Raw genomic sequence first — 57,671 nt, 5'->3', positions numbered from 1 at the left:
AGTGTGCCTCCAAAGCCTGATACCGAGGCAATGTTGATGATTTTTCCTGATTTTTGTTTTGTCATTACTTTTGCTACTGCTTGTGAAAATAAAAAAACACCTTTGACGTTAACAGCCATGACTTTGTCCCATTTGTCTGCTGGCATGTCGAGAATTGGTGAGATCCATGATGTACCGCTATTGTTGATTAGAATATCAATTGTTCCAAAGTGCTTCACTGTTTCATCTACTACATGTTCGATATCTTCTTTTACCGTTACATCACACTCATATGCTAGCGAGTAAACACCTTTTTTTACTAAGGCATCACTTACAGCTTCACATGCCTTTAGGTCACGTGAACAAACAACAACATTTGCACCAGCTTCAGCAAGAGCGTGGGCCATAATTTCACCTAAGCCTCTACCTCCACCTGTAACAATTGCTGTTTTATTTGATAAATCGAATAAATCTTTTACTTGCAATTGTGCATTCCTCCTTGTTTTTATAGATTTTGGTCCGATTCATTAAATCTATTTTTTTGAACCGTAGTATAGTATAAACAGGTTGGCAGAAAGATGTGAATGAAAATGGTATTTTAGTTTAAGCCTGATTTTTTTGATAGGTTTAGTTGTAGAATAAAGAAGTTTTCTTTAGCGCTTTAACGTTGTGGGGGACTGTCCCTACTTTACCGCTTTAATGTTGTGGGGGACTGTCCCCCATTTACCACTTTAACGCAGTGGGGGACTGTCCCCAAATAAAGCCAAAAAATGCGAGCACCCAGGGTGCTCGCATTTTTATGATGCGTATACTTTTTTTATTTGAGAGATTAGATCCTCTAATAATTCGTTGGTTGTAATATCGTTTGTTTTTTCGCCTTTATCGTGAGCGCGTAACAGAATTTGCAGCAGCTCTTCTTGTTTTAGCTGACTATCTTTCATTTTTACAAATCCCTTTCTTTTTTTACAATTTCAGACAATATGGGACTATTATACTTGCAAACAAAAAAACTTGCAAAGAAATAATAAATCTTGATCATGCCATTTTTAGGATATACCTACTACTGTAAAATTTAGTGTGTTGTTTTGTGCGATTTTCACTCATCATTAACTTAACTTCTTCTCACGAACAAACAATTCGATTGTAGCCTCTTTTTTCTGTCCAGCTCCAGCGCCTAGCCCCTCGAGGTCATAAGCCACTTTTGAATTGAAGGTAAAAAACACCTTCTATTCAAAAGCGTCTTATTGCCCGAGGCTGAACAAGGCGCTTCCACTTTTCTTATGTCCCCTGTTTAATCTCGCCCTAAACCTTTTTGAACAAATCATTATGAGTTATAATAGAAGAATTAGGTTTTTTATTTGAAGAACAGTTTACATTCTTTGTACATAGATTTATTTCTAGCTCTAGCGTCTAGCCTCTCGTGTAAGTCCGAGATGTTTAAGTTAGGCCTTTAGCTTTTCATATGAAAGGGGTTCATTGTATATGCTTGGTCGTGAACTTAGTAAAGAGCTTGTGCTTGGTGCCGGTGAACAAATTAAACAATTGCTTTCTCATAAGGATGAGGATGATCGGAATTTAATTAAAAAAGGACTCATCTTATTTCGACAAGGCAGTATTTATAATGTAAGCACAACTAGTCATACTGTTTCGGCAAGGGTTCAGGATGTTACAAGTGTTCAAGTTGAGCTAGATTTAGACGATTTTGTAATGAGTACTTGTACGTGTCCTTCACCTACTATTTGCAGGCACCGGATAGCTACTTTCCTTTATGTATATGCAAGCGTTGACCGCGTCGGAACGTTTGTTGACCTATGGAAAGAGGATAAACCGGTCGATGATGTACTAAAGCATGTTCGGAAGGCTAGCTCGTTTTTTAAACCGGAAAAAGATTATGAAGATTCATCCTTAGCAAGCTGGATTGCGTTTTTTGATCGTGAGTATGATGAATGGTATGAGCAGGTTCCTTCAAATCACCAGCTTTTTCAGAGTCTTTTTCATCTGTATTATTCTTCTATTAAAAAAAAGGCACCTAAGTCTCCTGAGATGAAGCAATTTTTTATTGTGCAAGCATCGGTGACTGTGTTTTTAAAAATATTGCATCTTATTAATGAGACGAAGCCAACTGACTATATGTTACAACATATTATTTATCCATTTATTGATCAGCTGATCGATAATGTTCAAATAGCGATCCGTGAGATGAAGCGTTACGCATTGCCATTTGCGCTTGATCCACTTTTGGTTGATAGTGTTGAGCGTTTTAGGGAGCTTCTTTATACGAGCAAGCACTACCAGTATGAACGGGGCAATCTTTATCAATTGCTTTGGATTGAGTTATTAAGACGTGATAAGTTTATTTCGATTGAGCGAGAGTGGCTTGAGGAGCGTCTTGAACAAGAGCAAAAACTGAGATCAGATTTTGCAGTAGAAATGGAAACGGCGTTGATGCATATGGATTTTCTTCAATCCCGTGATGAGCAGATTTTCACCAATTTGGGTAAACTGACTCCAGCTGCATTGCCATTTACATTTAACTGGATTGAGGATATTTTGAAAAAGAAGAATTGGAAGCGCCTTTCAGGTTGGGTTTCTTACATGATGAACAGTTCGACAGAATATATAAATAGTTCACTGCCCTTTGAGGAAAAACGACAAACGATTCGCTATATGCTGCAATTAATTAAGCAGTATGGAAACGCAACAAAGGATGATCCGCTTTTTGAAAAGGCTTGTCGTAAAATGCTTCCATTTAGCTATGCCGAGTATCATGATTTTCTGCTTGATAAAGAGCAGTATAAAACATGGATTGAGCTCCAAACCTTATTAGGGTTTTCGTTGAATGAAATGGATTCCTATGTTTTAAAGGACATTGAAAAAAGTGAACCAGGTGTACTTTTGCCGCTTTATGTGAAATCAGTTCAGGATGAAATTGGCATGAAAACAAGGGAAAACTATAAAATGGCTGTACGTTACTTAAAACGCATTAAATCCCAATATAAAAAGTTAAAAAAGGAAGAAGCGTGGGAAAATTATATCCAGCATCTTTCAGAGGAGCATAAGCGTCTTCGTGCCTTTAAAGAAGAACTTAAGAAGGGGAAGCTAATTCATGATTAATACGGTTAACATTGTCATTCATGCGGAGCAAATTGAGGACTATCATTTTTATGTGTATTGTACGTCAGAGCATGATGACAGCCCATTAGAAATTGCTGAATTTACCCGCTACCTTTTCACCTGGCATGAGTCCTCCTTTTATGGAACAAATTTGGAAGACATTAGCTATATCGGGATGCCCGCGGTGCAGCTGTCACCATGGATGATGGTCGAGCTGCTTGGAAAAGAAACGTATAATTCGCTTGCGACAATAAAGTTGTCAGAGGATGCAGAAAAACTAGCGAATGAGGCACACACCATCTATGAGCTGATTGCAAATGGTCAATATGCTCCTGATTTTTCAGGCTGGAAGCAAGGTGTGACACGCTTTAAGGATACTGAAAACGAATTAGAAGGCTTCTCGTTAGAGTGGTTCTCTGCTGCGCTTACCGACTTAATTAACAACGATCGTGTTCTACATGACGCCTGGTCTGATATTGTCAATGCCTACCCTGTCTTAACAACCTTCCAAGGGCATTTTATCGATGAGACGGATTTCCTCGAGAAAATTGGCTGGCATATTGATGATACACCGTTTACTGTTGGCCTTCGGTTAAATGAACCAGAATTAGATGGTGATGAGTGGCAGCTTGAAATCCTTCTTCGCAGTAAGACGAATGAGGATGAAATTGTCCACTTTCAAGGTGAGCTCCCGAAAAAATGGCGTCCATATCAACACAAAATTGAGCGTGAGCAAGAGCGCTTTTCCGAGGTTGTTCCATGGTTAAGCTTTCAAACAGGGACAACATTTGTTACTGAGGATGAGGCGTGGTTGTTTTTAACAGATGCAAGTGAAACACTCATTAATATGGGAGTGGAAATCTTGCTTCCATCATGGTGGCAGGTTGTTAAGGAATCTCAGCTTATGCTTAAAGCAAAGGTCTCGTCCTCTCCACGTGGACAGTCCTTTGTTGGGATGAATTCACTGATTGATTTTAATTGGCGCTTTGCAACAAATGGTGTGGAAATGAGTGAAGAGGAATTTCTAGCACTTGTTTCACAGCAGCGACGCCTTGTTAATTTCAGAGGGCAATGGATTAAGCTTGATCCCGCATTTATTAAGCAGGTCCAGGCAATTTTGAAAAAGGCTGACCGGGAAGGTATGCATCTTTCAGATATTTTACATCAGGAGCTAAATGCAAAGGATGTAGATGCTGATGACGATGAAGTCCTTGATACACGTGCCTTTGCCAATATTCAAATTGAGCTAAATCAGCAAATGAGGGGCATGCTTAAAAAGCTTACAGATACGAGTGAGCTGCCTACACATGCGATTCCTGACGAATTCCTTGGTACATTACGTCCCTATCAGCAAAACGGTGTTGATTGGCTGTTATTTTTACGAAGTGTTTCCTTTGGAGCTTGTTTAGCAGATGATATGGGTCTTGGAAAAACGATTCAAATGATTGCGTATTTTTCATATGTATTAGAAAAAGAACAGCCTGAACAACCTGCACTCATCATTGCGCCAACATCTGTGCTCGGAAACTGGCAGAAGGAATTTGAGAAGTTTGCTCCACATCTACGCGTGAAGCTTCATTATGGAGCAAATCGTGCCAAGGGAGAAAAGTTTAATCCGTCGATCAAGGACGCGGATGTTGTGTTAACATCGTACGGATTGTCACATGCTGATTATGAGGAAATTTCAGAAATTGCATGGAGTACGATTTGTCTAGATGAAGCACAAAATATTAAAAATGCTCATACAAAGCAATCACGAGCGATTCGAAAGCTGCGTGGTCAGCATCATATTGCATTAACTGGTACACCTATGGAAAATCGCTTAACTGAGCTTTGGTCGATTTATGATTTTCTAAATCGCGGTTATTTAGGAAGTTTGCACAGCTTTCATAAGCGTTACGTATTGCCGATTGAAAAGGAACGTAATGTTGAACAAATTGAACAGCTGCAGCGCTATATTAAACCATTTTTGCTTAGAAGAACGAAACGTGATGAACAAGTTGCATTAAATCTCCCTGAGAAGCAGGAGCAAAAGGAATATATCCCATTATCGATCGAACAGGCCTCACTTTACGAGCAGCTTGTTAAAGATACATTTGAACAAGTAACATCACTTGCAGGGATGCAGCGAAAGGCATTAATTTTAAAAATGCTAGGAAAGCTAAAGCAAATTTGTAATCACCCTGCATTATATTTAAAAGAGCAGCAGCCTAAGCAGCTTGTTACACGTTCCCATAAGATTGAGAAGCTTGTTGAATTAACAACAAATATTCGTGAGCAGCAGGAAAGCTGTCTTATTTTCACGCAATACATTGGCATGGGTGAAATGATGAAAAGCTTACTTGAAAAGGAATTTGGGGAAAAGGTGTTATTTTTAAATGGGAGTGTGATGAAGGCTGAACGTGATCGTATGGTTGAATCCTTTCAAAATAAGGAGTACCCATTCTTAATTCTTTCATTAAAGGCTGGCGGAACCGGATTAAACTTAACGGCCGCTAATCATGTCATCCATTATGATCGCTGGTGGAATCCAGCCGTTGAAAACCAAGCAACAGACCGGGCTTATCGCATTGGTCAAGACCGATTTGTCCACGTCCATAAGCTCATCACAACTGGGACAATTGAAGAAAAAATTGATGAGATGCTAGAAAAGAAGCAGTCATTAAACGATGAAATTATCCAAAGTGAAAATTGGATCACTGAGCTTTCGGCAGATGAACTTGAAGAGCTCTTTACATTATCGATTTAGTCTTGTCGGGGGAACTCGAAATTTGTCTAATAGTCGATAAATGTGAATAATCGAAGATAAATGGTCTGTTTTCGAAGATAAATTCGATAAATCGAAGATAAATTGTTCATAATCGTTGATAAATCAGTTTGTTCTTTAAAAGGGGTTCTTGAAATGGCAGCTAAGCAGAAAAAGGCAAAGAAAATAGAGGAAAAAAAAGCCCCGCAGTGGGAGAAGCTTGTTAAGCTAATTGAAAAGAAGGTTTCGAAGTAGAGCAGCAGTTTGATTGCGAAATTATTATACTTAAATATAGACAAATGAAAACCGCTTTGGCCATCAAGCGGTTTTCATTTGTTTATTTATAATGAGGATATTAAACACAATTAGCTATTGTCGAATCAAATTTCGCTTTTGAATTATATATATGATCAATCCTACGAGCATCCCCGTTAGAGCCCAGCCTAAAAATATTGGTACATAATGTACAAACTCAAACTTCTCTCCAAAGAGTAGTTCAGCTAAAACTGCAGCACCTGTTATCGTAACTGGAAATATTATTACCCAGAAAATCATTAATTTTAATAACTTAGGCATTGTATTCACCCCTTTGTTTTTATTCCTAAATGTCCCAGCTAAAACATAATGATGTTAAAAGTAATTCATATCAAGGGAGAAAGCCTTTTAAGATGAACAGGTACTTAAGTTAAGACTACATCAAAGAACGATCAGAAAAATAACAGGTAAAGTAGCTAGACTTAGGGATGTGCTAATCAACGTTGCACTTGAGACAAATTCTGGTTCTGTATTAAACTGTAGGGCATACATAGTCGTATTCGCTGCTGTCGGCATTGCTGCCATTATTATCATTATTTGCTTTACCATTACGTCAACAGGAAGGAACAAAGTAAATAAATAGGCAATTGCTGGTGAAATTGCTAACTTTGTAATAAGAGAGAGTGAAACCTTTTCTCTCTCTAATTTTTTCACTGAAATTTTAGCAAGTTGCATTCCGAGTACAATCATTACCGTTGGAATAGCTGCATCGGCAACCATGTCAACCGCTTGTAAAATTGAATTCCCCAAACTAATATGCATAACTTGGAGAATTAATCCCAAAATTGCTCCATAAACCATCGGCATACGTTGAACCGCCCGAATAGCAGAGCGAATTCCTTCTCCTTCTGGACTGCCTTTTGCTGCGTAATAAACACCTACTGTACACATAACGAGCTGTTGAATGACCATTAAAACGATTGCATAATCTAGACCTGCCGCTCCAAACAGCAATAACACTACGGGGGTTCCGTAATTACCATTATTCATAAAGGAGGAGGCTAATATCATTCCACACGTTTCTTTAACTGAATACTTTCGTATAAATGCAATCAAATAGACAACTATAATGAGAGAAAAACACAGCGCAAATGTATAGAGTGTCATATATAAGTAAGTTAGTTCGAATTTCGTTGTATAAAAGGTTCTAAATACTAAAACAGGTGACATTAAATAAAGAGCCATTGTCGAAATTGTTTTCGTATCGAACCCTATTTTTTTTTGACCAATAAAACCGAGCGCAAATATACCAAAAATCGGAATAAGGATTAGGAAAAAGTCCACTCTATTCACCTTCATTCCTTTAATAATAAAAATATGATTATAAATTTAATACGATAATACGCTCTTCCGTCATTTCCTCAATTGCGTATTTCGGTCCTTCCTTACCATTACCACTGTTTTTCACTCCACCATAAGGCATGTGATCAACACGATATGCAGATGCGTCATTTACAATTAGTCCGCCAACCTCAATTTCACGAGAAGCTTTCATTGCAAATTGTAAATCATTTGTGAAAAGACCAGCTTGTAAGCCATAATCTGAATCATTTACTTTGGCTATAACTTCATCTTTTTCTTTATAGGTAGCAACTGAAACAACTGGACCAAATACTTCTTGGCGACACACTTTCATATCGTCATTTACATGTGTAAGAATAGTAGGTTCATATAGTGCACCATTACGCTTTCCGCCTAATGCAATTGTGGCACCTTGCTCAACTGCCTCATTTACCCAGCTTTCAACACGCTCAGCCTCACCGATACGAATCATAGGACCAATGTCAGTTGATTCATCTGACGGATCACCTACGACAAGTTTTTCAGTTTTTTGCTTTAATAAAGCAATAAATGAGGCAAAAATGTCTTCTTGAACGTAAACACGCTGCACAGATATACAAACCTGACCGGCATTATTGAAGCTTTTTTGTGCGATCAAAGATGCAGCCTGCTCTAAATTTGCATCATTATGGACTATTGTTGCTGAGTTGTTTCCTAGTTCCAATGCCACTTTACGTAATCCTGCCTTCGAGCGAATATATTCACCAACACGAGGACTTCCAGTAAACGTAAACATATTTACATCCTTGTTTTCTAACAGCCATTCACCGATTTCAGCACCGCCCCCTGTTAATACTTGAAGACGACCTTTTGGAAGACCTGCTTCTTCCATTAATTCCGCTAACATCAGCGCACAAATTGGTGTTACTTCTGCAGGCTTTAATACAACGCTGTTTCCAGCTGCTAAGGCAGGACCAATTTTATGACAAACTAGGTTAACTGGTACATTAAATGGTGTGATAGCAGCAATCACTCCAACAGGTACACGAACTGTAAAAGCCATTCGATTTTCAGAACCTGGTGCTGCCTCTACTGGAATCCCTTCGCCATGAATACGTTTAGCTTCTTCAGCTGAAATTACTAATGTTTGAGCAGCACGCTCAATTTCCCCTCGAGACTCGCGAATTGGTTTCCCCACTTCTAAAGCAAGTACTTGAGCAAATTCCTCGCAGCGTTCGACTAATAATTGCGCTGCTTTCATTAATACTTCATAGCGTGCATACGGTGAAAATGGAGCTTTTACTGCTTCTTTTGCACCTTGTACTGCAGCATCCACATGTTCCTTTTCTGCAACTGAAATATGAGCTGTTACCTCTTGATTATATTTATTTAATACCTCCATCATTTCTGCCGTTTGTTCCCATTTTCCATTTATAAATAATCCATATTGTTTACCAGTCGTTAGTGTTGTCATAGTTCCCACTCCTTTATATTTTTTCAGCATTCTTATCTCACCAATTCAATATTGTATTGATATTTATCACTACAGAATTTTGTCGTTGTAAATTCTATTAGCCTATTTTCACTTCCAAAACTAAGTTTTTGCATTTCTAACAGCGCTTGACCACCTCGGATACCAAGCAAATCAGCCTCAAATAACGTGGCATTAATCGAAGTGATTTTCTCTAAGGCATGCGTCAAAATAATATGATTCTCTTCCAATATTTCATAATAGTTTGCGCCATTTAAATCCTGATCAATTAACAATTTTCCAATGTCATAAGGCCAACATGAGCGCTCTATTGCAATCGGTGTTTGATTAGCAAAACGCAGACGTTCAATGACAACGATTTCTTCTTCTGCCGGCACCTTAAGCACTGACTTTTCATAGTTTAAATCTTTACTCGTTTTAACTAACAGCAATTTAGAGCTTGGGATAATCCCGTTCTCTAAAGCTTCTTCAGCAAATCCTTTTAACTTACCTAAGGTCCCTACAAAAACTCTAGGCTTTACGATTGTCCCCTTCCCCTGTTTCTTCTCAAGGACTCCTTCTTGGACAAGGATAGAGACTGCTTGTCGTATTGTTGTTCGGCTCACATTAAACTCGACCATCAACTCATTTTCAGTCGGAATCATTGAATGAGGTGACCATTCCTTTTCCTGAATCCTTTTGATAATTGAGTCTTTAACCTGTATATAAAGTGAACTATTTTTAGTAGGCTCAAAACTACTCCCCACTTATTAAAAACTCCCTTCAACAATAAAAAATTCTAGTCATTAAGTGTGGAAGTAAAAACCATACTTCTTAGACAAAAACATTCGTTTCAATGTTAAGTAATCTACCAAGTTCAATAAGCTGATTGGTTACGTCACCATACACTAAAGCAAAGTGTGGCTCATATCCAGAATTCATAAGGTCATAAAGCGTACTTGTAACGTCTGTTGTTATTGCTACTTCAACAGAGGTTCCGCTAAAGGGTTGTTCCACATCAAGTGCATCGCCTTTCATGACAAGTAGTCGATATCCATCTGGTGTATGACTTACCCGGAAAATGGTCACTTCCCCAGCTTTTAAACCGAAATCCATTGCAAATCCCATTTTACGGTTTGGATGTAGACCAGCTGTTGCTCCTGTAGATGGATGAGCAAGAGAGTAGGCTCCAGCCCCACAATGCCAAAATACAACTGAGTTTTTTTCTTCATTTACATGGACCAAGTCTCCTAAATATGGAGCACTTCCTCCAGTTAACTCTCGTAAAATATACATAGAAATTGATCCGTGTATATCTGATTCACATGAAGAAACCATTCCATCCTCCGTAAACTGTGACAATACCGAACACGGTGCTGCCCCTAACTCGTTGAAAAAGTCCGGCCAACATCTCATAGCGATTGATTTAATCTCTTCTTCCTTAATCTGCTTTTTAACGTATGTTGAGAACTGTGCGAATCTCTTGACTGTCTCATCCTCTCGATTCAAGCCAATTACTTGTTCTTCTGCCCGATCAATTTCTCCAATCCATTCTGCTTCTGGAAGTTCTACACACTTTTTAAATGCCTCTTGAAGGTCCATCTTATGAAGTGTTACACCTAGGACTTCTTTAAGTTCACCTTCATTGGCATCTGAAAAGAAGAATCCAGGCGGATACTCCCCAACAACCCCAATTTTTAATTGATTCAAAGATTTATATACTTTCATGACACCGAATTTCTGAAGCAATTCCTTTTGCAACTTCTCTTCATCTGGATTTCCAAATACGAATGCAAATGGGTGACGATGATTACGCAGGACATTGCTTGTGCTATTGCCACCTGTCAACGAATTTAATCGTAAACGACCACCGACACTTGGTTCTCGAACTGACCAGACAATAACTGGTACCTTAAAATACTCTAGTGCCTTAACCATGAATTCGCCATCTGCAAATGTTACGCTTTGATACAAAACGGTGTCTACTTCAATGGATACTGATGCTAAAAATTGATCAAGTTCCTCTACAGAAGTAAGAATTTCATTCGGGGCTACAATTGTATGGCCACTTTCTTGAAGCCATTTCATGCTTTGATCACGATACATTTCTCCTGCTTCAAGATCAAATGTTTTTCTTCCAATTGGAAGATATAAGATTACTGTATTTGTCATGACGTTTTCTCCTCTACTCATTCTACCTACACTCACTAACTATTCATCATTACAAAAATATAAACATAGTTACCTTTAGGTGTAAAAAAATACATAATTGCAAATTCATTATCATTCTAGCTTTTTTAAAAAATGCAAGTTGAAGTTCTAAATCAGACAAGCTTGTTTAAACATACACTTCAAGCATAAAACGTAGTTACCTTTAATGATAAAGTAGGTATCTTTAATACTATAATATGAAACCGTCTACAATATTTCAAGTGTTTTCTTCAATTTTCTTAAAAACTCTTCATCATCACCTAGATCAATATATGTATTTTATTAATCGTGTACCTTGTAGACCTAGACGAAACGTCATATACAACTATATCAATTAGAAAAGGACAATGATCTAAATCACTGTCCAATCGTTAGAATAATAGGTGTATTCTTATTTATCTAGTAAGTTCAATATTATAATGGTACTTATCACTACGAAACTTCATTGTAGAAAATTCAATTGGTTTATCATCCAGTCCAAAACTTAATCTTTCTCTTTCTAACATGGCTTCTCCACCACGTATTCCTAATAAATCCGCCTCAAATAATGTTGCATTAATAGCGGAGATCTTTTCTTGTGCACGTTTCAAAATGATGTCGTTATTTTCCAGGATTTCATAAAACTTTGCGCTATCTAAGTCCTGATCTTTAAATAGCTTTCCAATATGAGCAGGCCAGCATGTACGTTCAATCGCAATTGGTACATGGTCAGCAAATCGAATACGCTCAATTACTAAGACCTCCTCATCTTCTGGAATATTTAGCATGGATTTTTCATGATATAAATCATTTTTAAATTCGACTCGCAGTAGCTTAGAATTAGGAGTCAACCCTTTATCAGTTGCCTCTTCAGCAAAGCCCTTTAGTCTTCCATTCCCCGTAAGTAGTTGTGACTTTACAATCGTCCCTTTTCCTTGCCTTTTCTCTAATAGTCCATCTTGCACGAGGATAGAAATAGCCTGACGTAAAGTTGTACGACTTACATTAAATTCTTCCATTAATTCTTGTTCGGTAGGAATTAACGTATTAGGAGCCCATACCTTTTCTTGAATTCGTTTAACAAGAATATCTTTTACTTGAAGATATAAGGAAATATTCTTATGAGGATCAACCATACTTGCCAATTTTATTTCTCCCTTCGCTTTCTTTTACAATCTTCTAACTTTCTTAATTAACAACAATTTATATTGATGTTTCTACTCATAGTCTTTTTTATCCAGCTACTATTTCTTAACTTTCATCATAACTATTATAACATACATTACTATCTTTCCATGATTCAAGCTTAAAACCAAACTGATCTTTCTCTATGCTGAATTTAAAAAAAGGCTGTTGAAAACTTCAACAACCTTCTAAAATGTTATCTCGATTAGATGTCAGATAATTTTAAGAATAACTCTTTCCATTTAGACTCTTTCCGATAAAATACAGGTGGATAACCTATTGGTGCTTCAACAGTTACATATCCTCCTTGGTATTCTCGCCCGCTCCATAGATGTACCCATGTATCTTCTGGCAAGTAAACCTCCCACTCACTCTGGTTTTCTTGATGTACAGGTGCTACTAATACATCCTCACCATATAAATATTGATATTTAAGGTCATATGCTATTTCGTCATTTTCATAATGCATAAACAGTGGACGTTGGACTGGAATGCCTCTTTCTGAATTCATTTTTACTAATGACTTTGTATAAGGAGCAAGAGTAACAAAGATATTCGTCATTCTTGCTAAATGGTCTAATGACTCCTGGTCATCATCGTACTGGAAACAATCGTCAGGACGATTTCCTTCATGTGTTCTCATCATCGGTGTAAAGGCTCCCATTTCCGACCATCTCATTAACAATTCTTTTGATCGTTTATTTCCATGTAAGCTTGTGTAACCTCCGATATCACTGTGATGCAAGCCGCAGCCTATCATACCTGAAGAAAGTGCTGCAGGAATAACAGATGCTAAACCATCATCAAGTGACCAATCAACGCTTTGGTCACCACCCCAAAGCATCGTACAATATTTCTGTACTCCTGTATATCCAGCACGCATGAAGTAAACCACTTCGCCTAGTTTCTTAGCTTCAGATACAGCCTCGTAATTTATTTTCGCCCACAGAGTTGGCCATGCATTATGCATAATACGTGCATCTACACCATTCTTTAGAACAACGTCCGTTGGCAAGTATTCTCCAAAATCCGCCATCCAACCATCTATACCAAAGTCAATCATGTTCTCCTTAATCACTTGTTTATACCATTCACAAGCCTCTTCATTTGTAAAATCAACGACACCACAATAAAACTCGCCAAAATCGACTAAATAGATTTCACCTTTGTCATTTAGTGCCAAATAGCCCTCTTTTTCAGCTACTTTATACAAATTGCCTTCGATTGCTACATAAGGGTTGATATAACTTAAAAAGCGAATCCCATTTTCTTTCCATAGTGGAATCTTTTTATCTAATTCAGGATACTCATTCTCGTTCCATTGCCAGTTCCACATTAAGCGCTTACCAAATGAAGTGATTCGTTTCCCTTGCCAATCTTGACACCATACTCCAGAAACCTTCATGCCTGCAGCAAGAGCTTTTTCTAACTTCTGCTCTACAACCTCAGTTCCGCCCTGAATCCCTAAAATGACACCATTATATACCCATTCCGGTAATTCTGGCTGTCTACCAAACAAATTTGAAATTTTTTCAACAAGCTCAATATACGTTTCTGCTGTTTCAAATACCAAAGATTTAGGTACTTCCCATACTTGCAATTCATGGAATTCTGGATGACGGAAATCAAAGTCTGCATATGCGGTTGTTTCAGTATGACAGTAATATTTTTGACTTGATACATATGTTGGCTGCGGGAAATTTGTATTGTAATAATCTCCACCTGCTTTGTCCTTCACATCAGCCTGCCAGGTAACATACGTATTTTTATTTCTCCCTACACCAGGTTCAGAAGTCCACAATGGAAAGTTTTTTCCACGTAGATTAAAATAGGATAGCTGTTCACCACATCCGTAAATTTTTTCATCTGGATTTGCTGCAATTCTTAACCAAAAGCGATTAATACTTGAATCCTTATTGATATATTCCATTTTCAAACGACCATTTTCAATTTTAATAGAGAGATTTAATAATACTTCTCCGCCATCAAAACTTGAAAAGTCAATTTCATATTCATTGTTATATTCCTTTATTTCAGCATATTTAAGTGGGATACGTTCGATTACATAATCCTTAATATCGAAATTCCCTCGGTACATATCAATTTTTTCCTCACCGCGACCAACAAATATAACAGGGTAATCCTTTGTATGACGAAACAGGAGAACATGATTAAGAATTACCTCGAATCCTGATTCGATCTTATTTAAAACTAATTTTGATTCCTTTAGCGTATTTTGCATTTTTATCCTCCTAGTCCATCATGCTGAAAATTTTGATTTATCAACCTCAACCGGTGTAATTTGTTTTTTCACATAGTTACTATATTTTTTATTCCATTTCTTCACAGAAATATAAGCGAATATTGCTGTCACCGCAGCCAATGAAAGCAGAGCTGGCCAGAAATAAGGAGATACTATTGCTTCACTATAAGCTAAACCAATTGGTGAGAAAACAATATAGAAACTAAACATTAACCCAATTAAAATGATTGAAACACATAGAGCATATTTCCAAGGTTGCATATCTACCTTTGGCTTTGGAGTAAAATTCCACGCTTCTTTTCTAGGCGCAATTTTACCAATAATCAACATCATCGCTACTTCTGTGAAAAACAGAATTGCATAAATATGAATAAAGTTAATTTCTACTTTGAATCCAAATAAATGATTCGTTCCCCATACAAGCATGTAATACACAATGACATGGAAGACAATTGCTACTTTTGCAGCTATCGGCGGAACTCTCTTAGCAAAGATTCCAATTAATACAACAGCAATAACTGGAATATTAAAGAATCCGGTAAAACGACGAATTAATTCCCATAAACCATCTGGTGCATACATTAATAATGGTGACACACAGAAACTTATGATCGCTAATATAGCACCAAACCATTTACTTAAACTTAGTAGTTTTTCGTCAGAAATGGATGGTTTTAATGGCTGTACAACATCTAAAGCAAACATTGTTGCAGCTGAATTAATCAGTGCATTAAATGTACTAAATACCGCGCCCAGAAGTACGACTAAGAAAAAGCCTTGCAAATACCATGGTAATATATTTGCTACTAAAGTCGGAAATGCAAGATCGACAGGATTTAAATCTCCACCATATAAATGGAAAGCAATAATTCCAGGGATCATCATAAAGATTGGAACTAATAATTTAAAAAATCCCGTATACAAAACACCTTTTTGTCCTTCTGCTAGATTAGCAGCTCCAAGTGTCCGCTGAATAGCATACTGGTTCGTACCCCAATAAAACAGGTTAGCCCAAATCATTCCTGTAAAGATCGTAGCAAATGGTACTGAATCTGTACTTGAGCCAACAGCATTCAATTTCTCAGGGCTATTTGTTGAAATTGTTTTAAACCCTTCAACTACGCTTCCATCGCCTAATTGGAATAAGGCGATTGCTGGAATAAGCGTACAAACAACTAATAAACCAACTCCAATAAAAGTATCAGATACAGCAATCGCTTTCATTCCTCCGAATATCGCAAACACTGCACCAATAATACCAATTGTCCAAACCATTAACCAAATAGATTGTGTGTATGAAATACCAAACAATTCGGGCACATCAAACAATTTCATTACAGCTAAAGCACCAGAATATAATGTTGAAGGAATGGTAACTAGGACATAACCTAGCATAAATAATAGTACAGCTAATCTTCTAACACCTTCATCGTAACGATCTCTCAAAAATTGAGGCAAAGTTGTAAACGCGCCTCCCAAGTAGCGTGGTAATAAGATTAATGTCATAATTACAATCGCAAAAATTGCCGTAACTTCCCAAGCCATATTGGTCATATTAGCACCATAGGATTGTCCATTTAAACCAATCATTTGTTCAGCAGATAAGTTCGTTAAAATAAGTGCCCCTGCAATAAAGCCACCTGATAAACCACGTCCTGCTAAAAAGTAACCTTCTGTTGTTGAATTTGAACCTTTAGTCTTCTTATATGTCCATATTCCCATTACTACCATAAAAAATAAACATGAAAGTAATGTAAATAATACATTTTGATCAGCCATTTAATAAACCCCCTTGCCTATTAATAGTAAACTTCTATATTTTCACCTTTAATACCGGGATATGCCCCTTTATCGATAAGAACCTTACGTTCAGGATGAGCAATTAACCACTTATTTTTCATAAACAACAGTTGATCTTCAGAGGTGATTTTTTGAGATTCCCCTACCAAAGGTTGATTCGTTCCTTTAGGTAAAATGACAACTGCCTTAAACCCAATGTCTGTCACCTTACAAGGTGCAAAATGAAGTGTTGTTCCATACAATTCGATCACAGTGCCCTCCGGAATATAGAAAGCGGATACATCACTAGCATTATAACTGTTATTTTCGATATCTTGTACTCTACCTAATAATAGGACTAAGTCTGTAATAGCGATATTAATCTCGCTTCCCTTATGATATTCTAGACCATTTAATGTCGAATTTCTACCATTACAATAGCCAATTTGAATAGGCATATTCCCGTAAATACTAGTTTCAATTATTTCCATTAATCTTTTTTCCTCTAATTGGGAATCTGATGCTTCATAAATGTTGCCATCTTGAGGAATCTCTGTTTTTTCCATCTGTACCTTCAATTCCTCAAATTCATAGTTTTCTAGAATTTTTCCATAATCTCTGAACTGACTATCCTTTATATGATAAAAGTTTAAATGAGGATTTTTCTTTTTTACTAGTTCATAGTTTGACAAGGATGATTTCTCCTTTTTTATAAAGGGCCCTCATTCTTACAGGGCCCCTTACTAGTTTTTATTTTAAAACCGATTCTTCTTTTGCTGTATTGTCCCATGCATTACGGAAAATATTTAAACCATAATCGGTATATGCATGATCGAAACTATTTTTATACACATCGAATCCACATGTTACAATATCTGCTCCTGCTTTAGCAGCATCAACAATTTGTTTCCCATTTCTTAATGCAGCAACGATAATCTCAGTTTCATAGCCATATGTTTTATAAATGCTTGCAATATCTTGGATATATTGTCCTGTATCTTCTCCATGATTCTCTTTCCAACCAACAAAAGGAGAAACAAAAGTAGCTCCAATTCTAGCTGTTTGAATCGCTTGAGCCGGTGAAAATACTAAAGTAACATTTGTTGGAATTCCTTCCTTTTTCAATTCCTTAGCAGCAATTAAGCCTGATTCTGTACATGGAATTTTAATGACAAAATTTGATGAAAGAGATGCAATTTTTTTCCCTTCAGTCACCATCTCTTTTGCATCATTTAGATGAGGATTGATTTCAACAGAAACTGGGAAGTTTTCAACACCTCTAAATTCACTAGCTAATTCATCTACAACCGTTAAGAATGGTTTCCCACTATTCATAATGTGCTTAGGATTTGTTGTTAACCCATCAATTGCCCAATTTTCATAGGCGTAACGAATTTCACTAATAATTGCACTATCTAAAAAATATTTCATAAATAATACATCTCCTTTAAATTTATCGTTATGTTTTCTTTTTCATTGTAACGTAGTGACCTTTAAATAAAAGTTACTACCTTTAGTAATATAATATGAAAACGAATTCAAAATTTCAAGTCTTTTTTATAAATATTTTCATCGAAGTGAAATTGTTAATTTTCTCATAGTCTTGAAACTTATAATTGTAATAGACGATCAGAGTTATGTACCTATTCTTAATTCTTTCATTTTTAATATAATGAATATGTAGAAAAAACTCGAAATTTGTCTAATAGTCGATAAATGTGAATAATCGAAGATAAATGGTCTGTTTTCGAAGATAAATTCGGTAAATCGAAGATAAATTGTTCATAATCTTTGATAAGTCCGCTGAAATGGCAGCTAAGAAGAAAATAGAGGAAAAAAATCATGTCTCATCCATAAAAAATCGGCTGATTACTCTGGTTGATATGAGCAACCAGCCTTTAGATTTGAGGAGTTAAGGGGATACCATTGATTTTTTCTTATGCAGAAAAAGATGAATTTTAACTTTCTTGTTCAACTAGTTCACGTGGTTTTCCACTCATAAAGCGAACGGAATCAGCAACAACTTCAGTAACATAAACTCGAGTTCGTTCTGCATTTTCATAGCTTCTCGTCTGAATTCTTCCTGTTACGCCTACAATTGAACCTTTTCGACAATAATTTGCTGTATTTTCTGCTGATCGTCTCCAAACAGAGCAATTCACGAAATCTGTATCAATTTCTCCAGCAGCATTGCGAAATTGTCGACTTACAGCAAGGGTGATGTTTGCAACTGGAGCTCCGTCTGCTGTATAGCGAATTTCCGGGTCTTTCGTTAGTCTGCCTACTAATATGACTTGGTTGATCACTTCGTTCCTCCTTTCATTTCATGTACAAATGTATTGTAGTAGATTTTAAATGATTGGAAAAACAAGTGAAAATTTGTTTTGGATGCCAACTAATTGACGAAAAGATCTTTCTCCTAAGCAGTTTTTGAATTTTATTAAGAATTGTTTAATTGTTTCAGCAATTTTCAACCTTTTTCGTTAATTTTGTATATCATTTAATGGCTGAAGAGAATTCACAATGTAAGATAAATGATTATCATTAGAGAAGCTTATACTTTGTAGAATTGCTTGAAAGGAAAGAGAATGGATAATCTCGTTTTCAAGAGGTGCTTCTATGTAGTGTTGATCTGTCTCATTCCAAGTATAGTATTGAATTGATAGATTTCTCTGGTTTAATTGGAAGACAATGCGTAATAGGTTATTGTGATCTAGTGTTTCATATTGGATCTCAACGATTCCATGTAAAGGGACATGGAAATGATGATATTTTGATTTATTTTGGTTATAATCTCCTATTCTTAAAATGACCAAATCTTGTGTAGTTGTCTCCTTTACTTGTAAAGAATCGGTTTTTTTCTGTTTTAAATAAAGACTCTTTAGTTTAAATTCAACCATTCTATGACCTCTTTTCGATTAATTTACATTGTAAGTATATGTCATTGTTAAAAATTTCTAAATTTACCCAAGAGTGATATGAAGTGAAATTTGACGAATTTTAAGAGAAATTTAACATTCATCTCGTTCTTTCTTCATATTTTTCCATTATTCTCTAAATAGGTCTAAATATCTATTTTCGTTCGATTTTTGAACGATTCTAAATAGGTTCACAATCAAAACATTAGAAATAAGAGAGGGTGGATTGATTTATGAAAGAGCTGAAGAAATTCAAGATGAATATGAAATTTTATCGTGAACGCAAGGGGTGGTCACAAGAGCAGTTAGCGGACAAAATCAATGTATCTCGTCCCGTAATAACACGCCTTGAAACAGGAGAACAAGAGCCTGCTTTATCTTACTTACTTCTTTTAAGTAAGACATTCTCTGTTAGCATTGATCATCTTATTGGCAGAGACCAAGTAACAGATGATTTACTTTACGAGGTTTATGGTGACTACGGTAATGAACATTCGTTTTCACAAATTATCGATTACTTAATTAAACAGCCAAAAATGTCCACAGGTTTGCAGCAACTTTTATATGCAAAACCAAGGGAGAGGAAGTTAATTGAAGATATACTTATTACCGTAATTGAAAAGTCGACGAAAAGGTTAGAGTAACTAGCACAATCTCGAACCATTTTTCATTGAAGTTTTGTATCATCCTTCATATGGTATAATAAAGAAAAATGAGCTGACGAGGGTGATAATAATGAAGACGTTCAAGCTTGTAGGCTTAAAAATTGAAGAAGAGGCTTTGAAAGAGAAAACAATCAAAGAGATTCCGCTCGAGGATGGATTAGTCCTTAACAGGGAAGATGGCGAAAACTCTTGGTTAATTGAAGCATTAATTTCTAAGGATCTACAACCTTTTTTTGAAAAATTGTTTGACGCCCAGACTAAAATAAGGGCTTTTGTTACAATTTCTAAAAAAAGCAATGCACCCGCTCAAATCGTTGCAAAGGTTAGAACATTAACACCACTTGATCAACACTTATCAATTTTATTAGATGGTCGATTACTGACATCAAAACCTATTCATGATCCAGAGGTGTTACTTCGTTCCTTGATGGGACAAGGTTTATCAGGGGATAGTTTAATTGAGGCTTTTTCAGGAAATGTTCATCAGCGTAAGGAAACGACTAGGTTATAACTTCTTCTTATAGGCTGCACAATGATTTGTTGTGCAGCCTTTTTTCTCTATAAAAAAACTCGGAACGCTGCCTTCGCTCCGAGTTTTTCCATTAAAATATCTTTTTCTTATCACGTTCATCTTTTAATATTTCCACAGCTTCTCTAAATCGTTGGGAGTGAATAATTTCACGTTCTCTTAAAAAGGCAAGGCTATCATTTAGATCAGTGTCATCTGAGATATCGATAATCCATTGATATGTAGCTCTCGCCTTTTCTTCTGCCGCAATATCCTCATATAGGTCAGCAATTGGATCTCCTTTTGCTTGAATATAGGTTGCCGTAAATGGTACACCATCAGCATTGTGATAAAACAAAGCAGAGTCATGGTTAACATAGTGAGAAGCGAGACCTGCTGCTTTTAATTGCTCTGGTGTTGCATCCTTTGTTAGCTTGTAGACCATCGTTGCGATCATTTCTAAATGAGCGAATTCCTCTGTGCCAATATCATTTAATAAGCCGATAACTTTACTTGGAATTGTATATCGTTGGTTTAAATAACGTAACGCTGCTGCTAATTCACCATCTGCACCACCATATTGCTCAATTAAATACTTTGCAAGAGTTGGATTACACGTACTCACCTTTACAGGGTATTGGAGCTTTTTTTCGTATACCCACATGTTCATCTACTCCCTTCTTATGAAAAGGATCGGAACATCGCCGATCCTTGATTTGTCTTTCCTTACACTTGCCATGGCCATGGAGCAGTTCCCCAGCTCCAATTTGCATCTGCAAAACTACCACCAAATTGCTGAAGCATCCCGAACTTCGCCTCAAACGATTGCTTAAGCTGCTTACTTTGTAAAGCGAACTGATTGAATTGCTGAAGTGCTTGAATATCATGTGGATGTGTATCAAGATAAAGTGTAAGCTCAACAAGGGCAAAATCTACTGCTTGAATCTCTTCAAGTAGCTGGTAATATTCATCAGGTAATTGCTGCACACTTACTCCCCCCTTTTTCCCTCATAAGGATTCTCATATGGATCATACAATGCCGGCCAAAGAGTCCCCTTTCTCAACGCAACCTTAGGTGGAAACTGCTGAAGGTTTGGTGGCTGAAACCCCATATATAGTTGTGGCGGTGTTGAATAAAACTTCAATCCGATTGGTCGACAAGGATCAAACCGACTGTGAAACGGTCTATAGGCTTTCATTGGGGTGAATGCTGCTTGTTGCACATGAGGATCATTCATATCTTTCACCTTTATCACACCTCTTTTTTATGTGGAAAAGTGGTTATCAGTACACTTGTGGTAAGTTTACCTAGCCACTTTAGACCACTATTTTTCATACTATAGCTATTTATGAGTTTTTAAGTACTCTACCACCATCATATTCATAGCAGAATCATACTTATGAGTGTTTTATTGAAAAAGTTGAAATTTATTTAATTTGGTAAACTTATTGGGGTTATAGATTGGGGTTGTTTTACATTTTTTTGATGTTTGATGGGTGGTGAGGGTGCAAATTGCTTTATTTTGATTATATCTAGCATGTTTTTCCTGCTTATGATTGATTGATGCGGATTGAACCACTTTTTTACTTAATTGAACCATCTTTTTGATTTATTGAACCATCTTTCTCTGGCATTGAACCATTTACGCATTTTATTGAACAATACCTATTTTCAACCTCTCATGACCGTGTGGATTGAACCAAATCGCTTCACCTTTCTCTATTAATGATCGAATTATTCCCAGGTTCAATCCACAAAAAAGGGCCAACCAAGAGAGAGTTAGCCCTTTCACCAGATATTTATTCTTTTGCATTCTCGCCTTCAGTGTTACCTTCTTCTGTAGTTCCTTCTTCTGTATTACCTTCCTCAGTGCCTTCTTCTTCCATTAGTTCACCGTTTCCATTATCTTCTCCGGTACCTTGTGGGTCCATGTTTTCATCCAGATTTTCGTCTACTGGAGATTCACCGTTCTCGTCAGGTAGTTGTTCGTTCGTATCTTCTGGTGGTGCAGGGTCTTGGTCATCAGCACAACCAGTTACGATGATTGCTGCAAGAAGTGGACCTGATAAGGCCATAAGCCATTTTTTAGTCATTATAATTGCTCCTTTCACTATTATTTTTTTGGGCAGGTACTTTTTTATGTTTCCCAGATTAAATAATTTCATTCTTTACAGGGTAACGATATTATCTATATAGACATGCTGCCTTTCTATGAAACCTCTTGAATTAAAAAAGAGACAAACGACCTAGTTGTGGTCAATTTGTCTCTTTGCTTATTCTTCTTCTTTTTTCTCACCAAGTGCAAACATGATTTCCGCTTCACATACGATTTCGCCATCAACTGTAGCTGTTGCTTTTCCTTTTCCAAGTGCTCCTCTTGAGCGGATGATTTCGACTTCAAGACGTAATTGGTCACCTGGCTTAACTTGTTTTTTGAAGCGGCAATTGTCGATACCTGTAAAAAATGCTAATCTACCGCGGTTTTCCTCTTTTTTAAGCATTGCTACTGCACCTACTTGTGCAAGTGCTTCAACAATTAATACTCCAGGCATAACCGGATAATCTGGGAAATGACCATTAAAAAATTCTTCGTTTGCTGTTACATTTTTAATACCTACCGCATGTTTTCCTTCTTCAACCTCTAAAACTCGATCAACTAATAAAAACGGGTAACGGTGTGGGATGATTTCTTTAATTTGTTGGATATCTAACATTGTATGTACTCCTTAACTATTTTTTGGGAAATACCCTGTCAGCCTCAGAGCTAACCTAGGTTTCTTTTATGTATACGACAAAAGGAAGGTATTCACCTTCCCTATATGCAAAGTATAATCTTCTGTTTATTCTTTTTCAACCAAATCAATAATATGCTGCCATGTTGACTCTTCAAGTGCATCTGCAGGATTACCGCTGCCAATAATACCATAGCCTACAATTAGTCCAACAAGGGTACTAAGCACCATGAAAATTAGCACGAGCAAAACCCTCACCCATATCGGTATTAATCTGATACGGATACGGATTCGATTTTTATCATTTTGTTCGTTTGTGTTTTGTTCCTTCTTGGCTTTTTTTGCTTTTTTTACTTCTTCTCGGCTAGCTACTTTTGCCACGTCTTTTGCAACCAATAGTCTAAACTCCTATCTTACACCATTTATTAATCCCAACATTTGGTCACCCATTGTGATGGATTTTGCATTCATCTGATAGGAACGTTGTGAGATCATTAAATCGGTCATTTCCTTTGATAAGTCTACATTTGACATTTCAAGTGCACCTTGCTGCATTGATACTTCGTTTCGAAGTTCTCCATCTAAAAAGGTAAGCACATCACCTAGTTGATTATTGCCTAAGTCCTTTAAGCTATAGCGATTATTCCCATTTTGAACAAGCATTTGCGGGCGATCAAATTGTACAACACCTATGCCGAAAATCTGTGGAAGTTCCTCATCATTTCTCGGAACCGCTGTAATTGTCCCATCCTTTGAAATCACGAGTTCCTTAAAATTATCTTCAAACATAATTGGGTTTTGATTTTCATCAAGTACTTGATTTCCTTCAGCTGTTGCTAGCATTAAACGATTCGTACCATCTGTTGTAGGTGATAGGTAAAGTGCACCATCTCTAGTATACTGAATTTCTCCATTAACTTCGATTTGAAAGAACTGATTTGGTACAGTTAGCGCTATATCTAATGCTCTCCCGGTTTGTTTCAGACTTCCTTGGGTAAAGACAAGACTGCTCCCGAGCTTTGCACCTGTTCCCTGACTAATCCCTAATTCGCCATTAGTGTTTGTTTCTTCTGTCTCTTTTGTTTGATTATTATATTGCTGACGAACGAGTTCAGAAAATGATGTTTCAGTTCGTTTATAGCTTTGGGTATCGATATTAGCTAAATTGTGGCCAATGGTATCAAGCTGCTTTTGTAGCTGGCCCATTGTATTAGTCGCTGTAATCATTGAGCGTAACATAATATGTTCCCCCTATTATCTTAAGCGGCCAATTTCGTTCACGGCCTTATCCATACTTTTATCATATGCTTGTAGTACCTTTTGATTTGCTTCGAACGAACGATAAGCTGTCATCATATCTGTATAGGTTCGTCCAACATCAACCGTAGAATTTTCTAAGTGATTTTGCTTTAAGCTGTATGTTATTGCCCCATTGTTGATCGCTGTAGGTAATGCCTGTTCATCAACTGTTCGAAATAATCCATTGCCTTCTTTTACTAAGTTACGTACATCATCTTCAAAGCGTACATCAATTTGTGCTACGAACTCGCCATTAACATCAAATATATCGCCATCAGCCGTTATTTGATAGTTGCTTGATTGAATCGATATCGTCTGACCAGTTGTTGATAAAACCTGGTTACCATCAGAAAGTAATGTTCCATTTTCATCAAGTGTGAAATGTCCATTTTTCGTGTAGCGCTCTTCACCTGCTTGATTTTCTACTGCAAAAAGCAGTGTACCTTTTACATTTGTATCTTCGTTAAATGGTACATTTTGTTCGATAAGGGCTACATCACTCTTTAACCCAGTTTCACGTAGCTCACCTTGAATGTTTTGACTGTTGAGTTCTTGTAAATAAACCCCTGTATTTAATGTCCCGACTGTTGCTGGAACAGAATTATTGTCCATTCTTTTTAAAAGCATCTCTGGAAATGCACGAATTGAAGATTGATCTGCTTTGTAGCCAGGTGTGTTAGAGTTTGCCATATTATTAGAAAGCATCTCCGTACGCTTTTGCTGTGTGAGCATGCCAGCAGTTGCTGTATATAAACCTCTTAACATGTTTAACATCCACCTCAGTTTTAAAATTCCGCACAATCTGAATTCTTTCGACAGAATTCCCTATAATTAATTATAAAGGAGAACGACTGTTTTCTCATTACATTTTTTTAGGAAATGTATGCTATATTTTTGGGGGAATTATACAGAGTTTTAGGACGAAGGAATCATTTTTCTTTTTTCTATAACAAAAGAGTCTGAAAATCAGACTCTTCATCGTACTTTTTATTAAACAAGTTTTTTGCGCGGAAGACGATCCATATTATCTAGCATAATTCCTGTACCAATTGCAACACAATCCATTGGTGCTTCAGCAACTAGAACTGGTACCTTTAGCTCTTCAGCTAGTAGCTGGTCTAAACCATTTAATAGGGCTCCACCACCAGTTAAAATAACACCTCGATCAATGATGTCTGCAGAAAGCTCTGGTGGAGTACGCTCTAGGACGCTTTTAGCTGCTTGTACAATAACAGCAACTGATTCGCGAAGTGCCTCATGAACTTCTTTGGAATTCACTGTAATTGTTCGAGGTAGACCTGTTACCATATCACGGCCACGTATGCTTATTTCTTCATTACGTCCGCCTGGGAATACTGTTGCAACATTTACTTTAATGTCTTCAGCCGTACGTTCACCAATTAATAGCTTGTACTCACGTTTAATGTAATTTAAAATTTCGAGGTCAAACTTGTCCCCTGCCATTTTAATTGAAGAGGCGGTGACAATATCGCCCATTGATAAAACAGCGACATCTGTAGTTCCACCGCCAATATCAACTACCATATTTCCATATGGTTGGAAGATGTCCATACCAGCACCAATTGCTGCTACTTTTGGTTCTTCCTCAAGATAAACATTTTTTCCACCGCTCTTTTCAGCTGCTTCTCTAATTGCCTTTTGTTCAACTGATGTAATATTCGTTGGGCAACAAATCAGCATGCGCGGTTTTGAAAGTAATCCTTTTACATTTAGCTTATTAATAAAGTGTTTTAACATCGCTTCTGTTACTTCAAAATCTGCAATTACACCATCTTTTAAAGGACGAATTGCAACAATATTCCCAGGAGTACGTCCTACCATACGTCTCGCTTCTTCACCAACAGCAAGAACCTTCCCTGAATTCTTGTCTAACGCAACAACCGATGGCTCATTTAGCACAATGCCTTTACCTTTAACATGTATCAATACATTTGCTGTACCAAGATCTATACCAATATCCCTCGCAAACATTCTATCTATATCCTCCTTGCAAATCTTCATTCCTCTAATTACTAACCTAATTAAGTATTGTATCATAAAATCATTAAAATAGTATGATTTTGTAAAATAAATTAACTAGTTTATGTAGGAATTTGTCGATTTATAGAGAATTAGATAGAAATTTTTATTTTACTGGCTGTTCTTCTAAAATCTCGTCCTTTTTGTACTTAAGCTTAGTTGCTTCACCACCTCGAAGATGTCTTATTGATTTATGGTAATCAAGAATTTCCTTTACCTCATTCGCAAGATCAGGATTTATTTCAGGTAGCCTTTCCGTTAAATCTTTATGGACGGTACTTTTGGAAACTCCAAATTCCTTCGCAATCACGCGAACTGTTTTCTTTGTCTCCACGATATACTTCCCAATCTTGATTGTGCGTTCTTTGATGTAATCGTGCACACCACTCGACCTCCCTAATATGGATGTGAGAAGTGTGAAATGAGACTCGCATACCAAGACACTGTGGCTGACTTTCTCTTAGATGAATGTATGTTGCCTCTTTTACTGCGATTAGAATGTACACTCACGATCCCTCACCTCAAACACTCTCTTTGATAGGTTTGTAACATTTTATTAGCTTGGGTCAGAGATTATGCAAGAAAAGTCAAGAGGGACAAGGGTTTATTTGATTTTTTTTGAATTTCATTACATTTTGGTGTGATTTTATTGGTTTTTGGAGGGTAAATAAATAGGAATTATTTTTTGCGGGATAGTTTTTGAGTTTTTATTTAACTCCTTACGTTGGATTATTTCCCGAGAAATTTGTCGATGGATGGTGGGGCTTCTGAGACATACCTTTTCAATTTGTTTTTGATTAGAAGAATACTGTCTTTGTTTTGAAAACTCATAAAGAAACTTTATAGGCTGTTTACTCAATGTGTTACTCATAATCGATCTCATATTCTTTGGCTAACATTTTTTTCAACTGAACTATCCTCTCCGCCATTTAAGTTTTAGACAATGTAGGGTCATTTTTAATAAATACATCACGACGTTTCAAGTTCTGCTGGGGTTACAATGATAATACATGACATGCTATTTACCCCTCATGGTATGTAGTTTGTTTTTATATTCATAATACAAATACCATATTCGTCCAGTGAAACAAACCAATATAACAATTTGTAAAGAAAAATGAATCTATTGAATTAGTAAAGTTCACGGCCATCTTACCCATTTCTATTTCAAATAAAAACAAACCACAAAGCATTAAAACAACTTTGTGGTTTGTTTATCATTGCTATTTATCCATCCACACTTCTCCATCCTTATACGTCATTTGCTCAGGATAACGTAAATTCAGAACTTCTTCCTGTATTTCAATTGAAGGAGCTTTTGTAGCAAGTGAGACGATAATATTGGTTAAGATTGCTGCGGTTGCACCAAACACACCTGCACCTGTGTCAATAATCCCGGCGATCGTGAATCCACCATATTTTGAGGCAAAGATGTAAATGAGTGTTACCGCTAAACCAACTAGCATTCCGGAGATGACGCCTTGAGTGTTTGATCGCTTCCACCATACACCAATGAGAAGAGCTGGGAAGAACGTGCCTGATGCTAAGGCAAAGGCCCATGCAACGATCTGTGTAATTGCACCTGGTGGATTTAGAGCGATTAATCCCGCGAACAAAGTCGCTATAACAATCGACCAACGAGCGACAGCTAAACGATTTTTTTCGCTTGCATTTGGCTTCATGACACGATAGTAAATGTCATGGGCAAAGGAAGACGAAATGGCAATCATTAAGCCACCTGCTGTTGATAGGGCTGCAGCCATTGCTCCGGCAGCAACTAAGCCAATTACGAACATACCGAGGTTTGCAATCTCAGGTGTTGCCATAACGACAATATCATTTGAGATGATCAGCTCACTCCATTGGAGGATACCATCGCCATTTCCATCAGCAATTTGTAGTTTGCCTGTATTGACCCAAGATTCGGTCCATGCGGGTAATTCGGAAAGCTTTTTCCCCGCTACATTTGTCATTAAAATAAAGCGAGAAAACGCAGCATAGGCAGGTGCTGATAAATATAATAGTCCGATGAAGAGAAGTGCCCATGCACCAGACCATCTTGCAGCTTTCATCGTTGAAACGGTATAAAAACGGACAATAACATGAGGGAGTCCTGCTGTTCCTGCCATTAATGTAAACATTAGCGCTAGGAACTGCCACTTCGTACCATTTGTAAAGGGAGCAAAATATTCTGAGATACCTAGCTGTCGATCTAGTTCACCCATTTCTTCTACAATTTTACCGTAGGATAGCCAAGGGGCTGGGTTGCTCGTAATTTGAAGTGACATAAAAATAACAGGAATTAGATATGCAATGATTAAAATTAAGTACTGAGCAACCTGTGTCCAGGTAATCCCCTTCATTCCACCGAAGGCCGCGTAAAATGCGATTAAAACAACGCCAATCATCGTGCCAATTTTTGCATCAATTTCAAAAAGACGCCCGATAACAACTCCTGATCCAGATAATTGCCCAATTGAATAGGTGAAACTAATGATAATTGTACAAATCGCTGCAATGACACGTGCTGCATGGCTATTATAGCGATCCCCAATAAATTCAGGTACAGTGTAGCGACCATATTTCCTTAGCTGAGGCGCTAATAGAAAGGTAAGGAGTAAATATCCACCAGTCCAGCCCATAATATAAGCAAGTCCATCAAACCCTAGCAACATAATCGTTCCAGCCATACCGATAAAGGATGCTGCACTCATCCAGTCAGCACCAATCGCCATTCCATTAAAAATAGGTGGCACACCACGCCCTGCTACATAAAAATCTGAAGTTTCTTTAGCAGTATTATAAATTGCAATACCAATATATAAAGCAAATGTTAACAGAATGATCGTTAAAGAAACGATAAATTGTGTGTCCAATCAAGATCCCCCTTATTGTCACATGTATTCTTTGACTCATCAGTAAGTAATTATATCAACCCATTGTTGCTCTATATAAACTCCTTGTCCACCTTTAATGATCTAACGTTTTACCAGCACTTAACTGCTCATTTTTGCTTTCATCAATTCCGTATTTCCGATCAATTGAATCACTGACTTTTGCATTAACAAATAATAATAGAATAAAAACAACGACAGCACCTTGTGCTCCCATAAAATAATGAAAAGGAAAGCCATTAATACTAAATTTACTAAAAAACTCAGCAAATAAAACAACACCAAAAGAGGATAGAAACCCAATAATTAAATAAATGACAATATTTCGTGTGCGCTCTTTAAAGTATGCATCTGCCACTTTCTTATCAATTTTCTTCATTAAGCCACCTCCGAGTGATTTCCTGAAAAATAAGGTAAAGTAAAGACATTCTTCGGTTACGGATTGCTGCCCGTTAAGATAAGCTAAAAATAAATTTAACCGTTTCAAAAAATGGTGCTGGGACAAGTGCTATTTGTACAATGAAGTAGAGTAGTAGTGATAAGATAGGTATTAGTAAAAATTGAGGTTTTCGTTTGCGTAAGCCCATTACTAGGCTAAATCCCGTTATTAATAACATAATCAATAAAATCGTCAATGGTTCTAACCCTCCTTTTTGTAAGCGTTAACATTATTATTCGATAAAAAGAACCTCCTCCTATTATCTTGTACTAAATATTCGATCAGTTTTATTATGAGACCCATATATCAATCGGTCAACAGAAGTTGGCTAAAAAAGGATATTTGTCATATGGTTTTTTCTCGACATGGTTCGAGGATAACGCTTTAAACAAAGTATATTTTGGAATCTCATAGCAAGTTTGCTAGATTTTTGATACTTTTTATTAAGGAGGTTAACATGAAAAGCTATAAGCGGTTCTTTTTACTAATTTGCTTTCTATTATATGTGTGTGTACTCTTTTATTTATTATTTTTCTCTTCATATAGACAATCTGTAGAGGGACTGCTTACCTATAATATTAGGCCTTTTCAAACAATACTAGGCTATTTTTCTAATTTCGATGGACTATCAATTACGGATCAATTTGTAGGGAATGTCCTGGCATTTGTTCCATTTGGTTTCCTTTTACCGTTTTTCATTCCTAGGTTAGGATTTTTTATCCGTATGGTAGGGTGTACTATTGCCTTTTCTTTTTCAGTCGAAATCGCTCAGCTGATATTCCGTGTGGGGGCGTTTGATGTAGATGATTTACTATTGAATACATTCGGCGGGGGCATTGGTTTTTTATTATCGAAGGTTTTTAACAAAAAAAATCGAGGCTGATCTCATTTATTTTTGAGTTCAACCTCGTATCGGATTTATCCTTACGAATTTAGTGTGTTATTTGAAGCTTCAGGCTCGTTAGATTGTTCGCTTCCTTCAGTTTCTCCCTTTTGGGCATCTTTATCTGATTCAGGAGATTCCTCTGCAGACTTGTCATCTGCTTCAGCGTCTTCTTTTGGAGCTTCAGCATCTTCACTTGGAGCTTCTTCCTGTGTAGCTTCCTCTTGAGTTGCTTCTTCTTGAACTGGCTCTTCAATGGATGTTACCGGCTTATCCATATATGTTAGCGGGTTAATCGCTGTACCATTTTGACGAATTTCGAAGTGTAAGTGATTACCATCTTCTTCATTGTAAAGGTTTTTACCAGCTTTACCAATTAACTCATTTTGTTCAACTTTATCACCAGCTTGTACATTTGCTTCAGCTAATGATTGATAAACTGTTACTACATCGTTTTCATGCTCAATTTCAACAACATAGCCTAAAATTGGATCTTTCGTTGCTTTTGTTACTGTACCACTTAGTGATGCAACAACATCAAATTGTTTTTGATCCTCATTTGCAATGTCGATCCCTTTATTCATTCTATAAGAATTGTTATAGGATACTAGTGCCGCTTCTTGCTCTTCAGTTGAAGCGTTAGGATCATAGAACTTTTTAACGACTGAAACTGCGTCTGGATCTAAAGCAGGCATTTTAACGTTTTCTTTAAGTGCATTTACTTCTACTGCTTCAGGATCATTCATTGCGTTTTCTCCTTGATCAGGAGTTTGCAAATCCTCTGCTACATTGTTGCTAATGCTTTGATACCATAAAACCGCTGTAAGGATAACTGCAGCACTCATTAGGTAAATTGCCGGAAATACCCAACGTTTTCTAAAAAATTGTTGAAATTTTGTGTTTTGAGAAGTACGTTTCTTTTCTTCCTCTCTCATTCTATCATCACCTCAGCAATCATTCTGATCAGATTCGCTGAATTATATACACATCTTTAAAAAAATTTTTTTAAATTTAGTATGTGCGTTGTTTATAATAATATGTACCGATTAGAAAATTTTTTGAAATAAAGGAGTTTATCGCATGAAAAAGCCGCTCATTACAATTCTTCCCCTTCTATATATGGTGCTAATTTGGATATTATCTAGTAATCCAGCTGACGCGTTTGTTAAAACACCATTTTCCTTCGACACGCTATTGAAGGAATCCCTACACTTAATAGAATTTGCGATTCTTTATTGGCTGATTGCATTCGCATTTATGGCACATAAAAAATGGAGTGAACGAGCAAGCTTGGTGGCAGCGATCATCGCAATCCTATATGGTCTAACAGATGAAATTCATCAATCGTTTGTTCCAGCTCGTTCAGCAACAGTGATTGATTTTGTGAAGGATACGATTGGGGTTACTATTTCCTATTTAATTGCGAAGCGAAAATTTTTCAGTGTAAAATAATGATACTTATTATTAAGAAAGACATCGAGCAAATTACTCGATGCCTTTCTTTTTTTAGAGATTTTCTTTTAGTTGTAAAATTTTCTCGGTAATTTCTCTCCGCTCTGTTCCTTTAAATGGAATAAGCTTTGGAGGTGCTGGGAGATCAAACTGAACATGTGAATGAGATAATTCAAAAAGGAACGTACCAATCTGTTCACGATACTGGTTTTCAATCACAATCCAAAAGACACGCATTTCATGATGCGGATTACCCCATTTAGCTTTTTCAATTGAGTTTCTAAAGTTTAAGCAACCAGCAATAACAAAGTCATCCTCTTTTCTTTGTTCGGCAGATTGAAAACCATTTTTCTCAAGCTCAGTCCAAATTGGTGGAATTAGTTTGTCTAAATACATCCCATAAGTTGCATCTTCATACTCAGGAAAGAGTTTTTTCAATTCTTCTATATTTTCTAATAGGATTTGTTCCCAATGGTCTTTAAGATAAGCCGAAACTACTTGACCCAGTTCTTCAATTGACATCTCTGGTTTTATTTCTATCGTTTGCACATAATCCCACCTTCATTAGTATTTCTTACAATTCCATCTTATAACATTAAAGCGAATACTAAAGTTTGATAAAATAAACATTGATTAAATAGGAAATTAACTTAAAAACCTTATAAATGAGGTGAATCTAGAATGCAAGATAAAATAAGACCGATAGATATTGCAAAGACGCTTAAGATTAGTACAAGTTCTTTAAGAAATTACGAGGCTCGTGGGATTGTCCCACCTACAGAAAGGTTATCAACTGGTTATCGTATTTACACAAAAGAACATGTTGCTTATTTTGAATGTATTGTCGCGATGTCACCAGGATTCGGAATGGACATCACAACAGATGTTTTAAAAAAGATTCAACTAAATGAATTGGACTCCGCTCTCTGGATTTTAAATAAAGCTCAAGTAAACAATTATGAGGACAAAGTATTAACTGAAAAAGCAATGAAGTTAATAGAAAAGTCTACGGACGAACAAATCTTTGAAAAACATTTAACAATTGGGGAGGTATCAGAAGAAACTAAAGTGACTACAACAACTCTGCGCTACTGGGAAAGCGAGGGCTTAGTCCATTCGACAAGAAATGAGGAAAACAACTATCGTCTATATAACATGTTTGAATTGATAAAAATCATGTTAATGAAAACAACTCAAAACGCTGTTTATTCTCATGAAATTATTCAATTAAAACAAGACATTAAAAAATTAAAAAGACATGATCTTCTAGGCTTAAAAATGATTATTTTAGAGAATCATAAAAATTTGAATAAACGGAATCAGCAACAATTATTTGGTCTACATCAACTTTATCGATTGTGTGAAATGGTGAATTTGTATTCGTAAAACTTAGTAAAAACAATAAAAGGCAGTCAAAATAGGTGAACTATTTTTGACTGCCTTTTTATTTATTTTTTTACAGTATACTTCGTTAAAAATGGTTCTGCTGCAGAGATTTTTGCTCCTTGATAATAGTAGGATACAATATCATTATAATTTTTACCTTCCTCAGCCATAAAGTTTGCACCATATTGACTCATTCCAACTCCATGTCCAAAGCCCTTTGTTTCAATTACAACCGAATCACCTTTCATCTCCCATGTGAAATCAGATGATTTTAATTCAAGCTTTTCTCTCACGTCTCGACCGCTAAACTCTTTGCCACCAACCTCAACTGTTGCTACACGCTTTCCAGGTGTCAGTGCGGTTATCTTTCCAACAGATCCATTATTATCTATATTAACTCCCAATTTGTTTTCAAATTCTTTAATGGATATAACCTTTTGATCGTAGAATTTTGGTGAATCCTCATCCCACGTACTTTCAACACTTTTTAAATAAGGAATAGCTTCTGTCCAATAGGCTTCAGAATTTTCCGTGTACCCATTGCTTGTTGAAAAGAATAGGGCATCGATTGGTTGATTTTCATATGTAAGAACTTTACCCTGCGTTGCGGCAACGGCTTCTGTTATTCTCTCCAATTTCCATGCATAGTCATCTCCCCATTGACTTTCTAACTCTTGAGGATTTTTATATACTTGGTGCATTTGGGTATCTGTTACGATAGATCCTTCTGGTGCGCTTAAGGTTTGATCATTCATCATCTGCTTTGTAATATATGTTCTTGCCGCTAAAGCTTGAGCCTTCAATGCTTCTGATTCAAACTCTGCTGGCATTTCAGAAGCCACTACCCCAATGACATACTCTTCTAACGGGATATTTTCAATTTTCTTTGTTTGGCTTCTATAAACAGGAACTGCAACAGGGGATTCAGCCAATACCGGTGCATCACTTTTAGCAACAGAAAGCTCTTCACCTAATTTCCCTTTGGATTGATCCATAAACGGAGTCACTAGTAGAGTTGGAATAAGGAGAATAATAATGAATAATGCGCCAAATGCAAAGAGAACTGGTTTCATTGATTTCATGTTTTAAGGCCTCCAATAAGATTTAGGTTGAGTTGTTGAGTGTTTATCTATAGTTCATCTTATGGGCTCGGACAAGCAATTATGACAGGAAAAAACTTGGACAACACATTATTTTGCGGTGGATGGACAAGGGTGTGGGGTAAGGCACTTTTTTAGTGGTTTGATTGGAATTTTAGCATTGTGGAGATTTTTTTTTGATTTGTGATTTATGCGGCCTTTTGGGTTTGGTTTTTATAGTAAGGATTAAGATAGACTATAGAGGTTGCGTCAATTCAATACTTCATCGCGTCTTTTAACCTTATATCGCCCTCCCTCCAAATATCTCAACTTTTTCACATATTCATGTATAAACTCCAACTAATATAGGTATTCTAGTAAAGTCGTGAAAAGAACGTTTCCTAAAGACAAAATTAAAAGAAGCAGGTTTCCATTTAAGGCTCCTGCTTCTTTTATGAAGGCATATAATTAGTCTGATACAGCTGCTTGCTGATCAGATGTTGTTTGAATTTCTTCTTTCACACGTTCGATGTCAGCACCGATTGACGCAAGTTTCGTGTGGAAGTCTACATAACCTCTGTCTAGATGTTTAAGCTCTGTTACACGTGTATGACCTTCAGCACATAGGCCTGCAAGGATAAGTGCTGCACCTGCACGTAAGTCTGTAGCTGCAACTTCTGCTCCTTGTAATCCCACAGGACCATTGATGATGACAGAACGTCCTTCGATTTTAATATCTCCATTCATGCGACGGAATTCTTCAACATGCATGAAACGATTTTCAAAAACTGTTTCAGTAATCATACTAGTGCCTTTTGCTTGAAGAAGTAGTGCCATCATTTGCGATTGCATATCTGTTGGGAATCCAGGATGTGGCATTGTTTTGATGTCGATTGGTTTTAAATTTTCAGGTCCAATTACTCGGAGACCATCTTCTTCTTCTACAATTTTAACACCCATCTCTTCCATTTTAGCTACAAGAGATGTTAGATGTTCAGGCACAGCTCCGCGAACTAGTACATTTCCTCCAGTAATAGCAGCAGCAACCATAAATGTTCCTGCTTCAATACGGTCAGGAATAATTGTATGGTGTGCACCTTTTAAATATGCAACACCTTCAATACGGATTGTCCCTGTACCTGCACCGCGAATAATCCCACCCATTGCATTGATGTAATTCGCTAGGTCTACAATTTCAGGTTCTTTAGCACAGTTTTCAATTACTGTTGTTCCTTCTGCAAGAGCAGCAGCCATAATGATGTTTTCAGTAGCTCCAACACTTGGGAAGTCAAGATAAATACGAGCACCTTTAAGTCTTCCGTTAACTTCTGCTTCTATAAATCCGTTTCCTACTTTAATCGTTGCTCCCATTGCTTCAAAACCTTTTAAATGCTGATCAATTGGTCTTGAACCAATTGCACATCCACCAGGTAACGCAACACGTGCTCGACCATTACGAGCCAATAGTGCTCCCATTACTAATACTGAGGCACGCATTTTTCTTACATATTCAAATGGTGCTTCTGTTGTAAGCTCCTTTGATGCATCTACAATCACTTGATTATTTTCAAAATGGACATCTGCGCCTAAATATCGCAGAACTTCATTAATTGTATACACATCGGAGAGCGTAGGTACGTCACTGATGATACTTTTTTCTTCACTAGCTAACAAAGATGCAGCGATAACTGGTAAAACGGCGTTTTTTGCTCCTTCAACTTTCACGGTACCGTTTAACTTTCGACCGCCGCGGACGATGATTTTTTCCAAAGTATTCCCCTCCGCGTCCCAATTTCTCTATATTAATATTCAGACGTAATGATTGGTGTTCCTATTACAAGTGTAGTATTATTGCCCATTCCGTCTGTTCTCATTGCAATTTGAATGTTCATTTCATCGTTGTTTGTTGGAATAAAGTCTTCCCATAATGAGGTTTTTCCTGATACAGAAATAAAATCTGGTTCCTGAAGTTTTTCAACAGGACTAGCATCAAATTCCTTTAATACTTCAATTGACTTTTCGTACAAACTAACTTTCATCTTATCATCAAGCATTCCTTCTACACAAGCAAAAGTTGTAACATTTTCGTGAAATATGTCGAATGACTGGTTGGTAAAATATTCATTCATTTTGTTCCAGTTTGATTGCTTACCTTCACCCATTACCTCATAGAGGATATACGATTGTGATTGATTGTTTGTGAGGGTGGTTACTAATTGAAGCTTCTCAGTTATGTTTTTCTTTTCATTCACATAAACACCGATCGCTTTAGATACTTCATTGTCTTGCTCATACGCCCAATTATATTGACGATGCTGGTCTACAAATTGTTTCACTTCTATAATTGACTTTTTATCGACAATCTTTTTGGAATACAAGGACCACTTATCAATTTGTACGTCTTGGTTAAGCATCACTTCAGCAATACGTGAAATCTTTGCCTCATTTCCTTCTGCTCCTATATGATTAGTCACCAATGTAAACACAATAAACATTGTTGTAAAAGCCACAATTGCTATCTCTTTTTTTCTCATCACGGTCACTTCCTCTCCTTAGTAACATTGTTACCGGATTAGAAGTAGACATACGTGGAAATAGTCGTCAATATTAGACAAACCTTAGCCACGGAATAAGAAAAATTGTTTATCGTATGCAACACTTTTTTAGATTCTCACTGTTATACGCAATAGGGGTTGTATGTAGCATTCATACCCCGAACTAAATGCCTATAAACACTAATAGGAAAAGCTTTGTAACTGTGTTTCAATTAATTGTCTTGATTAAAATAACATAGGCAATGCTTGAGCCCATAACAAGTAATCAAGGAAAAAATTACTAACCATAGATCCTATTGCAATTGTTAATAGTATTAAAAGTGCTCTTGCTTGTATTACTTTGCCCGTTTTTATCCATTTCTCGATGTTCAATGCTTGTAAAGACCACCAGGTTATAACCATAAAGCCAAGATTTACAAGCATACTTATTAAAGCCATTTGGCCATAGTCGGGCATTCTTTCATCCCTCCATTTTACGATCATAAAGACACAAAGCAACTTAAATCATACCTCATTTTTTCAAAAAAACAAGCTTATATTTACCTATAAATAAGGGAAAAACAACCACTATAACCATTTTTATCCTCGGTATATACCCTTGAACATTATATATAAAAAATGGTGTTACATGATTGATTTTTAGCTTTAACAAAAATTTAATGTATTTAGGTTATAATTTACAGTTCATGCTTTAAACTACATTTTGTTACTACTCAATTCTACTATGGTCTGACCTCCAATAAATTCCTTAATTATGAATAAATTGTTACAGAATTATTGGCCAACATTCTATGTTATACTTTGCGGGTATAACATTATTGCTTCCTAATCAAGGACACACAAATAGAAAGGATGAGAAAATGGAGCCAATATTTGATAGTCCACGAGATGTGTTTTTCGAGTATGCAGATCAATTACCATTTTTTGATAACCTTTACGCTGCTCAAACACACTATTATCAGCAACGGAAGGAACAGCTTTTGCTTTTAGTAGAAATATGTAGAGAAGTTAACCTTTCCCTTGATTATTCACCAAAAAGCCTAATCTACCTTGAGGAATTATACTTTCATTTTTTTCAAAAGAATAGATTCTATGACTTTCAAATAAGCATTGAAGAGTTTGAGCAATTGACTAGTGTTTATTTGTGTGAAATAGTAATCCAAAAAAATAGTGATAAAGCGGAATGGTTTGTGGAGGAATATTCTCATGTTGATCATAAGTACACAATGGGTATTCGCTATGGTCGATATCATTTACACTTTCAGAATTTATTCCCTCACCATTATTTATCAAACAAGGATGCTAGTGGTCAGACGTTCTACAAGCGATTCTTAAGGATGAATAAGCACTGTAAGTAAGTAGATGAGGCAGAACTCTAAAATCGATTTCTGACGTATTTAGAGAGGCCTGCTCATATCTGAATAATGTGTTGGACATATCCCAATTACAAATATGTGTATGTACCTTGATCATCACCGATAAGTAATAGATTGCTTATCAAAATGTGCACTTTACCTATTTGAAGCCGTGTGCAATTTTATTAATAACATTATCTAATAAAAAAGGATGGTCGTAGAGCAAAACTCTATTACCATCCTTTTCATTATTTATTTCGTTACATCTAAACGGTTGATTGCACGTCGAAGTGCTAATTCAGCACGTTTAAAATCGATTTCATCTGTTTTTTGATTTAGACGCTCTTCAGCACGTTTTTTAGCTGCTTGGGCACGAGTTACATCAATCGACTCTGATTTTTCAGCTGTTTGAGCTAAAATCGTAACTTTGTCAGGTCGTACTTCAATAAAGCCACCACTAACAGCAACGAGTTCAGTGCCACTCCCTTGCTTTAGACGAACTGCTCCAATTTCCAATGGAGCAACCATAGGAATATGACCTGGTAAGATACCAAGCTCACCACTATGAGCTTTTACGCTCACCATTTCTACGTCTGCATCGTAAACTGGGCCATCGGGAGTAACGACATTGACTAATACTGTCTTCATACTCATACCCTCCTAGGTCCCAAAATTAGGCTTCTACACCCATTTGTTTTGCACTTTCAATAACTTCTTCAATACGTCCTACTAAACGGAACGCATCTTCTGGAAGGTGATCATACTTACCTTCAAGAATCTCTTTGAAACCACGAACAGTTTCTTTAACAGGAACATATGAACCAGCTTGTCCTGTAAATTGTTCTGCAACGTGGAAGTTTTGAGATAAGAAGAATTGAATGCGACGAGCACGAGCAACAGTTTGCTTATCTTCATCAGAAAGCTCATCCATACCTAAAATCGCAATGATATCTTGAAGCTCTCTATAACGTTGTAATGTTTGTTGTACTTGTCTAGCAACAGAGTAATGCTCATCTCCAACGATTTCAGGTGATAAAGCACGTGAAGTCGAAGCAAGAGGATCCACCGCAGGGTAAATACCCATTTCAGATAATTTACGCTCTAAGTTAGTTGTTGCATCTAAGTGAGCAAATGTCGTTGCAGGAGCCGGATCCGTGTAGTCATCGGCTGGAACGTAAATTGCTTGGATAGATGTAACAGAACCTACGTTAGTAGATGTGATACGCTCTTGTAATTGACCCATCTCAGTTGCTAATGTTGGTTGGTAACCAACGGCAGATGGCATACGTCCAAGAAGGGCAGAAACCTCTGAACCTGCTTGTGTGAATCGGAAAATGTTATCCATGAAGAAAAGAACGTCTTGTCCTTGATCATCACGGAAATATTCAGCCATTGTAAGACCTGTTAAAGCAACACGCATACGTGCTCCAGGTGGCTCATTCATTTGTCCGAATACCATTGCTGTTTTCTTAATAACTCCAGAGTCAGTCATCTCATGGTAAAGGTCATTACCTTCACGAGTACGCTCACCAACACCAGCGAATACAGAAATACCACCGTGCTCCTGTGCGATGTTGTTAATTAACTCCTGGATTAATACGGTTTTACCTACTCCGGCACCACCGAATAGACCAATCTTACCACCTTTAATATATGGTGCAAGTAAGTCTACAACTTTAATTCCTGTTTCTAAAATTTCAACCTCAGTTGAAAGTTGATCGAATTTAGGAGCTTGTCTATGGATTGGATCACGACGAGACTCTGTAGGAATTGGCTCATCTAAGTCGATATTATCACCTAATACGTTAAATACACGACCTAGAGTTACATCACCAACAGGTACAGAAATTGGTGCACCTGTATCAGTAACATCTACTCCACGAACAAGTCCATCTGTAGAAGACATCGCAACAGTACGTACTGTATCGTCACCTAAATGTAGGGCAACTTCTAAAGTAAGATCGATAGCGACTTCATTATCATTCGCTTCGGTTTTAATTGTAAGGGCATTATAAATGTCTGGAAGTTGACCACTTTCGAACTTTACGTCAACAACCGGACCCAAAATTTGCGTAATGCGTCCTTTATTCATCGTTTTCCCTCCTATCACGAAATGCGTAAGCGCCTTGCTTAGGCCTGACAAGTATAAGACGAGCAGGAAAAGAAGGCGTTCTTTGCCTTCATTTCCTGATTGGCTTATGCTCGAAGGTCTAGGCGCTGAAGCTAGACACCAAGCAAATTACGAAATTTACTTTCTATAACGAATTAGTTATTCTATTCAAGTGCCGCAGCGCCGCCAACGATTTCTGTGATTTCTTGTGTAATCGCAGCTTGACGTGCACGGTTATATGTCAATGTAAGACCATTAATTAGCTCTTTTGCATTGTCAGTTGCATTTTTCATTGCTGTCATCTGTGCTGCATGCTCAGAAGCTTTACTATCAAGTAATGCTCCATAGATGAGACTTTCAGCATATTGAGGTAACAACACTTCTAAAATTTCTTCTTGGTTTGGTTCAAACTCATAAGATGTTAATTTACTACTTGAAGCAATATCTGTTAGTGGAAGAAGCTTTTTCTCCGTAACATCTTGTTGAATTGGACTAACAAAATGATTGTAATACATATACAACTCATCAAATGTTCCATCTGCATACATGTTTACTGCATTACTTGCAATATCCTTTATGCTTGCAAAAGATGTTTCATCACTAATACCAGTGATTTCAGAAATAACGTTCATTCCACGCTTGTTAAAGAAGTCACGACCCATTTTACCAAGTGCGATTATAACAAATTCATCATTCGACTTATGTCGCTTTTGAGTTGCTTGGAAAACAGCACGGATTACACTACTGTTAAAAGCCCCTTTTAAACCACGATCAGAAGTAATGACTAAATATGCAGTACGCTTAACAGGACGGCTTTCTAGCATTGGATGACTTACATCAGTACTACCATTTGCTATACTTGCAACAACCTCTTGAATTTTATTCATATAAGGTACAAATGCCTTCGCATTATTTTCTGCACGTTTAAGCTTTGCAGTAGCAACCATTTCCATTGCTTTTGTAATCTGACTTGTCTTTTTTGTTGAAGTAATTCTGGATTTTATGTCGCGTAATGATGCCAAAGGTTCTCACCACCTTTATTTAAAAATCAGCAAATTTGATTATAACGTGCTAAGTGAAAGCTCAGAGAGCCTTCACCGCAGCAAAATTCTTATATAATTATTCAGAAACAGCAAACGTCTTTTTGAAGCCTTGAATTGCTGCTTGTATATCTTCGTCTTTTGGAAGTCCGCCTGTTGTACGAATTTCTTCAAGAAGTGCTTTGTTATTTTGATCTAAATATGCATTGAACTCATCTTCAAAGCGAGTGATATCTGATACAGGAATATCATCCAAGAATCCTTTAGTCAAGGTATAAAGAATGACAACTTGTTTTTCAACTGCTAATGGTTTATTTAATCCTTGTTTTAGTACTTCAACAGTACGCGCACCACGGTTTAATTTAGCTTGTGTTGCTTTATCAAGGTCAGATCCGAATTGAGCAAATGATTCAAGTTCACGATATGAAGCTAGATCTAGACGTAATGTACCAGCTACCTTCTTCATCGCTTTAATTTGTGCTGAACCACCAACACGAGATACAGATAAACCTGCGTTAATCGCTGGACGTACGCCAGAGAAGAAGAGGTCAGACTGAAGGAAGATTTGTCCGTCAGTGATTGAGATAACGTTTGTTGGAATATAAGCCGAAACGTCACCTGCTTGTGTCTCAATGAATGGTAATGCAGTTAATGAACCTGCACCTTTTGCATCACTTAATTTTGCAGCACGCTCGAGTAAACGAGAATGCAAGTAGAAAACGTCACCAGGGTATGCTTCACGACCTGGAGGACGACGAAGTAGTAATGAAAGCTCACGGTATGCCGAAGCTTGCTTCGTAAGATCATCATATACAACAAGAACATGCTTGCCGTTATACATGAATTCCTCACCCATTGTTACCCCAGCATAAGGTGCTAAGAATAACATTGGAGCAGGTTGTGATGCAGATGCAGTTACAACGATTGTGTAATCTAATGCACCATGCTTACGCAATGTTTCAACAACACCACGTACAGTTGATTCTTTTTGACCAATTGCAACATAGATACAAACCATATCTTGATCTTTTTGATTCAAGATTGTATCGATTGCAACAGAAGTTTTACCAGTTTGACGGTCACCGATGATTAACTCACGTTGTCCACGCCCAATTGGTACTAATGCGTCAATTGCTTTAATACCAGTTTGAAGTGGTTCATGAACAGATTTACGGTCCATAACGCCAGGTGCTGGACTTTCAATTGGTCTAGTTTTTGTTGTTTCAATCGGACCTAATCCATCAACAGGTTGTCCTAATGAGTTAACGACACGACCGATTAAAGCTTCACCTACAGGAACCTCCATGATGCGTCCTGTACGACGAACTTCGTCACCTTCACGAATATCTGTGAAAGGTCCTAAAATAATAATACCAACGTTATTTTCCTCAAGGTTCTGAGCCATACCCATAACGCCATTTGCGAATTCTACTAGCTCTCCAGCCATGACATTGTCGAGGCCATGAGCACGAGCGATACCGTCCCCAACTTGGATTACAGTACCAACATCGCTAACTTTTATATCAGACTGATAGTTCTCAATTTGCGCCTTTATCAGCGCGCTAATTTCTTCAGCTTTGATGCTCATGAGTTTCACCCCTATCTACAATCTATTTGCGACTAATTGTCGTTCTATTCGTTCAAGCTTACCGCTTATACTGCCATCATAAATACGATTGCCAATACGTAGCTTTACGCCACCTATTAGGTTCTTATCAACAACGTTTTGTAAACGAAGTGAAGTTTTGCCAATTTTCTTAGCAAAAGAAGTAGAAATTGACGTTAATTCAAGATCTGTAAGTGCTCGAACAGAGTATACAGTTGCATCCTCTGTACCACGCGCTTCATTTGCTTGTTGCACGAAATAATTGACAACATCTGCTACAATATCTGAACGATGTCGGTCAATTAAAATGTAAAGTGTATTTACTACCTGTTTTGAAAGGCTTGCAAATGATTCCTTTACAATTGACTTTTTCGTTTCATTTGTAACTTTAGGATGGTTAAGGACATCTATTAGTTCTTTATTCGCTGTAAATACTTGTTTTACAACGAGCAATTCATTTTCGATTTGATCGATTATGTTTTGTTCCTTTGCAAGTTGAAAAAGAGCTACTGCATAACGTTTCGCAACGATCCCTTTGCTCATCGACCTTCGCCTACCTCATTGATGTAGTCGTTGATCAATTTCTCTTGCTCTTGTTCATTCAACTCTTTTTCAATTACTTTAGAAGCAATTAATACGGATAAAGATGCAACCTGCTCGCGTAATGCTGCAACTGCTTGCTCTTTCTCTTTCTCGATTTCCTGTAGTGCTGCATCTTTAAGACGGCCAGCTTCAGAACGAGCTGCTTGGATGATATCTTCCTTTTGTTGCTCACCAAGCTTTTTCGCATTTTCCACTAGAGCTTGAGCTTCCACACGTGCTTGTTTTAATAGATCACGTTGCTCTTCAACTAGCTTTTGTGCTTCAATATTTCTTTCTTCAGAACTATTAATTTCATTAGCAATATGCTCTTCACGTTGCTTCATTATGTTCATAACTGGTCCAAATGCAAATTTACCTAAAAGTGCAAGTAGGATTAAGAACATAACAAGCTGAAATACGATATCACCTGTGTTAAGGCCGCCAGTAGACGCACCTAACGCTAAATCAAACGTTAACATAGCTCGGTTTCACTCCCTTCAAGAGTTCCATGATGGGTTGATAGTGTTCGGCTTCCGATGAACTACTCGTTCCTAAGAAACCCTTGTATATTCTGTATAAAGTTTAAAAGGTAAACTATTACTGTTAATCAAAAGTTTACGTATCTGTGCATAAAGGAAAGGCGAAGGTTCGCTTTGAATGATCTTCGCCATATTAATACTTTTTACTTATCGAATTATTGACCCATAACGATAAATGCGATAACTACCGCGATGATTGGAATCGCCTCAACTAATGCTACCCCGATAAACATTGTTGTTTGTAATGCACCTTTAGCTTCTGGTTGACGTGCAATCCCCTCTACTGTACGAGATACGATAAGACCGTTACCAATACCAGCACCTAGTGCCGCTAAACCAATTGCAATTGCAGCTGCTAATAAACCCATTGTTAATTTCCTCCTTTAAATGTATGAAAAGTAGTATTTCTTTTGTTTTAGTTCAATAAGTATGAACATATATTGATTAATGGTCATGACTCACTTTGTGTGCCAAATAAACCATCGTTAACATAGTGAAAATAAATGCTTGGATTGCACCAACAAAGATACTAAATCCTTGCCATGCTAACATTGGAATTGCTGCGGCAAGTGTGCCGATAATTCCACTTCCAAAACTTTCTACATATCCGCTTGTTGCAAGGCTAACAAGCAAGCCTAATAAAATTTCACCTGCGTAAATATTCCCGTAAAGACGAAGACCAAGCGTTAATGTGTTCGCAAATTCTTCAATAATCTTAAGTGGGAACATGAAAGGCATCGGCTTGAAGAAATCCTTACCGTACTCAGATACACCCTTCATTTTAATACCGTAGTAATGTGATAATGCTACGACAAGAATTGCTAGAGTTAATGTAATTGCAGGATCAGCAGTTGGAGATTTCCACCATAATTCATGGTCAACAACTATTGCAAATGGTAGACCTAACATATTTGATACAAATACATACATTAATAATGTCATACCTAACGTTAAAAAACGACCACCCGTCTGCCAATCCATCGTGCTGCCTATAATACCTTTTACAAAGTCGACAACCCATTCAACAAAATTCTGCATACCTGTTGGCTTCATTGCTAATCTGCGTGTAGCCGCAAGTGCGATTAAGAAAACGATGATACTAGATATCGTAATCATTAATACGTTTGATAAATTAAAATATAGTCCTAAAAAATGTACCACAGGAGCTTCGTGACCCAATTGATTCACCTCTCTTCCCAGCTAAGCGCGTGAATGTTGAATTGCATAATCTATCATAATAACGATATACATCGTCATTAATCCAATAATGATACTAACTAGATCGAAATAGTCAGGAAACTTAATAGCAAAGAAGACTGCAACACCAGCTGCTGCCATTCGCGATGTTGTTCCTAACGATCCCGCTTTTCTTCCTTCTTCAATGGCGCGATCAAACTGATTATGTTTTCTCACCATGATCCACAAATTATACAGAGTAATGCAAGTTCCTAGGATTAACCCTAGAAAAACAGACTGATATTCCGTAAAGCCCCATCCTATTACATAGAGAGCTAGTAGATAAAATATGTACTTTCGATATCTGCGAAACATCAGATGCATATCAAACATGAAATGTTTATTCTCCTAAAGAATAGTAGTGGATCAATCTAAGCATGGCGTAAACTCCAAAAGCTAGTCCAAGCAGAAGGCCGACGATCAAAAAAAGCGGTTCTGTTTTAAAGTAATTGTCAATCCATTTTCCTCCAAAAATACCAATCAAGACTGAACCTACTAATTGGGAAAGGATTGCTGACATGAGGCCCATCGCATGGAGCGGATGGCGTTGTTTTTGACGCATTTTATAAATCCTCGCTACTAGATTTATAACGGATTTAGAGGTTAAAAGCTGGGTTTTTTATTGACATTGTAAACCTTATCATTATACCCTCGTTTAGCATACAATAGCATATATGTGATGTCAATCTGTTTAAAGTTAAAATATTCACAAACTATTTGAAACATCACAAATCGTTCACATTTCAACCCATCTCCCCCTTGACATTGTTAAGTGTAATGAATTATTCACCTAGTAAAACATCTACCTCAATTTGGTCTTCTTTTCCACTTTTCTTTGCAAAAATGATTGCTTTGTAAATACCATCTTTTAATTCTTTTAGCGTTTCTTTTTTTATCTCTTTTTTAAAAACTCCTCTAGGTACATTTCTATTCCAGTCTAAAAATCCAGCAAAGGTCATTGTATCTGGATCATATAAAGCAATTCCCATTTCATCGGCCCCACCTGGTAAATACATTTGGTACTTATATATATCAGGTTGATCACCATATACCAATTCAAATCCCATTACTCGCGGATAATTTGGTTCATCCATCACAAAAATATAAGGAAGTTCTATTATATTTTCCTCTTGTTCGATTTGAATCCACCCTTGATGGATTCCTGGATTAATTTGGTTTGGTGTTATATCAAGACTAATTGTAACTTGTCTTTTTTCTCCTGGTTTTAAAGTTACTTTAGTAGGAAGATTCCATTGAATACCTGGCTTGTAGATTGGTGATTTAAAATAAATAGTTTGTTTACGATCTGATTGATTATCAAGTGTAAGACTTCTTACTCCTTTTGTTCGGGAATGATCCGTATAGTATTGTCCAAATGTAAGTGAACCTGGATAAACTAAAACCTCTGTTTCAATCGCAGCTTTTACATTAATTCTCCCTGTTCCTTGTTCATTCGGCATTAGCTTCTTATGTTGAGCATTTTTCAAAGGTGTTGCTGTATTCATTAAGGATGCCTTGATTTGTTCGGGGCTCCAATCTGGATGTGCTTGTTTGATTAACGCACAGGCACCCGCTACATGTGGTGCTGACATACTTGTTCCTTGCAAGGCTAAATATCCACCTGGAACGGTACTATCTATGGCAACTCCTGGTGCAACAACATCTGGTTTTATCGCCCAAGTATTTGTAACTGGTCCCCTTGAGCTAAAATCAGCTAGTTCATCTTCTTCTTTCTTATATATTGTACGAATGCCTGAATTTTGCTTGAGTTTGAGCTGTTTTTTTATTAATAATCCAGCTTCTTTTGAGATAGATACAACGGGAATATCTAGTGGTATTTCTAGAGCCCCAGAAAAACCCCCTGTTATATTATTATAAATAATAACCGCTTTTGCTCCTTGCTGTTTTGCGTTACGAGCTTTTTCTGTAAAGGTCAATTCCCCTCTTTTTAATAACACGATTTTGCCTCGCATTGTCTCGTTTAAATCTTTCGTTTCTCCAAGGCCACCAAATACAATCGTATCTAAGCCTTTTAGCTCCCAAGGCTTTGCTCCTTGTAAAGAATTCATAGGAATTAATTCTTTCTCACCAGATATTTTTAAGTAAGGCATTTGCAGTGGCGGTGAGGAGGCTCCTACAGAAATTGCTTTTTCTGAAGTACCAGGTGAACCAACCGTCCATACTCCTGGTCCTGAATTCCCACTAGAGGTTACGGCTACAATTCCAGATTCAACGGCATGATCAAGCGCCAAGCTTGTTGGCCAATCAGGACCGTTTACATTATTACCTAATGAAAGATTTATTATATCTACTTTATCTTTTATTGCTCTTTCAATTGCAGCTATCACTTGATCAGATGTTCCCATTCCACCAGGACCTAGTGCTCTGTATGCAATAATATCTGCCTCTGGAGCAATTCCTTTTAATTTACCATTAGCCGCAATAATACCAGCCACATGTGTGCCATGAATTGTTTCACTTCCATTTGCCGCCCTTGTTTCCATTGGATCTTTATCACCGTCAATTAAATCATAGCCACCTCGATAATTTCGATACAAATCGGGATGATGATAATCGACCCCTGTATCAATTATTGCTACTTTTACACCTTTTCCAGTGAGTCTATGATCATCCCTGTCAAATAGTCCCCTTACATCCTCTCCTCCAATGAACGGAACACTTTCATTTATATGTGGTGCATAGGAAACAACTTGACTTGAATGAAGCACAGCCTTATCTTCCTGGATAGTTTGTAGTATTTCGAGAGGACCTTCTATTGAAAATCCATAAAATACATTTTGGTAGGTTTGATGAATGCTTAATTGAGGTTGTTCACTTATTCTCTTTTTAAAATGATGAAACTGTTCTTTTTTTACTACTATCATTACCCTTTGAATTTTTTCCTCTAAATGATTCTCACTAGGAAGTGGTGGTCGTTTAGGATAGGTTTCACCATTCGTTGTGGCAGTGAAGGATATTAATAGTAGTAAAATGATGTAAGGTATAATTTTCTTGATGATTCCCATCTAATTCCACCTCCCTTTTTAGTTTGTTCCTCATTTAGAAAAACATGTACAAAAAAAGGGAAAACCCGTTAAATGAGGTTTTCCCTTTTCTACTATATTATTTCGTTCCGTAAAGTCTGTCACCAGCATCTCCCAATCCAGGGACAATATAGCCGTGATCGTTAAGCTTTTCATCTAAAGCAGCAATATAAATATCAACATCAGGATGTGCTTCCTTTACAACTTCAACGCCTTCAGGTGATGCTATTAGGCACATGAATTTGATATTTTTCCCACCACGTTTTTTCAAGGAATTAATTGCTTCTACTGCAGATCCGCCTGTTGCGAGCATCGGGTCAACAACAATAAATTCACGCTCTTCAATATCTGAAGGAAGTTTTACATAGTATTCAACTGGTTGTAGTGTTTTTGGGTCACGATATAAGCCAATATGTCCAACCTTTGCAGCTGGGATTAGCTTTAAGATTCCGTCAACCATTCCTAAACCCGCACGAAGTATCGGGATAATCCCTAGTTTTTTCCCTGAAAGCACCTTCGATTTTGCCGAACAAACAGGTGTTTCAACATCAACCTCCATTAATGGAAGTTCTCTGGTAATTTCAAACGCCATTAAGCTTGCCACTTCATCAACAAGCTCACGAAATTCCTTTGTTCCTGTACTTTTGTCACGAATATATGTAAGTTTATGTTGAATTAATGGATGATCAAACACGTATACTTTCCCCATCAAATCATCTCCTTTTCTTTTAACACTTCAATAGATTTTACAGAAATTCAATTATAGTTTCAAGTGAGTTCTATTTATTTAAACTTTCTAACTCTTTTTATTCTCTCCGTTTTCTAAGCGGAAAATGTCATATTGTCTGAAAATCCTGGTTTATTGTCCAGCTTACTTGCTATATTGTCCGAAACTGAAATATATCAGCCGAAATAAATGGGATATTGACCATTCGACATAAATAGACAATAAAAAAACAGGGACTGGCTCACAAAATGTAAGTCAGTCCCTGTTGATTATATTATAGGTTTCTATATAAAGGGAATTTGCTTGTTAAGTCTTCTACGCGTTGTTTTGCTTCAGCAAGCTTTGTTGCGTCCTCATGATTTTTTAATGCAAACGCAATGATGCTTCCGATTTCATCCATTTCTTCAACACCAAAGCCACGGCTTGTTACAGCAGCAGTTCCAATACGAACACCACTTGTTACAAACGGACTTTCTGTTTCGAAAGGAATTGTGTTTTTATTAACTGTAACTCCGATTTCGTCTAATACATGCTCAGCAACTTTACCAGTTAATTGAAGTGAACGAACATCTACTAATAATAGGTGATTATCTGTACCACCTGAAACTAGTGTAAGACCTTCTGATTGTAATTTTTCCGCTAAACGCTTCGCATTGTCAATGATGTTTTGTGCATATGTTTTAAAATCATCTTGAAGAGTTTCACCAAAAGATACTGCTTTTGCCGCAATTACATGCATAAGAGGTCCACCTTGGATACCAGGGAAGATTGATTTGTCAATTTTCTTACCAAATTCCTCTTTACATAAAATCATACCACCACGTGGTCCACGAAGTGTTTTATGTGTTGTCGTTGTAACAAAATCAGCATATGGTACTGGATTTTGATGTAGTCCAGCAGCAACTAAACCAGCGATATGAGCCATATCGACCATGAAATACGCGCCTACTTCATCAGCAATTTCACGGAATCGTTTAAAGTCAATTGCTCTTGGATAAGCACTTGCACCGGCAACAATTAGCTTTGGCTTGTGAGTTCTTGCTTTTTCTAATACATCATCATAATTGATTAGATGTGTTTTTTCATCAACACCGTACTCAATGAAGTTGTATTGAACTCCACTAAAGTTTACCGGGCTACCATGTGTTAAGTGACCACCATGAGATAAATTCATTCCTAGAACCGTATCACCTTGCTCTAAAATTGTGAAATATACACCCATGTTCGCTTGCGCACCTGAGTGAGGCTGAACATTTACATATTCTGCACCAAAGATTTCTTTCGCACGATCTCTTGCAATATCCTCTACTACGTCAACATGCTCACAGCCACCATAATAACGACGACCTGGATAACCTTCAGCATATTTATTCGTAAGAACGGATCCTTGTGCTTCCATGACAGCTTCACTTACAAAGTTTTCAGAAGCAATTAATTCAATCTTCGCTTCCTGACGAGTACGTTCAAGTTGGATGGCTTCAAATACCTTTGCATCTTGTTCTGGTAAATGTTTCATTTCGTTTGAATCTCCCTTCATTAAAAACACTAGTTATGGTTTTATCTGACACAGCTTTTTCAACGTCTATTTCCATCTATATTGTACACGTTTATTAGCTGCATTGTAAAAGATTTTCTGAAAAATTTTTATTATTTTTGCCTTTTTGGCTGAACAATAGGCTTAAATACGAATATTAGTAGTTGTTCTTGTTAAAAACATTCGTTTGATTGGAAACACTACCATTACTGTTCTTTATAGTATTTTTTAAAAGACAGAAATTGATACAACCTATTGTCGTTACTTTTTCTAACAAAGTCAACCTTAAAAAGTGAATATTTGTAATTTTATTTATTGTTTGACGTTAGTGGTGGTAAGTTTGAGTTGGTTCAATAATTCTGGTTTCTGGTTTAACTATTTGGTGTTGCGGTTCAATTCTTTGGCAGAGTGGTTCAATCTACCCGGTTTTGAACAGGTTTTTTTAGTGCCAGGTTCAATTATTTGGTGTTGTGGTTCAATTTCCGAGCAGATTGGTTCAATTCTTTGGCAGAGTGGTTCATCTACTCGGTTTTGAGCAGGTATTTTTAGTGCCAGGTTCAATTATTTTGATTTGTGGTTCAATTATTTGGTGTTGCGGTTCAATTTCCGAGCAGATTGGTTCTGACCTCGGATTCCAGTGAGAGAGGTAAATTTACAATTTTGCGTCTTACGTTCCCAAATAAAAAAAGGAACCAACCTTCAAAATGTTGATCCCTCTACTTTTAGTGGCATGAACTATTCTCTTTCGTAGCTTCATACACAGCTCTTGAGCCGCCAATTAGCTTTGGACGTGATTTTGCCATGGTAACGTGCGCTGATCCAATTTGCTTGATTTTGCTGCGCAATGGTACTGCGACATGCTTTAGGTGCATGCCTATGAATGTATCGCCAATATCGATTCCTGCATCAGCCTTGATAAATTCAACGACGACTGGACTTTCCATCTGTTGGTAAGCAAGCGTTGCCATTGCTCCACCAGCTTTTCTAACTGGAATGACTGTGACTTCGTCAAATTTATTTGCTTTGGCTACTGGTTTTTCGATCACTAATGCACGGTTTAAGTGCTCACAGCATTGGAAGGCGAGATGCACACCTGTTGTTTCTTTAAACTTTGTTAGTGTTTGAAAAATCATATCAGCTACTTCTTCTGAGCCTGCTGTACCGATTTTTTCACCAATCACTTCACTTGTACTACAACCAATTACCACAATATCGTCTTTTCCCAGATTGGCTTGGGCATTAAAATCTTCCAAAAGATTAGATAGGTCTTGCTGCCATATTTCAAGATTTGTCATCGTTTATACGACATCCTTTTTAGTTGTGCTCATTTTCATATTCACTAATTTTACCAACTCGTGTTGCGTGACGCCCACCTTGGTATTCGGTTGTTAACCAGATTTTCGCGATTTCTCTTGCAAGGCCAGGACCTATTACACGTTCGCCCATTGATAATACATTTGTGTCATTATGCTCCCTGGTCGCTTGAGCACTGAACATATCATGGACTAGTGCACAGCGGATGCCCTTGACTTTATTTGCAGCAATGCTCATGCCAATGCCTGTACCACAAATAAGGATTCCACGATCCACTTCGCCATTGGCTACCTTTTTTGCAACTGGTAATGCATAATCGGGATAGTCAACCGAGGTGTCACACTCGCAGCCCATATCATCATACTCAATGTTCAATTCTTCTAGTAATGAGATAATTTCTCTTCGTATATTCTTTCCACCGTGATCTGATGCTATCGCTACCTTCATTTTATCCTCCTGTTGGTTGAAATGACTTTATTATTTTTTCTATCTTTATTTTATCGCTTATCTAATAAAACGATCAATTGTTTTCCTTAACTCTTCAGCACTTCCAGCTAAATTCTTGCCTAGTTGGTTTATATGCACGATGTTGTCCGATTGCTCTGTTATAGCTGCCGCAACTTCCTGTGCACCAGCAGACGTTTGTTCAGCAATGGCCGCAACCTCCTGAGACTGTGTACCTGTTTTTTGTAGAGAGTTCATTTGATGCTGAACGAGATCACTTATTTGATTTACAGATTTTGCAACTTCCAAAATGGATTGACTTGTTTCCTCCAGCATTCTAGTTGACGTTTGTCCTTTATCCGCTTGGAACTTTGCTGTTTTTACTTGTTCACCAATTTGTCCTACAACATTTTGAACTTCTTGTTGAATGTTTTGAATTAATCCCGATATACCTTTAACCGCCTTGGCACTTTCGTCAGCTAGTTTTCGTACTTCTTCAGCTACAACCGCAAAGCCTTTCCCATGCTCCCCAGCCCTTGCTGCCTCTATTGAAGCATTCAATGCCAGTAAATTCGTTTGACTTGCGATATCTCCTACTAGAGATACAATCGTTGAAACTTCATTCGCATGCTCTTCTAATCGACGAACTGCTGTCATTGATTCTTCGTTTTCTTCAGCTAATTTTTGAATACCCGTTATTAGGGCATCATATACCTGTTTACTTTCAGTTAAAGAGGCAACCATTTCTTTGGACATTTTCTCAGAAGAAGATGCTTTGTCTTCTACCTGTGCAGCAAATTCAATAATATCCTCAACAGAAGTAGCGGTTTCTTGAATCGATCTAGCAGATTGGTCTGCTCCCCTTGAAATTTCTTTAACCGTTATTGAAATAGCTTCAGCCTGCATCGAGGCATCGCTTGAGGCAGCTGCCATTTTGTTCACTTGTTCGTTTGTTACATGAAAATTTTCGTCAATACTTTGAACCATGCTTCTCATGTTATGCAGCATTTTGTTAAATGCTATACTCAAGCCTCTTATCTCATCGTCACTTTTTGAAACTGGAACATCTTCATTAATTTGACCTTCCGCAACCTTATATGCTGCACTTTCAAGCAATTGCAACGCTCTAGTAAGAAAGCCTGATCCGAAATATGCTAATACACCAGACCAAAAAATACCTAGTAAAAGCGTTATTAACGTAAAGTTTTGTGGTGAAACAATGTGATCAGCATACTTCACTAGGAAATGAATAAAAAATGCACTTGTCGAATATGTAATCAGCGCTAAGACTGTTGTAAAAATAACCAGCTTCAGCCGCAAGCTAAATGTATACTTTTTTTCTCTTCTCATATCCTGTTTCTCCCCGTAGCTTTATTGCTCAACCTTGTTTATTAATTTATTAATTAAACCTTCTAAGTCTTCTAATGTTTGGCGATACATATGGAGCGGGCCACCGAATGGATCTGTGATATCCCTTTTCTCCACGTCGTCCTCTGCGACATATTCTACAAGAGTATAGGTTTTTCGACCTGCATGTGGGTAGAGGTCTATGACCGATTGCTTATGATTATTCGTCATTGTTAAGATAATCGTTGCCCATTCGATGAGCTCTTCGCTTAAACTTGAGGATTGATGGGTGCATTGTATTCCTTTTTCACTTAATGCCTCAATAGCATTGGCTGATGCATTATTTCCATCTAATGCAAAAACTCCAGCAGACCTCACGTCAAGCTCATCAGAGTTTTTAGCATGTTTTAACAATGCTTCTGCCATAGGACTTCTACATGTATTCCCGGTGCATACGAATAGAACATTTGTCATATAAAAACACTCCTTTCCACTATTATAATGGAAACTAGAACCTTTATGAAGAAAATAGTAAGATCACTTGAATAATTGATTATTACTTCTTTAGCTCTATTAAACTTGGTTGTTTACCGTTGCAGGAGGTCCAGGAGCCTCCTCGGTGCTTTGCACCTGCATGAGTCTACCTTGGACTCGCACTCCCGCAGGATTCTCACAAATCCGCTCCAACCACAAAGTGTTCAAAATCAACGAGAGCTTTAACAGAGCCACTTCTTATAAAAAAAAGCTCTGGAGCTGGATACCAAAGCGCACTCAAGGTACAAGAATTTAATTTTCCCCTTAACGACAAAAAAGCATAGAGCACCTCTATACTTTTTTCGGTCTAGCCAATTATTAAAACTCTATTTTTATTTTTTGAGAGTCATTTATTTTCTTTTCATCTTTATCAAATACATCGCTTGTTGTTATTTCAATCCATTCAAGATCTTTGGAAGAGTCAATAATAAAGCCTAAGTTGCCTTTTTTTATTGTTTCCCCTTCAATTTCACCATTTAATTCTTCAAGATAGATATCTTTTCCCCAATCAAATTTCTCACCTGAGCTCGTTTCGATCATTGCTATTGGTGCAAAATTCACTTTTTCTGTTGAAGTGTTTTCGATTTCGACAAAGACCTTAACAAAATCGAACTCCTCTTCATGTGTTAACATATGAAAATAGTCAATCAGGCTGTAATCTGGTCTTAAGTGGATAACCTTCGCATCTTTCACACTAAGTTTGATTGAACCGACCTCGTACGTTTTATTTACTTGGTTCATAGCCTTTAAGGTTGCTTCACCTTTTTCATCTGAAAAGGATTGGCCCACCTCTAGCAATGTACGATCGTCTGTTACTTGTGGGTTTGAAGAATAATCTTTTACATACTCAGTATCTATTTGTTCCTTTACTGGAGCAACACTCGTGCTTTCGTTGTTTGAGCAAGCTACTAATAATAAAGATAATAATGTCATAAGGACAATGATTTTGTTCATGAGAAACCCCTCTATCAGCCAATTTTTTTAAAAAGTATGAATAGGTGCTGGAGCTAGAGACCAAAACGTAGGACAAAGTTTTAGATCATCTAAAAAAGAAGAGACTGACAAGCTATGTGTCAGACCCTTCTCCTCTAAAGCAACTTAGTTATCTTCAATAACTGTTTTATTTTTACCTTTTTCTAAAAGATCAAAGATTATTTTTGCATTATCAGTATTGTCGATTTGGCCGGCAAAACGGTCTGACGATGGTCCGAATGCATAAACTGGTACATCTTCACCAGTATGACCACCAGTCGTCCAACCAGTGTTTGAACGGTTGTCAAAGATCTTTTCAATTGCATTATCAATATCTACTTCTTTTTTAGAAGCCGCATCTTTAACAGATTGGATCTCTTTAGAAGTTAACTCTAGGTCAATATATTCTTTCAAAGTATCTTCAACATCTGCACCGTTAGCAATTTGATTTGCCATGAAATCAGGTGTACGTTCTGCTGCTTTAATTGGAGCACCAAACCAATTATAAATGCCGTTTGCTCCAATTGAATAACCACCAGTAGAATGGTCAGCTGTTGCAACAACTAATGTATGCTTGTCCTTTTTCGCAAATTCAATTGCTGCTTTAAATGCTTTCTCAAAGTCTTCCATTTCACTCATTGCAGAAACGATGTCATTATCATGTCCAGCCCAGTCAATTTGGCTTCCTTCGATCATTAAGAAGAAACCGTCCTTGTCTTTGTTTAGACGATTAATTGCAGAAGTTGTCATGTCTTCTAATGACGGAATATCCTCCGTACGGTCAATCATTTTTGGCATTCCACGATCTGCAAAAAGACCAAGAATCTGATCATCTTTATTTTTTAATAGCTCATCCTTGTTTGTTACATAACTAAAGCCATCTGCTTTAAATTCATCAACAAGATTACGATCATCACGAACGAATAAATCAGTTCCTCCACCAAGAAGAACATCTACTTTATGTTTACCATTTACTAGGTCATCAAAATAGTCATTGGCGATAGCATTCATATTTTGGCGACTATGATCATGTGAACCGAATGATGCAGGAGTTGCATGAGTGATCTCTGATGTAGCAACAAGTCCAGTTGCTTTACCACGCTCTTTTGCTGCTTCCAATACTGTTTTGACATCTGATCCATCATTATCAACTGCGATTGCATTATTATACGTTTTAATACCAGCAGACATTGCAGTTGCTGCAGATGCTGAGTCTGTCACGTTTTGTTCTGGATCCTCTGGATAGGTCATTTGCTGGCCAACCAAATATTTATCAAGCTCAGTAGGGTCTGCAAACTTTGATTTATTGCTGTCTTGTAAATAGCGGTTGGCAGATGTATACGAAACTCCCATTCCGTCTCCAATTAGGAAGATAACGTTTTTAATTTCCGCATTGTTCGACTTTGTTACCTTCGCTTCAGCTGTTGAGAATGTTGCTCCTAAACTACCAAACGCTACTGTAGTCATAATAGCTAAAGGCAATAGCTTCTTTTTAACTTTCTTATTAAACATAAATAATTCCCCCTAATCAATTCTAAGCTTGATTATAAATAGATAGTTTTAATCTACTTTTAAGGGGGTGTAACGATATTGTAAATCGCTTTAAAAGATAGGAAAGGATCACTATTAGGTAAATTGTTCCATTTTTTTATCCACAAATCAGGATATAAGTACTATAAACTTTTTGATTTTTCTTTCGTTGTGAGGATTTTCAGAAAGGTCTAGTAAAATATATTTAGAGGTGGATTTACATGAGGTTTACACATTCGATATCTTCTTTACAAAAATAGAGAGGAATAAAACCGGTTATGAATTGACAACCGGCTTTTTAGAAAGGAAAGATTAGTTTTATGCCAAACGCTAACAGGATACTCCCTCCAAGCGCCTCACTATATGAACCTAACCAGGACTGAACACGCTTGCCCACTAATAGACCAATCCAGGTTAACACCATACTTACAATTCCAAAAATGACAACTGTTAGAAATGTTTTCGCCCCATAAATCCCAAGGCTTAACCCTACTGAAAAACTGTCTAGGCTAACGCTAAGTGCAAAGACAATTAACCCAAATCCTACTGGTGTAATTAGTGGTTTTTCATCTTTTTTAAATGA

Annotated in this window: 61 protein-coding genes (2 of these 61 running past the window's edge); 8 read left to right on the top strand and 53 right to left on the bottom strand. The window is 37.1% G+C overall.

The features are described from left to right. Together WCV66_RS05070 and WCV66_RS05065 are read right to left on the bottom strand one after the other, a co-directional pair. On the bottom strand, positions 1-464 hold the 5' portion of the coding sequence (locus tag WCV66_RS05070) for an SDR family oxidoreductase (RefSeq protein WP_338788107.1). 313 nt of this gene lie to the left of the window's left edge; the window shows 464 of its 777 coding nt (coding positions 1-464); its start codon is at positions 462-464; the stop codon falls past the left edge of the window. Between the two features lie 312 nt (positions 465-776). Further along, positions 777-920, bottom strand: coding sequence for a hypothetical protein (locus tag WCV66_RS05065; RefSeq protein WP_185653808.1), 144 nt, complete (start codon positions 918-920; stop codon positions 777-779). 541 nt (positions 921-1,461) lie between these two features. Here WCV66_RS05065 and WCV66_RS05060 point away from each other — a divergent pair. Further along, the gene (locus WCV66_RS05060; RefSeq protein WP_338788105.1) at positions 1,462-3,093 is read left to right on the top strand and encodes an SWIM zinc finger family protein; all 1,632 of its coding nucleotides are present in this window, start codon (positions 1,462-1,464) and stop codon (positions 3,091-3,093) included. After that, positions 3,086-5,842: a DEAD/DEAH box helicase gene (locus WCV66_RS05055; protein ID WP_338788104.1), complete on the top strand. Its 2,757-nt coding sequence runs from the start codon at positions 3,086-3,088 to the stop codon at positions 5,840-5,842. Before WCV66_RS05060 ends, WCV66_RS05055 begins: the two co-directional genes overlap by 8 nt. 366 nt (positions 5,843-6,208) lie before the next feature. Here WCV66_RS05055 and WCV66_RS05050 read toward each other — a convergent pair whose 3' ends face one another. The 12 genes from WCV66_RS05050 to WCV66_RS04995 form a co-directional block, all read right to left on the bottom strand. Next, positions 6,209-6,415, bottom strand: coding sequence for a hypothetical protein (locus WCV66_RS05050; protein WP_338788103.1), 207 nt, complete (start codon positions 6,413-6,415; stop codon positions 6,209-6,211). 120 nt (positions 6,416-6,535) lie between these two features. Continuing rightward, the gene (locus tag WCV66_RS05045) at positions 6,536-7,438 is read right to left on the bottom strand and encodes an AEC family transporter (RefSeq protein ID WP_338788102.1); all 903 of its coding nucleotides are present in this window, start codon (positions 7,436-7,438) and stop codon (positions 6,536-6,538) included. Between the two features lie 37 nt (positions 7,439-7,475). Beyond that, positions 7,476-8,909 (bottom strand): aldehyde dehydrogenase family protein, encoded by a 1,434-nt coding sequence (locus tag WCV66_RS05040; RefSeq protein WP_338788101.1) that lies wholly within the window; start codon positions 8,907-8,909, stop codon positions 7,476-7,478. A gap of 32 nt (positions 8,910-8,941) precedes the next feature. Then, on the bottom strand, positions 8,942-9,673 hold the full coding sequence (locus WCV66_RS05035; RefSeq protein WP_338788100.1) for a GntR family transcriptional regulator: 732 nt from the start codon (positions 9,671-9,673) through the stop codon (positions 8,942-8,944). Positions 9,674-9,740: 67 nt separating this feature from the next. Continuing rightward, entirely contained in the window at positions 9,741-11,078 is a 1,338-nt protein-coding gene (locus WCV66_RS05030) for a sulfoquinovose isomerase (RefSeq protein ID WP_338788099.1), read from the bottom strand. A 434-nt stretch (positions 11,079-11,512) separates the two neighbouring features. Further along, positions 11,513-12,232, bottom strand: a complete 720-nt coding sequence (locus WCV66_RS05025; protein WP_066328940.1) for a GntR family transcriptional regulator — start codon at positions 12,230-12,232, stop codon at positions 11,513-11,515. 254 nt (positions 12,233-12,486) lie between these two features. Then, positions 12,487-14,523, bottom strand: coding sequence for an alpha-glucosidase (locus WCV66_RS05020; RefSeq protein ID WP_338788098.1), 2,037 nt, complete (start codon positions 14,521-14,523; stop codon positions 12,487-12,489). 18 nt (positions 14,524-14,541) lie between these two features. Further along, on the bottom strand, positions 14,542-16,323 hold the full coding sequence (locus WCV66_RS05015) for a solute:sodium symporter family transporter (RefSeq protein WP_338788097.1): 1,782 nt from the start codon (positions 16,321-16,323) through the stop codon (positions 14,542-14,544). A gap of 20 nt (positions 16,324-16,343) precedes the next feature. Continuing rightward, a complete protein-coding gene (locus WCV66_RS05010; RefSeq protein WP_338788096.1) occupies positions 16,344-17,015 on the bottom strand; it encodes a DUF4867 family protein in 672 nt (223 codons plus the stop codon). A 58-nt stretch (positions 17,016-17,073) separates the two neighbouring features. After that, complete coding sequence (locus WCV66_RS05005) at positions 17,074-17,754, bottom strand: transaldolase family protein (protein WP_066328730.1); 681 nt, start codon at positions 17,752-17,754, stop codon at positions 17,074-17,076. A gap of 527 nt (positions 17,755-18,281) precedes the next feature. After that, positions 18,282-18,629: a single-stranded DNA-binding protein gene (locus tag WCV66_RS05000; RefSeq protein ID WP_338788095.1), complete on the bottom strand. Its 348-nt coding sequence runs from the start codon at positions 18,627-18,629 to the stop codon at positions 18,282-18,284. Between the two features lie 177 nt (positions 18,630-18,806). After that, entirely contained in the window at positions 18,807-19,223 is a 417-nt protein-coding gene (locus WCV66_RS04995; RefSeq protein ID WP_338788094.1) for a hypothetical protein, read from the bottom strand. Between the two features lie 251 nt (positions 19,224-19,474). Here WCV66_RS04995 and WCV66_RS04990 point away from each other — a divergent pair, with 251 nt between their 5' ends. Both WCV66_RS04990 and WCV66_RS04985 read left to right on the top strand, forming a co-directional pair. Then, complete coding sequence (locus tag WCV66_RS04990; RefSeq protein ID WP_066328722.1) at positions 19,475-19,885, top strand: helix-turn-helix transcriptional regulator; 411 nt, start codon at positions 19,475-19,477, stop codon at positions 19,883-19,885. A gap of 91 nt (positions 19,886-19,976) precedes the next feature. Next, positions 19,977-20,417 carry a YwpF family protein gene (locus WCV66_RS04985; protein WP_338788093.1) on the top strand — a complete coding sequence of 147 codons (441 nt, stop codon included), beginning with the start codon at positions 19,977-19,979 and terminating at the stop codon, positions 20,415-20,417. A gap of 91 nt (positions 20,418-20,508) precedes the next feature. Here the strand turns inward: WCV66_RS04985 and cotJC are convergent, their stop codons facing one another. The 13 genes from cotJC to WCV66_RS04920 all read right to left on the bottom strand — a co-directional run bounded on the left by cotJC (position 20,509) and on the right by WCV66_RS04920 (position 30,015). Further along, complete coding sequence (gene cotJC / locus WCV66_RS04980; RefSeq protein ID WP_066328704.1) at positions 20,509-21,078, bottom strand: spore coat protein CotJC; 570 nt, start codon at positions 21,076-21,078, stop codon at positions 20,509-20,511. 62 nt (positions 21,079-21,140) lie between these two features. After that, positions 21,141-21,401 (bottom strand): spore coat protein CotJB, encoded by a 261-nt coding sequence (locus WCV66_RS04975; protein WP_338788092.1) that lies wholly within the window; start codon positions 21,399-21,401, stop codon positions 21,141-21,143. 2 nt (positions 21,402-21,403) lie between these two features. Then, the gene (locus tag WCV66_RS04970) at positions 21,404-21,652 is read right to left on the bottom strand and encodes a spore coat associated protein CotJA (RefSeq protein ID WP_338789399.1); all 249 of its coding nucleotides are present in this window, start codon (positions 21,650-21,652) and stop codon (positions 21,404-21,406) included. Positions 21,653-22,214: 562 nt separating this feature from the next. After that, positions 22,215-22,508: a hypothetical protein gene (locus WCV66_RS04965; RefSeq protein WP_338788091.1), complete on the bottom strand. Its 294-nt coding sequence runs from the start codon at positions 22,506-22,508 to the stop codon at positions 22,215-22,217. Between the two features lie 180 nt (positions 22,509-22,688). Continuing rightward, positions 22,689-23,129, bottom strand: a complete 441-nt coding sequence (gene fabZ / locus WCV66_RS04960; RefSeq protein WP_066328692.1) for a 3-hydroxyacyl-ACP dehydratase FabZ — start codon at positions 23,127-23,129, stop codon at positions 22,689-22,691. Positions 23,130-23,255: 126 nt separating this feature from the next. Then, the gene (locus tag WCV66_RS04955; protein ID WP_338788090.1) at positions 23,256-23,543 is read right to left on the bottom strand and encodes a DNA-directed RNA polymerase subunit beta; all 288 of its coding nucleotides are present in this window, start codon (positions 23,541-23,543) and stop codon (positions 23,256-23,258) included. A gap of 12 nt (positions 23,544-23,555) precedes the next feature. Continuing rightward, on the bottom strand, positions 23,556-24,386 hold the full coding sequence (locus WCV66_RS04950; RefSeq protein WP_338788089.1) for a flagellar hook-basal body protein: 831 nt from the start codon (positions 24,384-24,386) through the stop codon (positions 23,556-23,558). A 15-nt stretch (positions 24,387-24,401) separates the two neighbouring features. After that, positions 24,402-25,211: a flagellar hook-basal body protein gene (locus WCV66_RS04945; RefSeq protein ID WP_338788087.1), complete on the bottom strand. Its 810-nt coding sequence runs from the start codon at positions 25,209-25,211 to the stop codon at positions 24,402-24,404. Positions 25,212-25,436: 225 nt separating this feature from the next. Next, positions 25,437-26,438, bottom strand: coding sequence for a rod shape-determining protein (locus WCV66_RS04940; RefSeq protein WP_066328673.1), 1,002 nt, complete (start codon positions 26,436-26,438; stop codon positions 25,437-25,439). Between the two features lie 154 nt (positions 26,439-26,592). Next, complete coding sequence (gene spoIIID, locus WCV66_RS04935) at positions 26,593-26,868, bottom strand: sporulation transcriptional regulator SpoIIID (protein ID WP_046588600.1); 276 nt, start codon at positions 26,866-26,868, stop codon at positions 26,593-26,595. Between the two features lie 841 nt (positions 26,869-27,709). Beyond that, positions 27,710-29,362, bottom strand: a complete 1,653-nt coding sequence (locus tag WCV66_RS04930) for a sodium:solute symporter family protein (RefSeq protein WP_338788085.1) — start codon at positions 29,360-29,362, stop codon at positions 27,710-27,712. A 94-nt stretch (positions 29,363-29,456) separates the two neighbouring features. After that, positions 29,457-29,759 (bottom strand): DUF4212 domain-containing protein, encoded by a 303-nt coding sequence (locus WCV66_RS04925; protein WP_066328661.1) that lies wholly within the window; start codon positions 29,757-29,759, stop codon positions 29,457-29,459. A 73-nt stretch (positions 29,760-29,832) separates the two neighbouring features. After that, positions 29,833-30,015 carry a hypothetical protein gene (locus tag WCV66_RS04920; RefSeq protein ID WP_157094311.1) on the bottom strand — a complete coding sequence of 61 codons (183 nt, stop codon included), beginning with the start codon at positions 30,013-30,015 and terminating at the stop codon, positions 29,833-29,835. Between the two features lie 261 nt (positions 30,016-30,276). Between WCV66_RS04920 and WCV66_RS04915 the strand changes: the two genes are divergently transcribed. Next, positions 30,277-30,702, top strand: a complete 426-nt coding sequence (locus WCV66_RS04915; protein ID WP_338788084.1) for a VanZ family protein — start codon at positions 30,277-30,279, stop codon at positions 30,700-30,702. 41 nt (positions 30,703-30,743) lie between these two features. Here the strand turns inward: WCV66_RS04915 and WCV66_RS04910 are convergent, their stop codons facing one another. After that, positions 30,744-31,637: a M23 family metallopeptidase gene (locus WCV66_RS04910; protein ID WP_066328642.1), complete on the bottom strand. Its 894-nt coding sequence runs from the start codon at positions 31,635-31,637 to the stop codon at positions 30,744-30,746. Positions 31,638-31,782: 145 nt separating this feature from the next. On the opposite strand from WCV66_RS04910, the gene WCV66_RS04905 reads away from it, so the two are divergent. Beyond that, the gene (locus WCV66_RS04905; RefSeq protein ID WP_338788082.1) at positions 31,783-32,154 is read left to right on the top strand and encodes a VanZ family protein; all 372 of its coding nucleotides are present in this window, start codon (positions 31,783-31,785) and stop codon (positions 32,152-32,154) included. 54 nt (positions 32,155-32,208) lie between these two features. Here the strand turns inward: WCV66_RS04905 and WCV66_RS04900 are convergent, their stop codons facing one another. Next, positions 32,209-32,703, bottom strand: coding sequence for a DUF6022 family protein (locus WCV66_RS04900; RefSeq protein WP_338788081.1), 495 nt, complete (start codon positions 32,701-32,703; stop codon positions 32,209-32,211). Between the two features lie 132 nt (positions 32,704-32,835). Here WCV66_RS04900 and WCV66_RS04895 point away from each other — a divergent pair, with 132 nt between their 5' ends. Next, entirely contained in the window at positions 32,836-33,540 is a 705-nt protein-coding gene (locus tag WCV66_RS04895; RefSeq protein WP_338788080.1) for a MerR family DNA-binding transcriptional regulator, read from the top strand. A 62-nt stretch (positions 33,541-33,602) separates the two neighbouring features. Here WCV66_RS04895 and spoIID read toward each other — a convergent pair whose 3' ends face one another. The 4 genes from spoIID to WCV66_RS04875 all read right to left on the bottom strand — a co-directional run bounded on the left by spoIID (position 33,603) and on the right by WCV66_RS04875 (position 37,630). Beyond that, entirely contained in the window at positions 33,603-34,613 is a 1,011-nt protein-coding gene (spoIID, locus tag WCV66_RS04890) for a stage II sporulation protein D (protein WP_185654048.1), read from the bottom strand. A gap of 474 nt (positions 34,614-35,087) precedes the next feature. Beyond that, positions 35,088-36,389 (bottom strand): UDP-N-acetylglucosamine 1-carboxyvinyltransferase, encoded by a 1,302-nt coding sequence (murA, locus tag WCV66_RS04885; RefSeq protein WP_185653811.1) that lies wholly within the window; start codon positions 36,387-36,389, stop codon positions 35,088-35,090. Between the two features lie 32 nt (positions 36,390-36,421). Then, entirely contained in the window at positions 36,422-37,153 is a 732-nt protein-coding gene (locus WCV66_RS04880) for a YwmB family TATA-box binding protein (protein WP_338788079.1), read from the bottom strand. Positions 37,154-37,399: 246 nt separating this feature from the next. Then, entirely contained in the window at positions 37,400-37,630 is a 231-nt protein-coding gene (locus WCV66_RS04875; RefSeq protein ID WP_066328633.1) for a DUF1146 family protein, read from the bottom strand. A gap of 404 nt (positions 37,631-38,034) precedes the next feature. Here WCV66_RS04875 and WCV66_RS04870 point away from each other — a divergent pair, with 404 nt between their 5' ends. Continuing rightward, positions 38,035-38,532 (top strand): hypothetical protein, encoded by a 498-nt coding sequence (locus WCV66_RS04870; RefSeq protein WP_066328631.1) that lies wholly within the window; start codon positions 38,035-38,037, stop codon positions 38,530-38,532. A gap of 249 nt (positions 38,533-38,781) precedes the next feature. Here the strand turns inward: WCV66_RS04870 and WCV66_RS04865 are convergent, their stop codons facing one another. The 20 genes from WCV66_RS04865 to WCV66_RS04770 all read right to left on the bottom strand — a co-directional run. Next, on the bottom strand, positions 38,782-39,177 hold the full coding sequence (locus WCV66_RS04865; protein ID WP_066328627.1) for a F0F1 ATP synthase subunit epsilon: 396 nt from the start codon (positions 39,175-39,177) through the stop codon (positions 38,782-38,784). A 25-nt stretch (positions 39,178-39,202) separates the two neighbouring features. Next, the gene (atpD, locus tag WCV66_RS04860) at positions 39,203-40,621 is read right to left on the bottom strand and encodes a F0F1 ATP synthase subunit beta (protein ID WP_338788078.1); all 1,419 of its coding nucleotides are present in this window, start codon (positions 40,619-40,621) and stop codon (positions 39,203-39,205) included. A gap of 182 nt (positions 40,622-40,803) precedes the next feature. After that, the gene (gene atpG, locus WCV66_RS04855) at positions 40,804-41,661 is read right to left on the bottom strand and encodes an ATP synthase F1 subunit gamma (protein WP_066328624.1); all 858 of its coding nucleotides are present in this window, start codon (positions 41,659-41,661) and stop codon (positions 40,804-40,806) included. A 97-nt stretch (positions 41,662-41,758) separates the two neighbouring features. After that, on the bottom strand, positions 41,759-43,267 hold the full coding sequence (gene atpA, locus WCV66_RS04850) for a F0F1 ATP synthase subunit alpha (protein WP_066328622.1): 1,509 nt from the start codon (positions 43,265-43,267) through the stop codon (positions 41,759-41,761). 15 nt (positions 43,268-43,282) lie between these two features. Next, positions 43,283-43,828 carry a F0F1 ATP synthase subunit delta gene (locus WCV66_RS04845; protein ID WP_185653812.1) on the bottom strand — a complete coding sequence of 182 codons (546 nt, stop codon included), beginning with the start codon at positions 43,826-43,828 and terminating at the stop codon, positions 43,283-43,285. Beyond that, positions 43,825-44,346: a F0F1 ATP synthase subunit B gene (gene atpF, locus WCV66_RS04840; RefSeq protein ID WP_066328613.1), complete on the bottom strand. Its 522-nt coding sequence runs from the start codon at positions 44,344-44,346 to the stop codon at positions 43,825-43,827. Before atpF ends, WCV66_RS04845 begins: the two co-directional genes overlap by 4 nt. A gap of 215 nt (positions 44,347-44,561) precedes the next feature. Then, complete coding sequence (gene atpE / locus WCV66_RS04835) at positions 44,562-44,774, bottom strand: F0F1 ATP synthase subunit C (RefSeq protein ID WP_066328611.1); 213 nt, start codon at positions 44,772-44,774, stop codon at positions 44,562-44,564. Positions 44,775-44,850: 76 nt separating this feature from the next. Beyond that, complete coding sequence (atpB, locus tag WCV66_RS04830) at positions 44,851-45,585, bottom strand: F0F1 ATP synthase subunit A (protein ID WP_338788075.1); 735 nt, start codon at positions 45,583-45,585, stop codon at positions 44,851-44,853. Positions 45,586-45,606: 21 nt separating this feature from the next. After that, a complete protein-coding gene (locus WCV66_RS04825; RefSeq protein WP_185653813.1) occupies positions 45,607-45,975 on the bottom strand; it encodes an ATP synthase subunit I in 369 nt (122 codons plus the stop codon). A gap of 7 nt (positions 45,976-45,982) precedes the next feature. Continuing rightward, positions 45,983-46,204 (bottom strand): AtpZ/AtpI family protein, encoded by a 222-nt coding sequence (locus WCV66_RS04820; RefSeq protein WP_338788074.1) that lies wholly within the window; start codon positions 46,202-46,204, stop codon positions 45,983-45,985. 220 nt (positions 46,205-46,424) lie between these two features. After that, positions 46,425-48,668, bottom strand: a complete 2,244-nt coding sequence (locus WCV66_RS04815) for a S8 family serine peptidase (protein ID WP_338788073.1) — start codon at positions 48,666-48,668, stop codon at positions 46,425-46,427. A gap of 97 nt (positions 48,669-48,765) precedes the next feature. Beyond that, entirely contained in the window at positions 48,766-49,395 is a 630-nt protein-coding gene (upp, locus tag WCV66_RS04810; protein WP_066328604.1) for a uracil phosphoribosyltransferase, read from the bottom strand. A 292-nt stretch (positions 49,396-49,687) separates the two neighbouring features. Further along, positions 49,688-50,929, bottom strand: coding sequence for a serine hydroxymethyltransferase (gene glyA, locus WCV66_RS04805; protein WP_066328598.1), 1,242 nt, complete (start codon positions 50,927-50,929; stop codon positions 49,688-49,690). A 740-nt stretch (positions 50,930-51,669) separates the two neighbouring features. After that, positions 51,670-52,242, bottom strand: coding sequence for a TIGR01440 family protein (locus WCV66_RS04800; protein WP_066328596.1), 573 nt, complete (start codon positions 52,240-52,242; stop codon positions 51,670-51,672). Positions 52,243-52,261: 19 nt separating this feature from the next. Continuing rightward, positions 52,262-52,708, bottom strand: coding sequence for a ribose 5-phosphate isomerase B (rpiB, locus tag WCV66_RS04795; RefSeq protein ID WP_066328594.1), 447 nt, complete (start codon positions 52,706-52,708; stop codon positions 52,262-52,264). Between the two features lie 57 nt (positions 52,709-52,765). Then, positions 52,766-54,055 (bottom strand): methyl-accepting chemotaxis protein, encoded by a 1,290-nt coding sequence (locus tag WCV66_RS04790; protein WP_338788071.1) that lies wholly within the window; start codon positions 54,053-54,055, stop codon positions 52,766-52,768. A 21-nt stretch (positions 54,056-54,076) separates the two neighbouring features. Further along, positions 54,077-54,526 carry a low molecular weight protein arginine phosphatase gene (locus WCV66_RS04785; protein WP_338788070.1) on the bottom strand — a complete coding sequence of 150 codons (450 nt, stop codon included), beginning with the start codon at positions 54,524-54,526 and terminating at the stop codon, positions 54,077-54,079. A gap of 378 nt (positions 54,527-54,904) precedes the next feature. Continuing rightward, a complete protein-coding gene (locus WCV66_RS04780; protein ID WP_338788069.1) occupies positions 54,905-55,540 on the bottom strand; it encodes a hypothetical protein in 636 nt (211 codons plus the stop codon). Positions 55,541-55,684: 144 nt separating this feature from the next. Beyond that, positions 55,685-57,070, bottom strand: coding sequence for an alkaline phosphatase (locus WCV66_RS04775; RefSeq protein WP_338788068.1), 1,386 nt, complete (start codon positions 57,068-57,070; stop codon positions 55,685-55,687). Positions 57,071-57,386: 316 nt separating this feature from the next. Then, a protein-coding gene (locus tag WCV66_RS04770; protein WP_066328561.1) for a manganese efflux pump MntP family protein crosses the window boundary here: on the bottom strand, positions 57,387-57,671 show its 3' portion. The gene runs 276 nt beyond the window's last position; 285 of the gene's 561 nt are visible here — the last part of the coding sequence; its start codon lies beyond the right edge, outside the window — the gene reads right to left on this strand; the stop codon is at positions 57,387-57,389.

Origin of the sequence: Metabacillus rhizosphaerae, assembly GCF_037201795.1 — a bacterium.
In the GTDB taxonomy this organism is placed as follows: Bacteria; Bacillota; Bacilli; order Bacillales; family Bacillaceae; genus Metabacillus; species Metabacillus rhizosphaerae.
The sequence above is the reverse complement of the archived record's forward strand: the minus strand, read 5'-3'. Positions and strand labels throughout refer to the sequence as shown.

What these genes read in the sequence shown, in the direction of transcription:
- atpD (WP_338788078.1), bottom strand. Translation starts at nt 40,621, where the DNA reads ATGAATAAAGGACGCATTACGCAAATTTTGGGTCCGGTTGTTGACGTA.
- WCV66_RS04945 (WP_338788087.1), bottom strand. Translation starts at nt 25,211, where the DNA reads ATGTTAAGAGGTTTATATACAGCAACTGCTGGCATGCTCACACAGCAA.
- WCV66_RS04995 (WP_338788094.1), bottom strand. Translation starts at nt 19,223, where the DNA reads ATGGTTGAATTTAAACTAAAGAGTCTTTATTTAAAACAGAAAAAAACC.
- WCV66_RS04825 (WP_185653813.1), bottom strand. Translation starts at nt 45,975, where the DNA reads ATGTTTGATATGCATCTGATGTTTCGCAGATATCGAAAGTACATATTT.
- cotJC (WP_066328704.1), bottom strand. Translation starts at nt 21,078, where the DNA reads ATGTGGGTATACGAAAAAAAGCTCCAATACCCTGTAAAGGTGAGTACG.
- WCV66_RS04905 (WP_338788082.1), top strand. Translation starts at nt 31,783, where the DNA reads ATGAAAAAGCCGCTCATTACAATTCTTCCCCTTCTATATATGGTGCTA.
- WCV66_RS04775 (WP_338788068.1), bottom strand. Translation starts at nt 57,070, where the DNA reads ATGTTTAATAAGAAAGTTAAAAAGAAGCTATTGCCTTTAGCTATTATG.
- WCV66_RS04940 (WP_066328673.1), bottom strand. Translation starts at nt 26,438, where the DNA reads ATGTTTGCGAGGGATATTGGTATAGATCTTGGTACAGCAAATGTATTG.
- WCV66_RS04950 (WP_338788089.1), bottom strand. Translation starts at nt 24,386, where the DNA reads ATGTTACGCTCAATGATTACAGCGACTAATACAATGGGCCAGCTACAA.
- WCV66_RS04820 (WP_338788074.1), bottom strand. Translation starts at nt 46,204, where the DNA reads ATGCGTCAAAAACAACGCCATCCGCTCCATGCGATGGGCCTCATGTCA.
- WCV66_RS05015 (WP_338788097.1), bottom strand. Translation starts at nt 16,323, where the DNA reads ATGGCTGATCAAAATGTATTATTTACATTACTTTCATGTTTATTTTTT.
- WCV66_RS04880 (WP_338788079.1), bottom strand. Translation starts at nt 37,153, where the DNA reads ATGAGAAAAAAAGAGATAGCAATTGTGGCTTTTACAACAATGTTTATT.
- WCV66_RS05060 (WP_338788105.1), top strand. Translation starts at nt 1,462, where the DNA reads ATGCTTGGTCGTGAACTTAGTAAAGAGCTTGTGCTTGGTGCCGGTGAA.
- spoIID (WP_185654048.1), bottom strand. Translation starts at nt 34,613, where the DNA reads ATGAAACCAGTTCTCTTTGCATTTGGCGCATTATTCATTATTATTCTC.
- WCV66_RS05055 (WP_338788104.1), top strand. Translation starts at nt 3,086, where the DNA reads ATGATTAATACGGTTAACATTGTCATTCATGCGGAGCAAATTGAGGAC.
- WCV66_RS05050 (WP_338788103.1), bottom strand. Translation starts at nt 6,415, where the DNA reads ATGCCTAAGTTATTAAAATTAATGATTTTCTGGGTAATAATATTTCCA.
- WCV66_RS04815 (WP_338788073.1), bottom strand. Translation starts at nt 48,668, where the DNA reads ATGGGAATCATCAAGAAAATTATACCTTACATCATTTTACTACTATTA.
- WCV66_RS05005 (WP_066328730.1), bottom strand. Translation starts at nt 17,754, where the DNA reads ATGAAATATTTTTTAGATAGTGCAATTATTAGTGAAATTCGTTACGCC.
- WCV66_RS04970 (WP_338789399.1), bottom strand. Translation starts at nt 21,652, where the DNA reads ATGAATGATCCTCATGTGCAACAAGCAGCATTCACCCCAATGAAAGCC.
- WCV66_RS04790 (WP_338788071.1), bottom strand. Translation starts at nt 54,055, where the DNA reads ATGAGAAGAGAAAAAAAGTATACATTTAGCTTGCGGCTGAAGCTGGTT.
- atpE (WP_066328611.1), bottom strand. Translation starts at nt 44,774, where the DNA reads ATGGGTTTATTAGCAGCTGCAATTGCAATTGGTTTAGCGGCACTAGGT.
- WCV66_RS04870 (WP_066328631.1), top strand. Translation starts at nt 38,035, where the DNA reads ATGGAGCCAATATTTGATAGTCCACGAGATGTGTTTTTCGAGTATGCA.
- WCV66_RS04785 (WP_338788070.1), bottom strand. Translation starts at nt 54,526, where the DNA reads ATGACAAATGTTCTATTCGTATGCACCGGGAATACATGTAGAAGTCCT.
- WCV66_RS04865 (WP_066328627.1), bottom strand. Translation starts at nt 39,177, where the DNA reads ATGAAGACAGTATTAGTCAATGTCGTTACTCCCGATGGCCCAGTTTAC.
- rpiB (WP_066328594.1), bottom strand. Translation starts at nt 52,708, where the DNA reads ATGAAGGTAGCGATAGCATCAGATCACGGTGGAAAGAATATACGAAGA.
- WCV66_RS05025 (WP_066328940.1), bottom strand. Translation starts at nt 12,232, where the DNA reads ATGGTTGATCCTCATAAGAATATTTCCTTATATCTTCAAGTAAAAGAT.
- WCV66_RS04780 (WP_338788069.1), bottom strand. Translation starts at nt 55,540, where the DNA reads ATGAACAAAATCATTGTCCTTATGACATTATTATCTTTATTATTAGTA.
- WCV66_RS05065 (WP_185653808.1), bottom strand. Translation starts at nt 920, where the DNA reads ATGAAAGATAGTCAGCTAAAACAAGAAGAGCTGCTGCAAATTCTGTTA.
- atpA (WP_066328622.1), bottom strand. Translation starts at nt 43,267, where the DNA reads ATGAGCATCAAAGCTGAAGAAATTAGCGCGCTGATAAAGGCGCAAATT.
- WCV66_RS04965 (WP_338788091.1), bottom strand. Translation starts at nt 22,508, where the DNA reads ATGACTAAAAAATGGCTTATGGCCTTATCAGGTCCACTTCTTGCAGCA.
- fabZ (WP_066328692.1), bottom strand. Translation starts at nt 23,129, where the DNA reads ATGTTAGATATCCAACAAATTAAAGAAATCATCCCACACCGTTACCCG.
- WCV66_RS05020 (WP_338788098.1), bottom strand. Translation starts at nt 14,523, where the DNA reads ATGCAAAATACGCTAAAGGAATCAAAATTAGTTTTAAATAAGATCGAA.
- upp (WP_066328604.1), bottom strand. Translation starts at nt 49,395, where the DNA reads ATGGGGAAAGTATACGTGTTTGATCATCCATTAATTCAACATAAACTT.
- WCV66_RS05040 (WP_338788101.1), bottom strand. Translation starts at nt 8,909, where the DNA reads ATGACAACACTAACGACTGGTAAACAATATGGATTATTTATAAATGGA.
- glyA (WP_066328598.1), bottom strand. Translation starts at nt 50,929, where the DNA reads ATGAAACATTTACCAGAACAAGATGCAAAGGTATTTGAAGCCATCCAA.
- atpF (WP_066328613.1), bottom strand. Translation starts at nt 44,346, where the DNA reads ATGTTAACGTTTGATTTAGCGTTAGGTGCGTCTACTGGCGGCCTTAAC.
- WCV66_RS04800 (WP_066328596.1), bottom strand. Translation starts at nt 52,242, where the DNA reads ATGACAAATCTTGAAATATGGCAGCAAGACCTATCTAATCTTTTGGAA.
- WCV66_RS04985 (WP_338788093.1), top strand. Translation starts at nt 19,977, where the DNA reads ATGAAGACGTTCAAGCTTGTAGGCTTAAAAATTGAAGAAGAGGCTTTG.
- WCV66_RS04875 (WP_066328633.1), bottom strand. Translation starts at nt 37,630, where the DNA reads ATGCCCGACTATGGCCAAATGGCTTTAATAAGTATGCTTGTAAATCTT.
- WCV66_RS04895 (WP_338788080.1), top strand. Translation starts at nt 32,836, where the DNA reads ATGCAAGATAAAATAAGACCGATAGATATTGCAAAGACGCTTAAGATT.
- WCV66_RS04990 (WP_066328722.1), top strand. Translation starts at nt 19,475, where the DNA reads ATGAAAGAGCTGAAGAAATTCAAGATGAATATGAAATTTTATCGTGAA.
- WCV66_RS04925 (WP_066328661.1), bottom strand. Translation starts at nt 29,759, where the DNA reads ATGAAGAAAATTGATAAGAAAGTGGCAGATGCATACTTTAAAGAGCGC.
- WCV66_RS04915 (WP_338788084.1), top strand. Translation starts at nt 30,277, where the DNA reads ATGAAAAGCTATAAGCGGTTCTTTTTACTAATTTGCTTTCTATTATAT.
- WCV66_RS05030 (WP_338788099.1), bottom strand. Translation starts at nt 11,078, where the DNA reads ATGACAAATACAGTAATCTTATATCTTCCAATTGGAAGAAAAACATTT.
- WCV66_RS04845 (WP_185653812.1), bottom strand. Translation starts at nt 43,828, where the DNA reads ATGAGCAAAGGGATCGTTGCGAAACGTTATGCAGTAGCTCTTTTTCAA.
- WCV66_RS04910 (WP_066328642.1), bottom strand. Translation starts at nt 31,637, where the DNA reads ATGAGAGAGGAAGAAAAGAAACGTACTTCTCAAAACACAAAATTTCAA.